Source organism: Arthrobacter sp. TJ-238, from assembly GCF_058269215.1.
This window is the reverse complement of the sequence record NZ_JBZCNH010000005.1, coordinates 57,216-113,465: the sequence shown is the minus strand read 5'-3', so window position 1 is coordinate 113,465 and position 56,250 is coordinate 57,216. Positions and strand designations below refer to the sequence as shown.

Below are 56,250 nucleotides of genomic sequence, written 5' to 3'. Positions count from 1 at the left end.
ACGGCGATGAGGCCGAGGTAGACCACGGTGATCGCGGCGGTCAGCGGCTGCGTGACGACGAGGATGCCGAGCACTGCCAGGAAGGAGAGGATCTGCGAGGGGATGGTGACGGCGGGGATCAGGACCCCGGAGATCGTGTTGGCGATGCCCACATCGATGAGACGTACAAGTTCCGCCGTGGATCGCTTCATGCGTTCGGTCCAGGGCGAGCGGATGTAACTGTTGAACAGGTGCGTGCCGATTTCGAGTTCGAAGCGGGCGAACTTCCGTGTGGAGATCCACTGCATCCAGATGCTCGCGAAGGATTTCACGATCATGAGTCCGGCGGAGGCAACCAGGACCCAGAGGCTGGCGTCCTGGGAGATGGTGCCGACAACGGGCAGCTGCAGGTCTCCGCCGCCGAGGATCTGCGTCATGACCACCGCGAAGACCCCCAGCGCCGCTGCCTCGAGCAACGACAGCAGCGACAGGGCGATGCCGAACACGATGACGAAGCGGCGCGCATCAGCGGGCAGAAGGGGCATGAGTTCGCGCAGGACGCGAATAAGATCTTTCATCGGTTCTCCGAAGCGGCGGGGGAGGGCACTGCCGTAATCAGTACCCGGACCATCTTACGTGCGCACCCTCTGCCCACCCTCCAATCGCTGCGCCGGCAGGGTTCGAACTGCGTGAGAGGATGGCGTGCATGCCAGAAAACACCCGGGTGACGCATCTTTTCGACTGCGCAGATGTCGGCTCGGCGCTCGTATCCGCAGGGCGACGGCAGAACCAGCCGTGGCATCAGATCCAGGGCCCCTGGGCGCGGGGAGGGACGAGGGGAGCGTACTATCGCTTCCTCGCGGAGCTCGCGGCGAGGTACTCACGCACGGAGTTGTGGCACGTCCATATGGGCGGGCGCGCGCGGTGGGCCCGCGGGCGCTTCGCGCGGCCGTATGTCCTGACCCTGCACGGTACGGATATCAGGGAGAACTACTGGCAGGCAGAGCACCACGAGCAGATCGCCGAGGACATCGACCTCGCGCAGCACGTCTTCTACACCACGCCGGATCTGAAGGAGAAGGCCGAGAAAGCGCGCCCGGACGCAGAATACCTGCCCGTCGCCCTCGATCTGGGAGTGATTCCCGACTGGGCCCCTGCTTCGCGTCCGCAGGTGGTCTTTCCGTCGCGCTGGGACAGATCGAAGGGCGGAGACGACCTGCTGGCGATGGCTGCCAGCGTCGCGCACGCAGTCGGCGATCGAGCCGAGCTGGTCGGTATCGACTGGGGTGACCGGGCCGCGGAAGCGGCGGGTCTCGGCATCCGGTTGCTGCCGAAGATGAGCCAAAAGGAGTTCCTCGCGACGCTGGCCCAGGGACACGTCGCCGTCGCGCAGACGGGAGGCGCATTGGGGGTGAGTGAACTGCAGGCGATGGCGATCGGCGTTCCGCTGGTCTTTCCGGATCCCGTGGACGGGTATCCGCGCGGCGGCGAAAGCGGCGGCGAGATGGGAGCGATCGTCGTGGAACGGCGGGACGCCGGCACGGCAGTCCTCGAAGCCCTCGCTGATCCACGGGCGACGTCGGAAAAGGTGGGCGGTCGGGTCTACATCCGCCGACACCACGATCCCGCCGGCATGACCGAACGACTGAGGGCTGTGTATGCCCTGGCTGCGGGGAACCCGGCGGGGAAGAGGACGGCATGACGTCTGACGATCGGGTCAAGCCGCACCTTCTGTATGTGGCCTTCGCCTACCCTCCCAGCACGGCATCGTCCGTGTATCGGTCCCTGGCTGTACCGAATGCGTTCGCGCAGGCCGGATGGGACGTCACCGTTCTCACGATCGACGGCGAGACCTGGTCGGAGATCTCCGGCCTCGACACCGAGCTCCTGGACTCGGTCGACCCGGCGGTCAGGGTTGTCCGGATCTCCGACGGAGGTTCCGAGGAGCGTGCGAAGGGGAATCTGCGTGCGTTCCCGAGGCTGCGGGTCGAAGCGCCTTACGTGTGGGAGCGACTCCTGTCCCTGCGCAGCACGCGCTCCTTCCCGGAAGCGTTCCACGGGCTGTGGCTCAAGCCGGCATCAGCAGCTGCTCGTGAGATCCACCGGGAACACACCGTCGATCTGGTCATCGGTACGGCGAGCCCCTACGTGTCCTTCGCGGTCGCGCGTTCCCTGCCAGGGGTTCCCTATGTCATGGACTACAGGGATGCATGGGCTTTCCATACCTTCACCGGACGCCAGAACTTTTCGCCCGAGTCCCGAAAGGGAAGGCTGGAATCGACCTTCCTGCGGGAAGCTGCGCAGGTCTGGTTCGTCAACGATCAGATCCGTGACGAGTACGCCCGCCGTTACCCCGTTGCTGCCTCGAAGATGCGTGTGGTGCCCAACGGATTCGACCCCCAGCCGGGGCATTCGAGGCCTATGGTCAAGCCGGTGGCGAAGCCCTCTTTCGGGTACCTCGGAACGCTCCAGCATGAGAACAATCCGTTCGAGGAGCTCCTCGATGGGTGGGTCGACGCGTTCGGTGTGACCCGCACCCGAGACGCGCCGGCGGCGACGGCACAGATCCGCGGAAAGCTCAGTTCTTCGGGCAGCGTGTCTCCGCAGCTGCTCCGCAGGCTGGACGGGGTCCGGCAGCACGGATTGGAGTACGGCGGGCCTGTGCCCAAACGTCAGGTCTCCCGGTTCTACGGAACCTTGGATGCCCTGATCCTGTTGCTTCCCTCGGGTCGCTATGTCACCGGGGGTAAGACGGCCGAGTACCTCGCGACAGGCCTTCCGATCGTCTCCGTGCACGAGTTGAGCAATGCGACCACCGACATGCTGCGCGCCTACCCTCTGTGGTTCCCTGCCCGCGAGATGACTGCGTCCGCAATCAGCGCAGCCCTGCGCGAATGCGCCCAGGAGCTCAGCAAGCCGGATGAGGCACGGTGGGCTGCTGCGTGGGACTACGGCCAGACTTTCCTCCGTTCGACGATGATGGCTCCGGTAATCGAGGAGCTGACGCGATCCATCGGGGGCTCCCGACACCATTCGTCGCCTGGCCGCATGGACGAGCAGTTGAGCCCAGAGCCCGTCACAGCATCCGCCCCCGCGACGTCGGTAGGGCGCGCCAGCGGCCTCGCCACCGTCAGTGCCGACAGCCTGGCCGACGGGAAACAGGCGAAAGTGCTCGTGGTGATGCAGGAGGGGGGCGCGGAAGTACTTCAGGATCTCCGCTCCCGGATCGGGTCGATCGAAGGGATCACCGTGTCCCTGGTCGCCTTCGTCGCGGATGATGGTCAAGTCGACGCTGCAATACGGACGCTCCCTGCCGCGCAGGCGGGAATCGCCGAGCGGTCGAGCCGGCGGCTTGCCGCGGCGCCCAGCATCCCGGGGGTGGTTGGGCGGCTACTCCACGACAACCTGCGTTCACGCAGGTTCGCCCGGTCCGTCCTCGGGGACGACCTGTTCATGTCGGAGGTGCTGGCGGCCGATGTCGTGATGGCAGGAGACTCCGGTGCGACGCGAGCTGTCTGGCAACTGAAATCCCGCACCCGGGCGGACCTCGTCAGGGGTTCTGTCGCCCTGGTCCACGTATTGAGGAACCGGTAGCTATCGACGACCGGCCTCCGACGAGGCGAGTTCGGAAGGATCGATCTGAATCGGAGCTTCTCCCTCTCGTACGCGGGAGCGGCGCCGTCGCAGGTGTCCGAACGGGGGTGGACGGCGCTCCGTGCGATACTGGACAGGTGAGTCGCACTTGGATTGTAATTCCCCTGTTCAACGAGGCTCCCGTTATCGGCTCGGTAATCAGTGACCTCCGCAAGGCCTTCCCGTATATCGTCTGTGTGGACGACGGCAGTACCGACAGCTCCGCTGCGGCGGCACGAGCCGCAGGGGCGGTGGTCGTCCAGCATCCAGTGAACCTCGGGCAAGGAGCGGCGCTCCAGACGGGCTTCGAATACGCCTTGGAAGACCCCGAGATGTCCTCAGTCGTGACATTCGACGCGGACGGTCAACATCGGGTGGCGGATGCGATAGCCATGGTTCGGAGGCTCGAGTCCGGGGAAGCCGACGTTGTGCTGGGTTCGCGGTTCCTCGATGGCCGCACGAAGATCGGCCCGGTCAAGCGTCTGGTACTCCGAACGGCGGCTCTACAGACCCGGCTGAGTACGGGTCTGGCTCTGACGGACGCCCACAACGGGCTGCGCGCCTTCAACCGGAACGTCGTAGGTCATCTGCATCTCACCCAGAATCGCATGGCTCACGCTTCTGAACTGATTCAGGTGATTGTCGCTCTCAAGCCACGATGGACCGAGCACCCGGTCGAGATAATTTACACGGACTACTCGAAAGCAAAAGGGCAGTCCCTCCTCAATTCTGTGAATATTCTCGCGGATCTGCTTTTTAGGTAACTTGATGATAATTCTTCTGCAAATAGTACTCGTCCTCGCCGTCATCTCCTTCTCTGTGGTGCTCATACGCGGAGGGTTGAATGCGAAGCATATGGCTGTTCGTCGGATCATGGTCCTACTGTTCGCGGTGGTCGCGGTCCTCTCCATATTCTTCCCTGCAATCCTGACGCGACTGGCCAATTTCGTTGGCGTCGGTCGCGGAACGGATCTCATGCTCTACGCCTTCATCGTCTCGTTCCTGGTCTACATCTCCACCACCCATCAGCGCTTCCGTCAGATGGAAGGCGTCCTGACGAAGCTCTCGAGGCGGATCGCGTTGGACGAGGCAGAGCGTCCTTGGGAAGGTAAAGCCCCAGGGCATCTCTCGCGGACCGCACTCGGCGATGATTCCCGAGACCGGTCCGTCGAAGGAGCTTAGGCGGAAGTCGCAGCTGCTCCGCGGAATCGGGCCCTCTCGTTGTGACCGGTGGAATCAGTGCGATCCCGAAAGCGGACTCGGACTGTCTCGTGACGCGTGTACAGGAATCGCAAGGTGGCCCGAATACGTCCTCTCAGGCCGGCAAGGTCTCACCGAGCACGATCCGGCCGTCCGTTTTGCTCCGCGCAGGTATCACGGCTTTGCCGGGACGTACTTCCGCGGCCCCTATGAGAAGCGGTTCGGAGTAGCCCGCCGGGACCGATCCGCTATCACTGCACAGCCAGACGAAGTGCGTGCGGAGCAGCTGACGCGCGCCCGTAAAGCCAGAGGGGAGACGCAGGAGGCCGAGGGGCTGCCCTCGCCCCCTCGGCCTCCTGCTCGAGTGTGTATTCTCAGTTCCCTGACGCCGCCTGACCCTGCATCCGTCGGGGTCATGCTCGGTTGTCAGATGTACCGGATTTTGGTGCCGGTGGCGGGGGTCCAGGTGATGGTTCCGCCTTTGTAGGTTTGGGTGCAGCGTGTTGTGGTGGTGCAGGTCTCGGGGCTGGTGGGGTAGCCGAGGCGTCCGGTTTCGTAGCCGGTGGTTCCCCAGGCGGTGCGGATGGCTCCGTTGGTGGGGTGTGCTCCGGTGGCGGGGGACCAGTGGATGTCTCCGTACTGGTATCTCTGGTAGCAGCCGCCGTTGGCGAGACCGCATTCTTCGGCGCGGGTGGGGTAGCCGAGGCGTCCGTTTTCGTAGCCGGTGGCGGCCCAGGCCTTGCGGATCGCTCCGTTGGTGGGGTGTGCTCCGGTGGCGGGGGTCCAGGTGATGGCCCCGTATTGGTAGTTCTGGTAGCAGCCGCCGTTGGCGAGACCGCAGACTTCGGCGCCGGTGGGGTAGCCGAGGCGGCCCTTTTCGTAGCCGGTGGTTCCCCAGGCGGTGCGGATGGCTCCGTGGGTGGGGTGTGCTCCGGTGGCGGGGGACCAGTGGATGTCCCCGCGTTGGAATTTCTGGTAGCAGCCGCCGTTGGCGAGACCGCATTCTTCGGCGCGGGTGGGGTAGCCGAGGCGTCCCTTTTCGTAGCCGGTGGTTCCCCAGGCGGTGCGGATGCCGCCCTTGGTGGGCTGTGCTCCGGTGGCGGGAGACCAGTGGATGTCTCCGCGCTGGTATTTCTGGTAGCAGCCATCCCCGACGAGACCACACACGACTCCGGAGGTTGCGGTGCCGAGCGCGGGAGTCCTGCCGGCCACGGCAGCAATCGCCGCACCGCCCGCAGAGGCAAGCGAGTTGTTATTGTTTCGTGCAAAATCCTGCAGCGCACTCATGCTGGCCGGCCATTGATTCCAGTCGCCGACCACAGGGCCGATGCTGGTGTATTGCCACAGGTCGTAGCCGGTCCAGCCGGCCGGCATCCTCCCGGCATTACTGTTGTTGTAGTTCGCTATGTGCAGGGGGTGATTGGCGAAGGCCCCGGAGGATCCCGTACAGGTATTCCACCAGTCCGTCGTGGTGTAGATCATCGGGAGACGGCCCGTCGCACTGTACATCGTGTTGGAGAAGTCCCTGATCCACTTGACCATCTGCGCAGCACTCATGTTGTAGCAGGCATTTCCGAGGCTCGCATAGGGGTTGTACTCGACGTCCAACAGCGGTGGGAGGGTCTTCCCATCCGGAGACCAACCGCCCCCGTTCCTCAGGAAGTAGTTTGCCTGCTGAGCGCCGCTGGAGACGCTCGGGATGGCGAAGTGGTAGGCACCGCGCAGCATGCCTGCCGCTTCCGATCCCCTGTACTGGGCGGAGAAGTAGGGGTTGGTGTAGTTGGTTGCTTCCGTCGCCTTCACATACGCGAAGCGAGACCCTTGGTTCCTCGCGCCGACCCAGTCAACGGTTTGCTGGTGGCTGCTCACGTCGACGCCGAGAACTCCCGACGGCCTCCAGTAGTTGGTTGCCGCTGTGCCCGCGGACCCGTCCCTTGCCATGTCTTCGGTCGGCGATTCGACCTGCGGGTCTCCTGACGTGGAGATACGAACGATGCCCTGGCCCAGCGACGCCCCGTCGGGCCCGATCTCCGCGGCCAGCGCTCTCTGATTGGCGGCCATGATGTCGGCGGACAAGGGGGCGGTGTCCTGCCCTGCGGAAGCGCTCGGCGCCTTGCCCTCCTCCGGAGCGTTCGGTGTAACGGTCCCGCCGCTGATGCTCGGTGCAGCATCACTCGTAGTGCCGTCCGTTTCCAGGGGTTGAGCCGTCCCGATAGGCGTCGGCTCCAGTAGCTGCGTCGTTCCTGCCTCGTCGGATTGCGGCGAGTCAGTAGGCGGTATCGCCTCTGACGAACCGACCGGTGTGTCCTGCGTCACGGCGTGGGCTGCTGGCAGTGGACCGCCTATGAGCACGGCAAGAAGACCGACGGTGATCGCCAATCGACGCGCTTGAGGTATTTTCATGGTTTTCTCCAAATGTCAGGGTGTCCACATCGAGTACTCAACCGCTGATGCAGATCGCCCCAGGTCCCCAGGGCTGTTGTGGTGCTGGCTAGTTGTAGGTGATTTTGGTGCCGGTGGCGGGGGTCCAGGTGATGGTTCCGCCTTTGTAGGTTTGGGTGCAGCGTGTTGTGGTGGTGCAGGTCTCGGGGCTGGTGGGGTAGCCGAGGCGTCCGGTTTCGTAGCCGGTGGTTCCCCAGGCGGTGCGGATGGCTCCGTTGGTGGGGTGTGCTCCGGTGGCGGGGGACCAGTGGATGTCTCCGTACTGGTATCTCTGGTAGCAGCCGCCGTTGGCGAGACCGCATTCTTCGGCGCGGGTGGGGTAGCCGAGGCGTCCGTTTTCGTAGCCGGTGGCGGCCCAGGCCTTGCGGATCGCTCCGTTGGTGGGGTGTGCTCCGGTGGCGGGGGTCCAGGTGATGGCCCCGTATTGGTAGTTCTGGTAGCAGCCGCCGTTGGCGAGACCGCAGACTTCGGCGCCGGTGGGGTAGCCGAGGCGGCCCTTTTCGTAGCCGGTGGTTCCCCAGGCGGTGCGGATGGCTCCGTGGGTGGGGTGTGCTCCGGTGGCGGGGGACCAGTGGATGTCCCCGCGTTGGAATTTCTGGTAGCAGCCGCCGTTGGCGAGACCGCATTCTTCGGCGCGGGTGGGGTAGCCGAGGCGTCCCTTTTCGTAGCCGGTGGTTCCCCAGGCGGTGCGGATGCCGCCCTTGGTGGGCTGTGCTCCGGTGGCGGGAGACCAGTGGATGTCTCCGCGCTGGTATTTCTGGTAGCAGCCATCCCCGACGAGACCACACACGACTCCGGAGGTTGCGGTGCCGAGCGCGGGAGTCCTGCCGGCCACGGCAGCAATCGCCGCACCGCCCGCGGTCGACGCAGACTGCCGGGCTGAGATGGTGACGTGGGCGCCTGTGTTGTCCATCGAGTCGACACGCACCTTGATCCCGCTGGGTGTCGTGAAGGTCTGGCCTGCTTGCCAGGTGAGCGTTTTGTTGGCGTATCCGAAAAGTCTGCTGTTCGGTGTGAGGACGATCGAGGCGTTGCCGCTCCAGCCGAGGATGTCCTTCTTCGTGATCTTGACACCCCGGTTGCCCCCTACTGCAGTCGCCGCGTCGGTTCCGACGGGCGCCCGGAGTTCGAGGTAGTAGGTCTCGCCGCTGGCCGGGTCCGTGAACTTCACCGCACGATGTGAGGCCGTGCCTGCCCAGGGCCGCAGGGTGAGCGTTTGTGACGACGTCAGACTGCCGAGGTTCCGGATCTCATCGCCGCGTCCGAAGCCGCCGTATTCCCAGAGGAACGCGTTGATCGACGGCAAGCTGACCTGGGCGTAGCCCATGAGGTCGCTCGTGTCGCCGTATTCGGAGGACCAGCAGGAAGGGTCCGCCCACGATGCCCCGGAGCGCGCCACGTCAGTGCGCCCGTTGCTGCAGGCCAGGGAGTTGGCGTGGTGCAGCCCGAGGACGTGACCGAACTCGTGCGTCACGACGTTGTTCGTCAGTGCCGAGGGGTAGGGCATGATGACGCGCCCGCTGGCGGGGCCGTCGGTGAAGCCGCCACCCAGGATGCCCCAGGAGCCGTTGTAGTTGAGGTCAGCATGCGGCACGAAGACGACGAGGGACTCGTAGGCCCGGTACTGCCAGTTCAGCTCCTTCGTGACGGTCGCCATGATGGTGCCGTAGGAGTCAGTGATCTTCGCCTTGGAGACGTGGCGGATCTCGTTGACCTTCGTCATCGAGAGCCGGCCGGCGGTGGTGGAGTTCCAGTAGGAGTTCGCATTCGCGATCGAGTTGCGCGCGGCCGTCATGTTGATCGCGTTGGTATCTGCAACTGTCTTCCCCGACAGTTGCACGGTAACCAGGGTGACCTTGAAGGTGCCGGATCGTGGCGCCATGGCTGCCATGCCTGCACCGTCATCGACGCTGAGGGGCGATGCGGCCTTCAGCGGGGCGGCAGGCTCAGCATAGTGCTCGCCGTAGCGGGCATTGGAGTCGGGGTCCGCGAGTGGATTCCAGTTCAGGTCCGGGACGAAGGATGTGACCTCGTCCTGCGCGGGCGCCGTGGCGACCGGCGCGGGTTCGCTCGCCGGGGGATCCGCCGGCAGCGTTGCGGGGTCCGTCGGAACGGGGGCCACGGGGGAGGTGGGGGAAGCCGGCGAAGGCGGTGGGGTAGGCGGAGTGGACGGGACAGCCGGAGCGGCTGTCGCGGAGGGGGCCGGGGCGGTGGCCGACGGTGTCGGCAGGACGTCGTCGGCAATTGCGGGAACCGCGCTGCCCACGAGACCGAAGGACAGTAGGGCGGCGCAGGCGAGTCGCGCAGGGAAGGGCAGTGTCACGGGTTTCTCCAGCAGAATCCGGGCGTCAGCCAGCTAAGTGAAATCCCGAGAAGACTACTGAGATGTGACTTGAGTGACTAACGATTCGCATGTGACTGCGGAATCTTAGGTAAAACCTGCGCCTTAGCCGGGGATGCATTCGGCGTGGCGCTGCCGTACGGGGCGGGAGCGGGTGTAGTTCCGAGTAGCCGAAGTGTTGTCCACAGGTGGCCAGCACTCTGGTCGGGCCGGGTCTCCTTCAGTAGGGTGAGGCCGAGCAGGGGCTACCGAGGGACCGCCACCGCGCAGACGGCGGACCAACCTATGGGGGACGTCGATGGATGCTGTGGGCATGGTCGAGGGCGAGGTGCGCGAACTCATCCGTCGGCGCGGTCTGGACCCGGCCTTGCAGATCGCCGAGGTCCAGCACCTGGTCGATGACGCCGTGGCGGACTATGAGGAGCGTTCCGTCCTCGGAATCCTTCCTCCGCTCGGCAGGCTCGAGGTCGCACGCAGACAGATCTACGACGCCGTCGCCGGCTTCGGCGCCCTCCAGCCTCTCCTCGATGATCCGACCATCGAGGAGATCTGGATCAACGCCCCCTCGGAGGTGTACATCGCGCGGGACGGCGAATCCGAACTCACGGCGCTCTCGCTCACCGATCAGCAGGTCCGCGACCTCGTCGAAAAGATGCTCAAGTCCTCCGGGCGCCGCCTGGACCTCTCCTCGCCCTTCGTCGATGCGTCGCTCCCGGACGGCTCCCGCCTGCACGTGGTGATCCCGGACGTGACCCGCAGGCACTGGTCCGTGAACATCCGTAAGTTCATCGCGCGCGCGTCCCGCCTCGAGCACCTCGTGGAACTGGGGACGCTCAGCCCGCAGGCTGCCCGGTTTCTCGGCACGGCGGTGGCGAGCGGGCTGAACATCCTGGTGTCCGGGGCCACGCAGGCCGGGAAGACGACGCTGCTCAAATGCCTCGGTGCGTCGATCGGGACCCGCGAACGCGTCATCACGGTCGAGGAGATTTTCGAACTGCAGCTACCGCTCCGCGACGTCGTAGGTCTGCAGTGCCGGCAGCCCAACCTGGAGGGCACGGGGGAGATCCCGCTGCGACGCCTCGTCAAGGAGGCCCTGCGCATGCGCCCGGACCGCCTGATCGTCGGCGAGGTCCGCGAGGCCGAGAGCCTGGACATGCTCATCGCGCTGAACAGCGGACTGCCCGGCATGTGCAGCGTGCACGCGAACAGCGCGCACGACGCCGTCACGAAGATCTGCACCCTGCCGCTCCTGGCCGGAGAGAACATCTCGAGCAGTTTCGTGGTGCCGACGGTCGCCTCCTGCATCGACCTCGTGGTGCACTGCGCGCGGCTCCCGGGCGGCCAGCGAAGGGTCATGGAGATCATGGCTCTCGGGCGCCGGGTCGAGAACGGCGTCATCGAGTCGTCCTCTGTCTTCCGACGCGTCGACGGATTTCTGCAGGTCACCGCCAGCGGAATGCCTGCGGAGGAGAAGTTCGCCGCTGCGGGCGTCGACGTATCCGCCCTGCTCGGGGCCCGCGCATGAACACCGCCGTCGGCGTAGCCCTCGGCGCCGGACTGTTCCTCCTGTGGTGGTCCTGCTGGGAGCGTCCGGTGACGGAACGTAGGGGGCCACCGCGACGGCGGCTGCTCGACGACCTCCTCCTGCGCGCCGGCGTGGAGCGCGTCTCGGCGAACGGGCTCCTCGCCTCCTGCGTGGCGGTGGGCGTGGTCATCTTGCTGATCGGTTTCGTGCTGACCGGATCCGTCCCGATCGCGCTGTGCTTCGCGCTGTTCGGCGGTTTCCTCCCGTTCTCAATCGTCAGGTGGCGCGCGGCCAGGCGCACCGCCTCCCTGCGCGAACTCTGGCCAGACGTCGTCGATCACCTCCGATCCGCCATCCGTGCGGGCCTGTCCCTGCCGGAGGCACTCATCCAGCTCGGGGAGAAGGGGCCGGTCGAACTGCGGGCCGCCTTCCAGTCGTTCGGGGCGGACTACCGCGCCGGCGGGCGCTTCGACGACGCGCTCAATCGGCTCAAGGAGCGGCTGGCGGATCCCGTCGCCGACCGCATCGTCGAGGCGCTCCGGATGACGCGGGAGGTCGGCGGTTCCGACCTCGGCCGACTGCTCGGGACGCTGTCCGAGTTCCTGCGCGATGCCGCCCGGACGCGTAGTGAGCTCGAGGCACGGCAGTCCTGGACGGTCAACGCCGCCCGCCTCGCCGTCGCTGCTCCCTGGATCGTCCTGCTGCTCCTGTCGACCCGACCCGAAGCCGTCCGCGCGTACAACTCCGCGGCCGGGGCAGCGGTGCTGCTCGGCGGGCTGCTGGTCTCCGTGGTCTGCTACCGCATCATGCTGCGCATTGGCGCGCTGCCCGCGGACGAGAGGGTCCTCCGGTGAACCCCGTCGTCGCCCTGGCCGCCCTCGCCGGGCTCCTCCTCGGCGTAGGACTGTGGCTGGTCGCCGTGCGGTTGCCCGTCATGCGGCCGGTCACCCTGACACAGCGGATCGCTCCGCAGCTGCGCGCAGTCGACGTCCGGTCCAGGCTGCTCACCGAGACCCCGGTCAACGTCACGCCGTTCGGCCCGCTCGAACGCATCCTCCGACCACTCCTGGCGGACGCCGTGTCATGGTCGCACCGCTTCAACCCCGCGGCGGCGACCCTCGCCCGCAGACTCGCCCAGGCCGGCCGCGGGCAGACGACGACGGACTTCCGCGCCCAGCAGCTGCTCTGGGCCGCTGGAGGACTCGCCGGATCGACCCTCGTCATGGTGCTCCTGGCGGCCTCCGGCTCGGCCAACCTGCCGCTGGCCGTCGTCCTCGTCCTGGGCTGCGCCGTCCTCGGGTTCGTCGGGCGCGACTACCTCCTGTCCATGGACATCAGGCGCCGGGAGGCCCGCATGCTGGCGGAGTTCCCGAGCCTCGCCGAACTCATGGCGCTCGCCGTGTCGGCCGGCGAGAGCACCACAGGTGCGCTCGAACGCATCTGCAGGACGGCGCGGGGTGAGCTCGCGGGCGAGTTCGGTCTCGTCCTGGCTGCCACCCGCGCCGGCAAACCCCTGGTGGACGCACTGCAGGAGTTCTCGAACCGGACACGGCTGGCCCCGCTGGCCCGATTCGTCGACGGCATCACAGTCGCCGTCCAGCGAGGGACGCCGCTCGCGGATGTCCTGCGCGCCCAGGCGCAGGACGTCCGTGACCTGGCCAAGCGGGAGCTGATGGAGTCGGCGGGCAAGAAGGAGATCGCCATGATGGTCCCGCTGGTCTTCGGCGTCCTTCCGCTGACCGTCCTCTTCGCCGTCTATCCCGGAATCGCTCTCATCAACCACGGTTTCTGATCACGCGCGGCACGAAAGCATCATCACGACAGAGCACCACGACAAGGCATCACTCGACGAGGACACCCCATGAGAATCCTGACCGCAGTACAGCGCATCATCCTGCTCCTCCTCGCTTCGCTGGCGGCCTCGGCAGCCTCGGCGGCGCCGCCGACACGGGAGGCGCCGGCCGACGACCACGAACGCGGGGACGTGCCCGGCTGGGTGATGATCACGCTCATGTCCGCGGTCCTCGTCGCGGCGCTGCTCGCGATCGCAGGGCCCGCCCTCGAGGGCCTGTTCAACCAGGCGATCGATCAGGTCTCGCCCTAGGTGCCGGCCCACGCAGCAGGACCTCCGGGCGGTCGGCGGCGAGGGCGCCGTCGCGACGGCGAGCGCGGTGCCGCCGTCGTCGACTTCGCCCTGGTCGGCGGCCTCCTGACGGTGATCTTCATCGCCATCGTCCAGCTGACGCTCGTCCTTCACGTACGCAACACCCTCATCGACGCCGCCGCGTCGGGAGCCCGTTACGGGACGCTCGCCGACCGGAACCCCCAGGACGCGGTGGCGCGCACCGAGGAGCTGATCCGCGGCTCGCTGGCCGATTCCTACGGTTCCGACGTCGCCGTCGGCGAGAGCACGACAGGCGGGGTCAGGACGCTCGAGGTCGTGGTCCGCGCGCCCCTGCCGGTCATCGGCCTCATCGGCCCTGCCGGCGTGATGGAGGTGCGCGGCCATGCGGCCCTGCCCTCGTGAGACGGGCGCCGACCGCGGGACCGGGTGCGGCCGGACCGGCGCTACCCGGCGCGCACCCCGGCCGCGCCTCGACGCGCGTCGCCGCCGGGACGAGCGCGGCAGTGCGGTGGTGGAGTTCGTGTTCCTGGGCGTCCTGCTGCTGGTGCCGGTCGTCTATCTCGTCCTGACCGTGGGCCGGCTGCAGGGCGGATCGTTCGCCGTCGTCGGTGCAGCCGACCAGGCTGCGAAGGTGTACGTGGACGCGCCGACGCCGCAGGACGCCGACGCCCGGGCGCGGGAGGCCGTGCGCGTTGCGCTCGCCGATTTCGGGTTCTCCGAGGACCAGGCCGCCGTGGACATCGCCTGCAGCGCCGCGTGCCTCGCACCGGGGTCGACGGTGACCGTCATCGTCCGCCTCGACGTCCCGCTCCCGCTGATCCCCTCCGTCGCGGGGAGGCACGCCTCCGCCGCGACCGTGGACGCAGCAGCGACGCAGCTCGTCGAGCGGTTCGGGTGAGAGCCGTGGAAGCTCAGTCCGCGGCGCACCCCGATCGCGGGGAGGACGGGCAGGTCGGTGTCCTGGTCATCGGCTACCTCCTCGTCTCGCTGCTGGTCGTGACCGTCGTACTGGCCGTCTCGTCCGTATATATAGAGCACAAGAAACTGCTGTCGGCAGCCGACGGGGCGGCGTTGTCGGCTGCCGACGACTACACCATCGACGTCGGCGTCGGTGGCTCCGCCGATGGAGGCGCGACACCGCTGCCGGTGCTGCAGGACTCCGGTGTCGAGCAGTCGGCCGCGGGTTATCTCGCCGCGACCGGGGCCGGGACCCGTTTCGCGCAGCTCGTCATCGACCCGGCGACGGGCGCCCCCGACGGACGTACGGCACGGGTGGTCCTCACCGCCGTCGTGCGTCCGCCCATCGTCAACTTCCTCGTCCCGGGCGGGATCCCCATCGTCGCCCGTGCCGACGCCCGCGCCGAACTGACCCGCTGACGTGCCCGTCCGGCCGTGTCCGGCAGCTGCATCGCGGGCGCACCCCTGCCCTCGCGGCGTGCCGGAACGGATGACGTAGGCTGGAAGGACCATGGCAGCCACTGATTTTCCCGCAGAGATCCGCGCCCTCCGCGCCAAGTACACGTCCATCGAGCAGGTCTCCGATGTCGAGGGGATCCGCAAGGACATCGACGAACTCAGCGAGGAAGCAGGTGCCCCGGACCTCTGGGACGATCCCGCCGCAGCGCAGAAGGTCACCTCGAAGCTGTCCCACCGGCAGTCCGCCCTCGAACGTCTCGAGACGCTCGAGAGCCGCATCGACGACCTCGAGGTCCTCGTGGAGCTCGCGCAGGACGAAGGTGACGAGGACTCCCTCGCCGAGGCAGAGAAGGAACTCGTCTCCCTGAGCAGGTCCCTCGACGACCTGGAGATCGTCACGCTGCTGGCCGGCGAATGGGACGAGCGCGAGGCCGTGGTGACCATCCGTTCGGGCGCCGGGGGAGTGGACGCCGCCGACTTCGCGGAGATGCTCCTGCGCATGTACCTGCGCTGGGCCGAGCGCCACGGCTACCCGACGCAGGTCCTCGACACCTCCTACGCCGAGGAGGCGGGCCTGAAGTCGGCGACATTCGAGGTCAAGGCGCCCTACGCGTTCGGCACCCTCTCGGTCGAGGCCGGGACGCACCGTCTCGTGCGCATCAGCCCGTTCGACAACCAGGGCCGCCGGCAGACGTCCTTCGCCGCCGTCGAGGTCATCCCGCTCATCGAGCAGACGGACGTCATCGAGGTGCCGGACAACGAGATCCGCGTCGATGTGTTCCGCTCGTCCGGTCCCGGCGGTCAGTCGGTCAACACCACCGACTCCGCCGTGCGGCTGACCCACCTCCCCACGGGCACGGTCGTCTCCATGCAGAACGAGAAGTCGCAGATCCAGAACCGCGCCGCCGCGATGCGCGTCCTCCAGTCCAGGCTCCTGCTGCTGAAGAAGGAGCAGGAGGATGCGGAGAAGAAGGCGTTCGCCGGGGACGTTAAGGCGTCCTGGGGCGACCAGATGCGCTCCTACGTGCTGAACCCGTACCAGATGGTCAAGGACCTCCGGACCAATCACGAGGTCGGCAACACCTCGGCCGTGTTCGACGGCGAGATCGACGACTTCATCGACGCGGGTATCCGCTGGCGCACCAACAACCGGAACGACGCCGCGTAGTCACTACGCGAAAACAGGGCTGGACCACCTGTTTTCGCCGCGACCTCTTGCATGCGACACACCGGGGCGGTAGTGGGCGCTACGTGATGCCCTCGTTATAGTCGAGGAGCCGCGGCTTCCTTCCCCCAGCCAATGCCCGTGCCCGGCGCATCAGGGCGCTTAAGTGGTCATGATCCGATTCGACAACGTCACGAAGACCTACGACCAGCAGTCGCACCCTGCCCTGGACGCGGTCTCACTCGACATCGACCGCGGCGAGTTCGTCTTCCTGGTCGGCGCCTCGGGATCCGGGAAGTCGACGTTCATCCGGCTGGTCCTCAAGGAGGACCGGGTATCACGCGGAGCCGTGTACGTCGCGGGTCAGAACGTCGCCAACATCCCCAGCTGGCGCGTGCCCCGTCTCCGCCGCGGCATCGGCGTCGTGTTCCAGGACTTCCGCCTGCTTCCCAACAAGACGGTCTTCGCGAACGTGGCGTTCGCGATGCAGGTCATCGGCAGGAGCCGCGCCGTCATCCGCGAGACCGTCCCCGACGTCCTCGCGACCGTGGGCCTCGAGGGCAAGAACAACCGCATGCCGCACGAACTCTCCGGCGGCGAGCAGCAGCGCGTCGCGATCGCGCGCGCCATCGTCAACCGTCCCGGCATCCTGCTGGCCGACGAGCCCACGGGCAACCTGGATCCGACGACGTCCATGGGCATCATGAAGGTCCTCGACCGGATCAACCAGAACGGCACCACGGTGGTCATGGCCACGCACGACGACGACATCGTCAACACGATGCGCAAGCGCGTCGTCGAGCTCCGCAGCGGGTCTGTGGTGCGCGACGACGCCCAGGGCATCTACGTGGGCGACGCGGGGGCCGACGTCGTGGTGGGGGCCGAATGAGGCTCGCGTTCATCCTGTCCGAGATCGGCTCCGGCATCCGCCGGAACCTGTCCATGGTCACGTCCGTGATCCTCGTGACCTTCATCTCCCTGACCTTCGTCGGTGCCGCCGGGCTGTTCCAGCTTCAGATCGGCCAGATGAAGGGCTACTGGTACGACCGCGTCCAGGTCACGATCTACCTCTGCGTCGGCAACTCCTCGGAGGCGAGCTGTGCCACCGGCCCGGTGACGGAGGACCAGCGCGCCGCGATCCAGGCGAAGCTCGAATCCGAGCAGTTCGCCCCGTACGTCGACACCGTCACGTACGAATCGCAGGAGGAGGCGCTCGGCCACTTCCGCGACCAGTTCGCCAACTCGCCGATCGTCGATTCCGTCACCGCGGAGCAGCTCCCCGAGTCCTTCCGCGTGAGCCTCGTGGACGCGGAGAAGTACGAGGTCATCGACGAGGCCTTCTCCTCGGAGCCGGGCGTCGACGCCGTCAGCGACCAGCGCGACTTCCTCGAGGCGATCTTCCGCTACATGAACTGGGCGTCCGTCGTCGCGCTCGTGATCGCGGGCATCATGACGTTCTGCGCCATCCTGCTCATCGCGACCACCATCCGCCTGTCCGCGTTCAGCCGCCGCCGCGAGACCGGCATCATGCGCCTCGTCGGAGCCTCGAAGGCGGTCATCCAGCTGCCGTTCGTCCTGGAGGGCGTCATCGCGGCCGTGATCGGCGCGGTCCTCGCCTCGGCGACCCTCTGGGGCGCGTCCCGGTTCCTGATCGACGGCTGGCTCGTGAAGACCTTCCCGCAGACGGCGTTCATCTCGTCCCAGCAGGTCCTGATCCTCGTCCCCGCACTCATCCTGCTCGGGGCCGTCCTCGCGGGGCTCTCATCCCTGCTCACCCTCCGACGATACGTAAAGGTCTAGCATCATGCCGCTCAGCGCCAGGGGATACGTGCGCCCATCAGGATCCTCCTCGTGGGCCCGGCAGGACAGGAGGGCCTTCGTGGTCCGCGTGACGGCGGGCAGCTCCATCGCCCTGGTCGTCGCGCTCGCCCTCGGTTCGACGCCGGTCGTGGCCGACGAACTCGACGACCGCAAGAGTGCCCTCGAGAAAGAAATCACCGAGGTGCAGCAGTCGATGGAGTACCTCGACTCGGACATCGCCGAGACCATCGGGACCCTGAGGACCTACCAGAGCCGGCTCCCCGCCGCCCAGCAGGCACTCGCCGACGCCCAGGGCAAGGTCGAGACCGCCGCCGGCGAGGCCGAGGCACTGGCGGTCCGCGTCGAGCTGGCGCAGGAGACGAAGAACAAGATCTCCGACGAACTCCGTGCCGACCAGCAGGAGATGGACAAGACCCGCGAGGTCATCGGTCAGATCGCGACCGAGGCGTACAAGAACGGCGGGATCCCCACCAACGTGTCCCTGCTGATGGGCGCCGACGACGTCGAGAACTTCACGGAGTCCATGGACCTCGTGGACCAGGCCCTGCGCAGCCAGAACGCCGCCATGGAACGCCTCTCGGAGCAGAACGCCACGAATGCCAACAGCCAGGCGCGCCTCGTCGCGGTGGAGGCGGAGATCTCGAAGCTGAAGGACAAGGCCGACGCCGCCCTCGCGGCGGAGCAGTCGGCCCGGGACGCGGCCGCCGCCGAGAAGGGGAAGGTGGACCGGCTCGTCGCGGACACCTCGGCACTGTCCGGCAAGCTCCAGGCGCAGAAGCCCGTCATCGAGGCGAAGCTGGCAAGCGTGGAGAAGGCCCAGCAGCAGGTCAACGCCGATCTCGCCGAACGCCAGCGCCGCCAGATCGAGGAGGCCCGCAAGGCGGAGGAGGCACGGCAGAAGGCCGAGCAGGAGCGCCTGCGCGCCGAGGCCGAAGCCGCCGCCGCTGCGGAGCAGGCACGGCTCCAGGCCGAGGCGAAGGCTGCCGCGGCAGCCGAGACGGCGCGCCGGGCCGCCGAGGCGGAGGCCGCCAACCGGCCGGCCCCGGCCCCGGTCCAGCCGCAGGTGGTCGCGCCGGTCGCACCCGTCATCCCGGTGGCGCCCGTGCCGGCTCCGTCAGGTCCCGACTCCTTCGGCCTCAGGGCGCCCGTCAACGCCCCGATCAGCTCGGGCTTCGGGTTCCGCCCCACGCCGGTCGGCACCATCGACTTCAACGGTACGGGCGGATACATGCACACCGGGATCGACTACGGCGTGGGCTGCGGCACCCCCCTCTACGCCCCCGCGGCCGGGGAGGTCTGGTACGCGGACTCCGACACCCTGCCGGGCGCCGGGAACAGGATCGTCCTCAACCACGGTGTGGTCGGCGGCAACGCCCTCGCGACCAATTTCTACCACCTGACGAGCTACCTGGTGTCGCCCGGCCAGCGCGTGAGCGCCGGCCAGCTGATCGGCTACACCGGGACCACGGGCAACTCGACCGGCTGCCACCTGCACTTCGAGACGATGCTCAACGGCACCCTCGTGGACCCGATCGGTTTGTTCTAGGTCGTAGGATGGAAGGCACTGTCCACCCGCGGACCGCCGTCCGCAGCAGTGTCGTACGAAGGAGAGTCGCCGTGCCGAAGGAAAGTGGCCGGAAAGTCGTGGCCACCAATCGGAAGGCCTTTCACGACTACGCCGTGCTCGACACGTACGAGGCGGGCATCGCGCTCATGGGCACCGAGGTGAAATCCCTGCGCGCCGGACGCGCCTCGCTGATCGACGGCTACGCCGTCTTCTACGGTGACGAACTGTGGCTCGAGGGCATCCACATCTCCGAGTACTCGCAGGGCAGCTGGACCAACCACGCCGCCCGTCGCCGCAGGAAGCTGCTCCTGCACCGCGAGGAACTCACCAAGATCTCGCAGAAGATCCGCGAGTCGGGCTTCACCCTCGTCCCCCTGCAGCTCTATTTCCTGAACGGACGGGCCAAGGTGGAGATCGCCGTGGCCCGCGGCAAGCGGGACTACGACAAGCGCCAGACCCTGCGGGAGAAGCAGGACAACCGGGAGGCGCTGCGCGCCATGCGCGAGAAGAACCTCGGCGCGTGAGCGACGTCTTCTGGGAAGCCCAGGAGGACGAGGAGCCCGAGATCTCCGAACTGGCGTACCGGCGGCCGTGGTGGGTCACCGTCGGGGCACTCGTCGACCTGATCATCCTGCTCGCAGTGGTGCCGGTCGGGATCCTCTCGCTCATCCCGTTCGTCTTCCTCGTGTACGTGTTCTTCGCGCAGCTCCTCGTCTGGATCTCGCCCGTGCTGCTGGTGCTCAACATCGCCATCTTCTGGTGGAGCTTCCGCCGCAAGCAGGCGGCGACCACGGCACTGGCCGCCCTCGGCATCGCCTTCGTCACGCTGGCCTTCGTCGTCGTGCGCCTCTGGCAGTCGCCCGTCGTCGTCCTGGGGCTCACGCTGGCCGACTAGGCCGCCTTCGTTCTCCCACGGCGAAGCCTTCCCGGACAGCCCGGTAGGTGCGGTAGACTTCTGGAGTCGGACGGGCCGGTGGGCCTCCCGACACAGGGATCACTTGATAACTGAACATGGGGATGACAGGTTTCGACGATGTTAGTCGCGACAGGGGAAGCGGGCCGAGGATACAGGGTTATCTCGTAAACGCTCCTTGTAAAACAATAAGTGCCGAACAAAAGCGCACTGACTTCGCTCTCGCTGCCTAAGCAGCCTGACTAGTCCGTCAGCCCGGGTTTGCTCTCGCCCCGGATCCTGGCGTCATTTAGAGGGCCACTGCTCCCGATCCTCGTTGTAGGGATCGGGGGGACTCTTATACAACTGGGCTTGGCAGCCACTCGTTCGCACGATGGCTGAAGCCGAGAAAAACCGACGCGAACTGCGCCCGGAGAAGCCCTGACAACACTGCATCGGACGCGGGTTCAATTCCCGCCATCTCCACCACCCCTGAAGCGTCTCGCCGGTATCCGGCGGGGCGCTTCGTCGTTCCCAGTTGTCGCCCGGCTAGCCTTGTTGCTCCTTGAAGAGGAGGCTTACCCTTGGACCGACCACGACTTCCAGGAGTTGCACGATGAAGCGTACCGTCGCGGAGCTGCTGACCGCACTGGTGTGTGCCCTGATCGTGGTCGGCGGTTTCATCACGTCCCCTGCAAGCCACGCGGCAACACCGATCGACGCCCGCTACGCGGCTCTTGGAGGGGCGAGCGGGCGTCTCGGCTCTGCGACGGGTCCGGAGACCTGTGGGCTCCGAGGAGGCGGCTGCTACCGCAACTACGAGGGCGGCGCGATCATCTGGTCGCCGGCGACCGGGGCTCACCCGACGTGGGGCGCGATCCGCGGGACCTGGCGCGCCTTCGGCTCGGAGAACGGCAAGCTCGGCTACCCCACCGGCGCTGAGATCTGCGGCCTCCGCAACGGCGGGTGCTACCAGAACTACCAGGGCGGTGCGATCATCTGGTCGTCGGGAACCGGGGCCCGGGCCACCTCGGGTGCGATCCGTGGGACCTGGCGCGCCTTCGGCTCGGAGAACGGCAAGCTCGGCTACCCGACGTCGAACGAGGTCTGCGGCCTGCGGGGGCGGGGCTGCTACCAGAACTACCAGGGCGGTGCGATCATCTGGTCGCCCGCGACCGGCGCGCGCAGCTCCGTCGGCGCGATCAGGAGGGCGTGGGCGACCACCGGTTTCGAGAACGGCGCCCTGGGCTATCCGGTGTCGAACGAGGCATGTTCGGGAGCTACATGCAGCCAGAAGTACCAGCGCGGGGTGATCTCATGGTCCTCGGGAGGCGGAGCGCGGATCGCCCGCGACATCGACGTCGCATCGTCCTCGGTGGTGGTCGTCAACAAGAAGCGTGCGCTGAATCCCGCACGCTACACCCCCGGTTCCCTCGTGGGGGTGGAGGGTTTCTTGCTGCGCAGCGATGCGGCGCAGCAGTTCAGCCGGCTGCTCGCCGATGCGAGGGCCGGAGGGGTCGCGATGGTACCGGTCAGTGGTTACCGGTCCTACGACACACAGGCCTCCCTCTATGCTTCCTACGTCAACCAGTACGGCCAGGCGACGGCGGACCTCATCTCGGCGCGTCCCGGACACAGCGAGCACCAGACCGGCCTCGCCATCGACATCGGGAATGCCAACGGAACGTGTGGCCTCCAGGAGTGCTTCGCGACAACCCCCGCGGGAGCATGGGCGGCGCAGAACGCCTGGCGCTACGGATTCATCATCCGCTACCCGCAGGGCCGGACCTCGATTACCGGCTACGCCTATGAACCATGGCATCTGCGGTACGTCGGCACGACGATCTCGGCGGAGATGCGCACCCATGCCATACCCACCCTGGAGCAGTACATGAGCCTCCCTGCCGCCCCGTCCTACTGAGGAGATACCCGGCAGGTACCGACGAGCGGAACTACACTGAGGCCATGAGCTGGACCGACCGGCCGCCGTCGTGGCTCCCGCCACTGCCGCCGCCCCACAGGGGACGTGCTCTGATCGTGCTCGGCTGGATCCTCGTGGGCGGGACGTTCATCTACATCTTCGTCATGAGCTACCTCGGCGGCACGCACACCCTGCTCACCCTGGTGCCGCTCCTGCTCGGCCTCCTGTGCCTCATCGTGGGCCTGCTGCGGCGGGACACCCGCCCGCGATAGCGTGTTGCCGCAACAGTTAGTTACACGATAAAAATAAGCAATGATCTTCGAACCCCTCCACCTCTCCCGCGGAGGCACCAGCGTGGTGCTCGAGCCCCATCAGCACGGGCTGCCGGCCCTCACGTACTGGGGCCCAGACCTCGGTGACGCAGGGGACCTCGCGGCCCTCGCCGCGGCCCAGCAGCCGCAGCGCGTCTCCGGTGGCATCGACGTGCCGGCGCGCCTCACCCTCGTGCCCCTCGAATCCGCAGGCTGGCAGGGCACGCCCGGGCTGACCGGGGACCGCTCGGGATCCCGCCTCCATCCGCTGTTCACCGTGGTCTCGGTCGACTGCCCGCCCGGGTCCGCGGCCGCCGTCGTCGAGGCGCGCGACGACGACGCCGGGCTCGCGCTGACCGCCCACTTGGGCCTCTCGGCGTCGGGCCTGCTCACGCAGCGCCTGGTGCTCGCCAACACGGGTGACGACGACTACGAGGTGCGCTCGCTCCACCTCTTCTTCCCGCTCCACCACACGGCCGCCGAGGTGCTGGACACCACCGGCCGCCACCTCCGCGAGCGGTCCCCCCAGCGGCACGCCCTCACCGCGGGCACCTATGCGCGGACGAGCCGGCGCGGTCGGCCCGGGGCGGATGCCACCGTGCTGCTCGCGGCGGGCGCCGCCGGCTTCGGTTTCGAGCACGGCCACGTGCAGGGCGTGCACCTGGCGTGGAGCGGCAACCAGCAGGTCCTCGTGGAGAAGACCCCCGCGGGTGCTGCGTTCCTCGCGGCGGGCGAGGTGCTCTCGCCCCGCGAGGTCGTGCTCGCACCGGGGGAGAGCTACGCCACGCCGGAAGCCGTCGGCTCCTGGGGTGAAGGGCTCAACGAACTCTCGGGACGCTTCCACCGGGACCTTCGCGCGAGGACGTCGCATCCGCAGCGGCCGCGCCCCGTGACCCTCAACACCTGGGAGGCCGTGTACTTCGACCTGGATCTCCCACGCCTGCTGGCGCTCGCCGACCGGGCGGCGTCCCTCGGCGTCGAACGGTTCGTCCTCGACGACGGCTGGTTCCGGGGACGGCGGGACGACACATCGAGCCTCGGCGACTGGTACGTGGACGAGACCGTCTGGCCGGACGGCCTGGCGCCGATCATCGACCACGTGCGCGGACTGGGCATGGAATTCGGGCTCTGGTTCGAACCCGAGATGGTCAACCCCGACTCCGACCTCGCGCGGGCCCACCCGGAGTGGATCCTGCAGCCCGAGGGGCGGCTGCCCCTGCCGGGCCGGCAGCAGCAGGTGCTCAACCTCGGGAATCCGGACGCCTACGCGTACATCCTCGAACGCCTCGACGACATCCTGACCGCCAACGACATCGCCTATGTGAAGTGGGACCACAACCGGGACCTGCTCGAGGCCGCCGATGCGCGCACCGGGCAGGCCGCTGTACACCGGCACGTCCTGGCGCTCTACCGGCTGCTCGACGAGCTGCGGCAGCGCCACCCCGGTCTCGAGATCGAGAGCTGCGCCTCCGGTGGGGCGCGCGTGGACCTCGGCATCCTCGCCCGGACGGACCGCATCTGGACGAGCGACTGCATCGACCCGATCGAGCGGCTCGTCAACCAGAAGTACACAGGCCTCGTGGTGCCCCCCGAGCTCATGGGGATGCACGTCGGCGGGCCGGTCTCGCACTCGACCGGCAGGGCGCACACCCTGCCCTTCCGCGCCGGCACGGCCGTCTTCGGGCACTACGGCATCGAGTGGGACATCTCCGCTCTCACCGACGAGGAGTACGCGGTCCTCGGCCGGTACGTGGAGCTGCACCGGTCGTGGCGCCGGGACCTGCACCGCGGCACGGTGCTGCACGCGGACCTCACCGATCCGGCGATGGACCTGCGGGGCGTGGTGTCGGACGACCGCCGCCGGGCGCTCTTCGGCTATTCGCTGACGGCCTCGAGCGCGAGCTACCCGCCCGGCCCCCTGACGTTTCCCGGCCTCGAGCCGGACACGCTGTACACGGTGCGGCCGGCCGTCCCTGAGGAGGGGCACCCCGGCAACGGGCAGTCACCGCTCGCCTGGCTGCAGGCGGCCCTCGACGGCGCGCCGCTCCGGCTGTCCGGCCGGGTCCTGGCCCAGGCAGGGCTCCAGGCGCCCGTGCTGCTGCCCGAGCAGACGCTGCTGATCGAGTTCCACGCCGCCGACTGAGGGCCCGTGGTCGGGCTCGGCGGGAGAGCCGGGCGCCCGCCGTGGCTGACCCGTCAGGCGGTGAGGGTGCTGCCGTACAGGGACAGGAGAGCGTCCAGGCCGCCGTCACGCATGGCCCGGCGCTGGCGCTCGGCGCCCGTGCCGCGGTCCGCCGCGGCCGCCAGCCCTTCCCGGACCTGCCCGGTGTCGCCCTCGGCCTCGAGGGCGGCTCCGACGTGGTCGAGGAAGGCCTCGAGGTGCTGCCGCGCGGGCACGGGTTCCGCCGTGGCGAGATCCACGAGATGGTGCTCCATGCCGTCCCGCGCGCCCTGCCAGAGCGCGGCGTCGAGCAGCTCCGGGTCCGGCACGAGGGGCGCGGAGTCCTGCTCGGCGTCGTGCAGGGCGGTGACGACGAGCGCCCGCGTCAGCGCCCCGAGGAGCACGGCGTCCCCGGCCTCGAGCTGCACGTCGCAGGCCCTGAGTTCCAGGGTCGGGTAGCGGTCGGAGAGCCGTGCCACCCAGGTCAGCACCCCGCGGTCGAGGATCGCACCCGTGGCACTGAGGGCCATGATGCGTCGCTCGTAGTCGGCGGCGTCGGCGAACCAGGGCGCCACACCCTGGACCGCCCACCGACGGTAGTGGATGACCCGCCAGCTGCCGAAGCCGCTGTCCCGACCGAGCCAGTACGGCGAGTTCACCCCGAGCGCGGCCAGCAGCGGGATCCAGGGCCGGATCCGGTTCAGGGCCTGGACCCCGTGCTCCTTGTCCGGCACGCCGACGTGCACGTGCAGGCCGTTGACGAACTGGTCGCCCACGATGCCCGGCGCGGTGGCGCGCAGATCCGCGTAGCGCTGCTTGTCAGTCAGCTCGGGATAGGACTGCGGGATCCAGGGCGCCGTCCCGGTGGCGGCGCCGATGGTCCCGGCGTGTGCCGCGGCGTCGGCGAACGTCCTGCGGAAGGTCAGCAGGGAGTGCTCGGCCTGCGCCAGGGTCTCGCACACGGGGGTCGCCGTCTCGATCTGGCACGACAGGAGTTCGCGCTGGATCTCGTCGTCGCTGATCTCCGGCACGGCCTCGAGCAGCGCCTGCACCTCCGTCGCGCGGTGGGCGGGCAGTCCGGACACCGGGTCGAGGAGCAGGTACTCCTCCTCAAGTCCGAGCGTGGTCATAGGGGACTCCATCAGGGCGTCGGGGACAGGGCGGGGACAGGGCGGGAACAGGGCGGTGCGCGGCGGGCGCGCATCCCGATCAGTCTAGGAGCGGGCGCAGCACATGGGCGAGCGCTCGGGTGCCGTGGCGCGTCCGAGCGACCGCGCGGCTGGGCGGGTCACTGCGGCGCGCGGAGGGTGCACCCCTCGTGGGGGACTGTCGTCTCGATCCACAGGGCGCGGGCGAGGGCGGCGTCCACCGCCAGCGTCCGCGCCGCGGGCGAGGATGGCGCGGGCGCGGATGGCGCGGCATCCTGGCCGGCGTCGTGGCGGGTGTCCCCGGCGTCCCCGGGAGCGCCGACGCGCAGCTCCAGCACGGAACCGGCACCAGGGCGTCCCAGGCGCAGGTCGGCGTCGAGCCCGATGCCGTGCCGGTCGAGGAGGCGCAGGACGTCGGGGTCCTCGTCGCTGACCCGCACGAGCCGACCCGCGTGGCCGTCGTCGACCCCGTCGAGGCGATGCGCCGGCGGATACTCGACGGAGCCGTCGGCGGCCGGGATGGGGTCCCCGTGGGGGTCGCGCCGCGGGCGGCCGAGCTTCGCATCGAGGCGTTCGATGAAGGCGTCGGAGACGGTGTGCTCGAGGAGTTCGGCTTCGTCGTGCACCTCGTCCCAGCCGTAGCCGAGCTCCGTGACGAGGAACGTCTCGATGAGCCGGTGCCGCCGGACCATGGCGAGGGCGAGCGTCCGGCCCGAAGGGGTGAGGGCGATGGGACCGTACTTCCGGTGATCCGCGAGGCCGAGGTCCACGAGCTTCGCGACCATCCCCGTCACCGAGGAGTTGGCGACCGACAGGCGCGCGGCCAGGTGCGTGGCGGTCATGGCCGTGTCCTGCCACTCGGTGAAGGCGTAGACGGCCTTCACGTAGTCCTGCACACTGGTCGATTCGATACTGAGGACGGCGCCCCTGCGACCCGCCATCAGGCCGCAGCCCGGGCGGCCGGGCCGCTGCGCGCCCCGACGCGCCGTCGGGCCCGCCAGAGCATCCCGTCGGGCCGGGCGAAGAGGTAGACGGCGGCGAACACGAGGGCCTGGCACAGGACCACCGCCGCGCCGGTGGAGATGTCCAGGTAGTAGCTGGCGTAGATCCCGGACACGGACGCCGCCACGGTGAGCACGACGGCGATGCCGAGCATACGGTCGAAGCTGCGGGACAGCAGGAAGGCCGTGGCACCGGGGGTGATGAGCATGGCCACCACGAGGATGATGCCGACGGCCTGCAGGCCGACGACGACGGTGAGGGCGAGCAGCCCCAGCAGCAGCGCGGACAGCAGCCGGATATTGAGCCCGATCACGTGGGCGTGGGTGCGGTCGAAGGCGAGGAGGGTGAGGTCGCGCCGCTTGAACAGCAGGACGGCGAGGGTCACGGCGCCGAGGACCAGCACCTGCCACACATCGGCGGCGGACACCCCGAGGACGTTGCCGAACAGGATGTGCATGAGGTCGATCTGGGACGGCGTCGCGGAGACGATCGCGAGGCCCGACGCGAAGAGGGCCGTGAACACCACGCCGATCACGGTGTCGGCCTTCAGCTTCGTGGTGGAACGGACCACGCCGATGAGCGCGACCGCTCCGGCGCCGAAGACGAACGCGCCGATGGAGAACGGGATCCCCAGGATGTAGGCGAGGGCCACGCCCGGGAGGACGGCGTGCGAGACGGCGTCGCCCATGAGCGACCAGCCCATGAGGATCAGCCAGCACGAGAGGACGGCGGCCACCACGGCCGCGGCCACCGTGACGGCGAGGGCCCGCGTGAGGAAGCCGTACTGCAGCGGCTCGAGGAAGAAGGCGAGGAGGTCCATGTCAGAGACCGCCGTCGGAGCGCGATGCCGCAGCCGGGGCCGCGGGGGCCTCCGGGTCCGCGGGCGCGGATCCGAAGGCCCGCGCGAGGTTGCCGTGCGTGAGCACCTGCGCCGGTTCACCCGATGCCAGGACGCGCCGGTGCAGGAGGACCGCCTCGTCGCACAGGGCGGGGACCCCGGCGAGATCGTGGGTGGAGACGAGCACCGACCGACCCTCGTCGCGGAGGGCCTTCAGGAGGTCCGTCATGGTGCGCTCGCTGGCCTGGTCCACGCCCGCGAACGGCTCGTCGAGCAGGAGCAGCCGGGCGTCCTGCGCGATGCTCCGGGCGATGAACACCCGCTTGCGCTGGCCGCCGGACAGCTGCCCGATCTGCCGCCTCCGCAGCGCGGTGAGGCCCACCCGTTCCAGGGCGTCGCCCACTGCTGCGCGGTCGGCGGCCCCGAGGCGGCGGGCGGCGCCCAGGCGTCCGTACAGCCCCATGGCGACGACGTCGGAGACCGAGACCGGGAAGGTCCAGTCGACCTCCTCGGCCTGCGGCATGTAGGCGACGAGGCCCCGCTTCCGCGCCTGCGTGGTGGTCGTCCCGAAGAGCTCGACGCTGCCCTCCCGCGGGACCAGGAGCCCCATGAGGGCCTTGAACAGCGTCGACTTCCCGGAGCCGTTCACGCCGATCAGCCCGCAGATCCTGCCGGTCGCCAGCGTGAGCGAGACGTCGTCGAGCGCGTGCACCTCGTCGTAGCGGACGGTGAGGTGCCGGACGTCGAGGACCGGGGCGCCGGGGTGCAGGTCGGTGGTCATCGTGCGATTCCCTCCGCGATGGTCTCGAGGTCGTAACGGATGAGGTCGAGGAACGTGGGCACGGGGCCGTCGGGCCCGGAGAGCGAGTCCACGTAGAGGGTGCCGCCGAGGTCCGCGCCGGTGGCCAGGGCCACCTGCTCCTGGGCGGAGGCGTTGACCGTGGATTCGCAGAAGAGCGTCCGTACCCCGTGGTCCTCGACGAAACCGATGACGTCGCGGATCTGCCGGGGCGTCCCCTCCGAGTCGGCGTTCACCGGCCAGATGAACGCCTCCGCGAGTCCGGCGTCACGGGCGAGGTAGGAGAACGCCCCCTCGCAGGTCACCAGGGCCGGCGCGCCGACGCCGGCGATGTCGGCGCGGAAGGCCGCCAGCAGTTCCGCCAGATCCTCCTTCAGCCGCTGCCCGTTCGCCTCGAAGTCGGCGGCGTGCTCGGGAGCGAGCCCGGACAGGGCCTCCACGGTGTTGTCCACGTAGACCTGTGCGGCGAGCGGGGACATCCACGCATGCGGGTTGGCGTGCCCGCTGTAGTCGCCCGAGCGGATGTCCACGGGCTCCACGCCGTCGGAGAGGACCACGTGCGGGGCGTCGACGGCGGTGAGGAAGCGCTCGAACCACCGCTCGAGCCCGAGCCCGTTGTCGAGGATGAGGTCGGCGTCCTGCGCCCGGACGAGGTCGGACGGCGTCGGCTCGTAGCCATGGATCTCCGCGCCGACCTTCGTGATGGACTCGACACGCACATGCTCGCCGGCGACCGTGCCGGCGAGATCCGCGAGCACCGAGAAGGTGGTCAGGACGAGCGGGCGGTCGTCCTCCGGCGCCTGGTGCCCGGGGGAGGCGGCGCATCCGCCGAGCACGGCGAGGACGACCAGGCACCGCGCGATGCGTGCAGGGGCGGAACCGCCGAGCAGATACCGAGGCATACCCCAAGGTAGCTTTTAGGCATGCCGAAATCTAGTCGGGAAGCAGTGACGCCCGCCAGGCATGGGTGTAGTAGGGGATCCGCACCACGGCATCGGGCGGGAACGCGAGGTACTCGGTGAGGTACCAGCGCAGGTTCGTCTCGACGCGGGCGCGCCCGGCGGGCGAGGCGCGTCGGTAGTGGCTGCGGGAGCGTGCCAGGTCCACGAGGTCGGGAACGGTGAGCTCCTGGGACCAATGCACGAGGATGTCCTCCGGCGGCCCGAAGGCCGGCCCGAAGACGGGGCGGTACGCGGGGGAGAAGACATCACCGGCGTGCATGATGCGGGACAGGCGGTGCACCCAGGGCAGGGAGACGTCGAGCTGGTTCCACAGCAGCGCGAGCCGGCCGCTGCGCGTCAGCACGCGGGCGGCCTCCCGGACCGTCGCGGGATGGTCGCACCAGTGCCAGGTCTGGGCGAGCGTGAGGAGGTCGACGGAGGCGTCCGCCAGGGGGGAGTGCTCGGCGGTGCCCGGGAGGGCGGGCACACCGGGCAGTCTGGTCGAGAGGACGGCCAGCATGTCCTCGGACGGATCGACGGCGGTCACCTCGAGGCCGCGGTCCACCAGGAGGGCGGTGAGGATGCCGGTCCCGGCGCCGATATCGGCAGCCCGGCGGGCCTGCGGGGGGACGATCCAGTCGGCGACGGCGGCAGGATAGCCGGGCCGCACGCGGTCGTACCGCCCCGCGCCCGAGAGGTAGGCGTCCGCCAGTTCCCGGCGGCGCTGCCCGGCGAGGCGTGGTCCGCCCTGCGAGCCGCGCGGGCTGCTAGAGGAGGTCATCCACGTCCGGGTTGAGGGTCCGCAGGACCTCGCTGTGCAGGGATCCGTTGGTCGCGAGGGCATTGCCGCCGAAGGGCCCGTCCTCGCCGTCGAGCGACGTGAACCGGCCGCCGGCCTCGGTCACGATGGGAACGAGCGCTGCCATGTCGTGCAGGTTCAGCTCCGGCTCGCACGCGATGTCCACGGAGCCCTCGGCCACGAGGCAGTAGGACCAGAAGTCGCCGTAGGCGCGGGTGCGCCACACGCGGTCGGTCAGGTTGACGAACTCCGCCAGGGCGCCGCGCTCCCGCCAGCCGGACAGGCTGGAGTAGGACAGCGAGGCGTCCGCGAGCCGTGAGACGTTGGAGACGCGGAGGCGCTGGGCGGCGGCGAGCGACTTCCCGGTGTAGGCGCCGGTCCCCTGCGCCGCCCACCACCGCTTGCCGAGTGCCGGCGCGCTGACCAGGCCGACGACCGGCCGGCCGTCGTCGATCAGGGAGATGAGGGTCGCCCACACGGGCACGCCGCGCACGAAGTTCTTGGTGCCGTCGATGGGATCGATGACCCAGCGGCGTGAGCCCGAACCGGTGCTGCCGAACTCCTCGCCGAGCACCGCGTCCCGTGGCCTGGCCCGGGAGAGCTGGCCGCGGATGGCCTCCTCGGCGCTCTTGTCGGCGTCCGTCACGGGGGTGAGGTCGGGCTTCGTCTCGACGCGCAGGTCGAGCGCCTTGAAACGGGCCATGGTCTGGTCGTCGACCGAATCGGCCATGATGTGGGCGAGACGGAGGTCGTCGTTGTAGCCCTGCGTGAAACTCATACCGATCAACCTATCCTCTGGGCGGGCGCATCAGGCGCTGCCGGCGCGGGCGGGGCGGGTGGGCCCGGACAGCGGAAAGCCACCGCGGGCTCGCGCCGCGCGGTGGCTTTCGGTCCGTCGCCGCACTGCGGCACGGAAGGGAATCAGAGAACGGTGATGTTCTCGGCCTGGGGACCCTTGGGGCCCTGGGTGGTCTCGAAGTTGACCTTCTGGTTCTCTTCGAGGGAACGGTAGCCGTTCGAGTTGATCGCGGAGAAGTGGGCGAACACGTCAGCGCCGCCGTCCTCGGGAGCGATGAAGCCGAAGCCCTTTTCGGCGTTGAACCATTTCACTGTGCCAGTAGCCATGTCGTACATCCTTACCTGGGAGAGCGCCCCGACGTTCGGGGGCTCATCGTGGTGTTCGTTACCCGCTTATCAAAAAAGCTGTCGAACTCCAGGTGGAGGGTCAAGGCTTAGAGATGTAATGCGCAAACAACAACTTCGTTCACTGTAACAGCCCGCGGCCCGGCACCTGACATCGTGTGCCGGGCGTCACTGCTGGCCGAGCTCCTTGGCGTCATGGGCGCTGCCCCGCGCCTCCGCCGTCCCGGCCGTCAGCAGGCGCCGCAGGCTGGCGAGGCGGACGGGGCCGGAGTCCCCGGCGAGCCCCTCCTCCACATAGCTGTCGAGTCCGCAGTCGACGGCGTGGTCGTCGTGCCGGCACCCGCGCTCGCAGCGCTCGGTACCCGGCTCGAGGTCGGGGAAGGCCTTCAGGATGCGGTCGGCGTCCACGTGCGCGAGACCGAACGACCGGATGCCGGGGGTGTCGATGATCCAGGTGCCCGGGGCGGCATCGGCGGCCTTGAGGGCGAGGGCCGACGACGACGTGTGGCGTCCCCTGCCCGTGACGGCGTTGACGCCGCCCGTGGCGCGCGTGGACCCGGTGAGGGCGTTCACCATGGTCGACTTCCCGACGCCGGAGTGTCCGAGCAGCACGCTGACCTGCCCGTCGAGTTCGTCGCGGAGGGCGTCGACGGCGCCGTGCGAGAGACGCGCCGATTCGCCGTCGTCGGAGGTGGCCTCGATCCCGACACCCTCGTCCGTCCTGCTGATGATCACGCGCAGGTCGAGGTGCTCGTAGTTGGCGAGGAGTGCGGCCGGGTCACGGAGGTCGGCCTTGGTGATGCACAGGAGCGGCTCGATCCCGGCGTCGTAGGCGGCCACGAGGGCGCGGTCGATGAACCCCGTGCGCGGTTCCGGATTGGCGGCGGCGACGACGATGACGAGCTGGTCCGCGTTGGCGACGACGACCCGCTCCACCGGGTCCGTGTCGTCCGCGCTGCGGCGCAGGACGGTGTGCCGATCCTCGATCCGGACGAGGCGCGCGAGGGAGTCGGGGCCGCCGGAGAGGTCGCCGACGAGGGCCACGAGATCGCCGGCGACGACGGCGCTGCGGCGCAGCTCGCGAGCGCGTGCGGCGATGACGGTCCGCTCGTCGGGGGTGTCCTCGTCCACGACCGTGGTGTAGCGCCCTCGGTCGACGGTCACCACCCGCCCGGTCACGGCGTCGTCGTAGGCGGGGCGCGTCTTGGTGCGCGGGCGGGACCCCTTCTTGTTGGGGCGGATCCGGACGTCGGACTCGTCCCAGGCCCGCGATCCGCGACGGTTGCCGGCCTCGCTCATGCCCGATCCGCCGTTCCGCCCGTGCCTGTTCCCGTCCCCGTGCCTGTCCCCGTGACCGCGGCCCAGAGGGCGGGGAATTCGGGCAGGGTCTTGGCGGTGGTCGCGATGTTCTCGACCTCGACGCCGTCCACGGCCAGGCCGATGATCGCCCCGGCGGTCGCCATCCGGTGGTCGTCGTAGGTGTGGAACACGCCGCCGTGCAGGGGGGCCGGGCGGATGACGAGGCCGTCGGCCGTCTCCTCGGCATCGCCGCCGAGCGCGTTGATCTCGGCGACGAGTGCGGCGAGCCGGTCCGTCTCGTGCCCGCGGAGATGCGCGATGCCGGTGAGCGTCGACGGCGTGTCCGCCAGGGCGCACAGGGCCGCGACCGTGGGGGCGAGCTCGGAGGTGTCGGCGAACGTGCCGCCGGAGATCGAGGGTCCGCCCGTGACGGTCAGGACGCCGTCGTCGAGGCTCGTCCGCGCGCCCATGAGCGGCAGGATGCGTCGCCATGCGTCGCCCACCTGGGTGGTGCCGTCCGGCCAGTTGCGCACGCGGACGGTGCCGCCGGTGACGAGGGCGGCGGCGAGGAACGGTCCGGCGTTGGAGAGGTCCGGTTCCACTGCTACGTCGAAGGCCGCGATGGGCCCGGGGGAGACCCGCCAGTGGTCCGGGACGGAATCGTCGACGGCCACCCCGAGGGACCGCAGCACCGATACGGTCATCCGCACGTGGTCGAGGCTGGGGACGGGCTTGCCGACGTGCTCGAGGTGCAGTCCCTCGGTGAAGCGGGCGCCCACGAGGAGCAGCGCCGAGACGAACTGGGAGGACGCGGACGCGTCGATGACGAGTCGTCCGCCACGGACGCGCCCGTCGCCCTCGATACCGAACGGCAGTGCGCCGGTCCCGCCGTCGTCGACCGCCACCCCGAGGCCGCGCAGGGCCGCGATGATGCTGCCCATCGGGCGGCGGCGTGCATGGGGGTCGCCGTCGAACCGGGTGGTGCCGGTGACGAGTCCGGCGAGGGGTGGGACGAAACGCATGACCGTGCCGGCGAGCCCGCAGTCGACGGCGCGGTCGGCCGGTGAGCCGGGACCGGCCTGCAGGGGGGTGACGCGGAGGTCCGGGCCGAAGCCGCTGTCGCCCGGCACCTCCTCGATGACGGCGCCGAGCGCCCGCAGGGCGCCCACCATCAGTGCGGAGTCACGGGAGTGGAGGGGCCGCCGGATGAGGCACGGGCCGTCGGCCAGAGCCGCGAGGACGAGGTAGCGGTTGGTGAGCGATTTGGAGCCGGGGACGGAGATCCCGGCGTCCACGGGACGCGTCAGGCGGGGTGCCCGCCACAGAGCCTGGTCGGACACCCCGCCTGAGGTAACGGTCATGTCGCTTAGGAACCGACGACGTCGGCAGCGGTCTTGCGCACGGCCAGGTCGGCCTTCTTCAGCTGCTTGCGGGCATCCCTGCTCAGGCCGGCGGCGTTCTTCTTCGCGTCCCGGGCGAGGTGCTCGGCGCGCCAGGCGATGCCCGGGCGGCCGTTGGTGTCCACGGCGGCGAGCAGGACGGCACCGATGAGCGAGAGGTGCTTGAGCAGCTGCGCGCGGCGGGCCTTCTTGGCCGCCGGCGTCGAGGCATCCGCTGAGCGGTAGTCGACGAGGGCATTGACCGTCGCGGTCACGGTCAGCAGCAGGGCCGCGACGCGGGAGAACCGCCCGATGCCGAGCAGGAGTGCCGCCCCGACCTGCGTGGCGCCGAGGACCTGGCCCACCAGCTTCTCGTTGCTCGTGAGCGCGGCGGCGGACGGGACCACCTTGGTCACCCCGGCCAGGACGGGCTTGAGCTGCGGGGCCGTGGCGCCGGCCGTGCGGTACCGGTCGACGCCGGAGAACACGAAGCTGCTGGCGAGCAGGGGTCGGGCGATTACGCGGACAAGGGTCACAACTGCCTCCTGGTTGCCGGCGGGGTGCGCCGGGCATCGGTTCGGTACTGCGTCATCAAAGTACTAAGCACGCTGGGTCCAGTTTTGCATGCCGTGCCGCACGGGGCGATCCGGAACCCGCCGGCCTGCAGGAATGGAACAGGAATAGAAGGGGCTGCGGGCAGGTTGGAGAAGGGGTAACGGGAACGGCAGGCGAAAGGGGACGCACGGATGACAGGTGCACGGACCGCGACGGTCGACAGACCAGGGTTCCAGCTCACGACGACGGTCAAGCACGACGCCCCCACGGGGCCCGCGCGGGTTCGGCGCGTAGACTTTGGCACGATGAATACCACAGCCCCCGCAGGCAGCAGCCAGGCCGAAGATGCAGAGTTGGACGTGTCGACGGAGTCCGAGGCGGACCGTAAGGCGCGCTTCGAGCGTGACGCCATGCAGTACGTGGACCAGCTCTACTCCGCGGCGATGCGCATGGCCCGGAACCCGAGCGACGCCGAGGACCTGGTGCAGGAGGCGTACACGAAGGCGTTCTCCGCCTTCCACCAGTACAAGCCGGGAACCAACCTGAAGGCGTGGCTGTACCGGATCCTCACCAACACGTACATCAACCTCTACCGCAAGAGGCAGCGAGAGCCCCTGCAGTCCCACTCGGACACGATCGAGGACTGGCAGCTCGCGAAGGCCGCCGAGCACACCTCGGCCGGCCTGCGGTCTGCAGAGGCCGAGGCGCTGGACCACCTGCCCGACTCCGACGTGAAGAGCGCGCTGCAGGCGATCCCGGAGGAGTTCAGGCTCGCCGTGTACTTCTCCGACGTGGAGGGCTTCGCGTACAAGGAAATATCGGAAATCATGAACACGCCCATCGGGACCGTCATGTCCCGGCTGCATCGCGGCCGCAAGCTCCTGCGGGAACTGCTCGCCGAGTACGCGCACGAGCGGGGACTGGGTACCACCAGCGGTGCTGGTACCAAGACCCCGGTCGCCGCAGGTGCAGCGGGCAAGGAACAGGAGATGAAGAAATGAGCGATTGCGGTAGTTTGGGCGACTGCGCCGACTCGAGGATCGAGCGGCTGTACGAGTACCTCGACGGGGCGCTGTCCCACCAGGACCTCGTGGAGATCAAGGACCACCTGGACGGGTGCCCCCAGTGCGCCGAGGAGCACGACCTCGAGTGCGTCATCCGCTCGGTCGTGAAGCGGTCCTGCACGGAAGTCGCGCCGTCGACCCTGAAGGCCAGCATCCTCGACCGCATCAGCCACCTCCAGTCCGTGGACCACTGACGGGCCGAAGCGCGGTCACGACGACAAAGAAGAACCTCCGGCCCAGCGGGCCGGAGGTTCTTCTTTCGTACTGACGCCTGGACTCAGGTGTTGGGGCGCTTACCGTGGTTCGCGCCTCCACGCTTCCGGTCGCGGCGCTTGCGTGCTCGCTTGCTCATGGCTGCCTCCTTCTTCTTCAGGCACTGCAGTCGTGCAGAACTGCTCCCAAGTCTCCCATACGCCGGCCTGCCCCGCCTAAACAGGACCCGTCGGGGGAGCCCGTGCTTAGGATGAGGGCGACCATCCATGACCGAAGGAGCTTATGCATGCGCGCCGCCTACGCAGCCACCCAGTCCACGGACGATCCGCTCGCCGGCCTCACCGTGGGCGACGTGGAGCTACCCGATGCACCCGACGGCTTCCGCCGGGTGCGGGTCGTCGCGTCCTGCCTGAACCACCACGACCTCTGGTCGCTCAGGGGAGTGGGGCTCGCGCAGGAGCGCCTGCCCATGGTGCTCGGCTGCGACGCCGCCGGGATCGACGACGACGGCGCCGAGGTGATCGTCCACGGCGTCGTGTCCTCGCCCGAGTGGCGCGGCGACGAGACCCTGGACCCACGGCGGTCCCTCCTGTCCGAGCGGTACCCGGGCACCATGGCGGACTACGTGTGGGTGCCCGAGCGGAACCTCGTGCCCAAGCCCCCGGAGCTCTCCTTCGAGGAGGCGGCGTGCCTGCCCACGGCCTGGCTCACCGCGTACCGCATGCTCTTCACGGTCTCCCCGGCCGCCCCGGGCTCCACCGTGCTGGTCCAGGGGGCGGGCGGCGGCGTGGCCACCGCGCTCATCGCGCTCGCCGCGGCGGCGGGTTACCGCGTGTGGGCCACGAGCCGCAGCGAGGACAAGCGGCAGCGTGCTCTCGACCTCGGCGCCGAGCAGGTGTTCGACGCCGGCGCGCGGCTGCCCGAGCGCGTGGACGTCGTCTTCGACTCGGTCGGCGAGGCGACGTGGGCGCACTCCCTCAAGTCGCTCGTGCCGGGCGGGACCGTGGTGACGTGCGGGGCGACGAGCGGGCCCGCTCCGTCCGCGGACCTGAACCGGGTGTTCTTCCTCCAGCTGCGGGTGCTCGGCTCGACCATGGGCACCCGCGAGGAACTCGAGCGGCTCACGCGCTTCCTCGTGGCCACCGGCGTCCGGCCCGTCATCGACGCGGTCCTGCCCCTCGACGACGCCGCCGAGGGTTTCCGGCGCATGCTCGACGGGGACGTGTTCGGGAAGATCGTCTTCCGCCACTGAGGGTCACCGGGGACCATTGAAAATCCACCGGGGACCACCGGGGCTCCACCGCACGAAAGGAGACCCTCCGCTGACGGAGGGTCTCCTTTCGTGTACCGGTCGGGCGCTGTCCGTCGGACAGCTGGTCGACGGCTAGTCGACGGCGCCTGCCGCCATGAGGGCGGAGCGCTGCTCCCGGCGCAGCGCCTGGTGCGCCGGGTCCGGCACGGGTGCCGCGGCGAGCAGCCGGCGCGTGTACGGATCGCGCGGGTACTTCAGGATCTGCTCGGTGGTGCCCTGTTCCACGAGCGTTCCCTTGTTGAGCACCGCGATGTGGCTGGCGAGGAGCTCCACGACGGCGAGGTCGTGGCTCACGAACAGGCAGGCGAACCCGCGTTCGCGCTGGAGCTCCTGCAGCAGCTCCAGGACCTTCGCCTGCACCGAGACATCGAGCGCCGAGGTGGGCTCGTCCGCGACGAGGAGGTCCGGGCGCAGCGACAGCGCACGGGCGATCCCGACGCGCTGGCGCTGCCCACCGGAGAGCTCGTGCGGGTACCGGTTGCGGAAGGCGACGGGCAGCTGCACGTCCTCCAGCAGGGACGCCACGCGCTTGTCCAGCTCGGCGCGGCCCGGCTTCTCGTGCAGCAGCAGCGGCTCGCCGATGCTCTCGCCGATGGACATCCTCGGGTTCAGGGATGCCGCCGGGTCCTGGAACACGATGGCGAACTTCTTGCGCAGCGGCAGCAGCTGCCGGGCGCTGAGCTCGGTGATGTCGGTGCCCCCGATGCTGACCCGGCCGCCGGAGGTCCTGATCAGGCCCGTGACGGCACGCGCGATGGTGGACTTGCCCGACCCGGACTCACCGACGAGGCCGAGGACCTCACCGGGGTTGATGGTCAACGAGACGCCGGAGACGGCCTTGAAGGCCGGCTGGCGGAAACGCCCCGGGTACTCGATGTCCACGTCCTGGAGCTCGAGGGCGGGGACGACGCCGGACGCGGTGTGCGTCTCCTGGGCACGGAGCGCCGCCTCCGCGTACTCCCGGTGGATGGTCGCCTGCCCGTCCACCACCTCGACGTCGGTGAGGACCCCGCCGACCTTCGACCCGAGGTGCGGGACGGCCCCGAGGAGCTGCTTCGTGTAGGCCTCGGCGGGGGCGGCGAACAGCTGCGCCGTGGGCGCCGCCTCAACGATGCGCCCGCGCTCCATGACCACCACGTGGTCGGCGAGGTCGGCGACCACGCCCATGTCGTGGGTGATGAGGAGTACCGCACTGTTGAGCCGCTTGTTGAGCTTGCGCAGCAGGTCCAGGACCTCGGCCTGCACGGTGACGTCGAGCGCCGTCGTGGGCTCGTCCGCGATGAGCAGCATGGGGTCGTTGGCGAGGGCGATGGCGATCATGGCGCGCTGGCGCTGGCCACCCGAGAACTGGTGCGGGAAGTTGTCGTAGCGCCGCTCCGGTTCGGGGATCTCGACCATGCGCAGCAGCTCGATGGCCCGCGTCTTCGCCTGCGCGGGGGAGAGTTCCGTGTGCTGCTCGACCGCCTCGCGGATCTGCTCGCCGACCGTCAGCACGGGATTGAGTGCGGTCATGGGCTCCTGGAAGATCATGGCGATCTCGTTGCCCCGCACGCGGCGGAGCGTGCCCTGCGTTGCGCCGATCAGCTCCTTGCCGAGCATCTTCGCGCTGCCGGTGGAGCGGCCGTTGCGGGGCAGGAGGCCGAGCAGCGCCATGGAGGACATGCTCTTGCCGGACCCCGATTCACCGACGATCGCGAGGATCTCGCCGGGGTGGATCTCGTAGGAGACCTCCTCGGCGGCCATGACCCATTCGTTGTCGACGTTGAACTCCACGCCGAGGTTCCTGACCGCGAGGATGGGTCCGTTGCCGGGGACTGCCTGCTCATCCGAGATGATGACGGAACTGGTACTCATTACTGCTTCACCCTTGTCTGCTTGGGGTCGAACGCGTCGCGCAGGCCGTCTCCGATGAAATTGACCGCGAGGGCGATGCCGATGATGAACACGCCCGGCCACAGGAACAGCCAGGGCCGCACGGTGAGGGCCGAGCGGTTGTCGTTGATGGCCTTGCCGAGCGAGGTGTCGGGTGCCGTGACCCCGAGGCCCAGGAAGCTGAGGCCGGTCTCCAGGAGGATGGCACCCGAGATGGCGAGCGTCGTCGAGACGATGATGACGCCGACCGTGTTCGGCAGGATGTGGCGGAAGATGATGCGCCCCGAGCTCGCACCGACCGACTTCGCCGACTCGACGAACTCCTTCTCTCGCAGGGAGAGGAACTCGCCGCGGACGAGCCTCGCGAGTCCCGTCCAGGTCACGGCACCGAGGAACAGGGCGAAGGGGATGATCCCGTACTTCGCGACGATACCGGCGACGGCTGCCGCGATGACGACCGTCGGGATGGTGATGACGACGTCGGTGATCCGCATGAGGAACGCCTCGGTCCAGCCGCGGAAGTAACCCGCGAAGGCGCCGACGGTGGTGCCGATGACCATGGCCACGAGCCCGACGACGAAAGCGATGATGAGCGAGGTCTGGATGCCGCGCATGGTCAGGGCGAAGTAGTCGCGCCCGAGGACGTCCTGGCCGAAGGGGTGCTCACCGAGGCTGAAGGGCCACAGGGTGAGCGTGGGCCTGCCCTCGTTGAAGCGTGCGGCCAGCACGTCGTAGTCCTTGTTCCACCAGCCCGGGATGCCGGCGAAGCCGATCGAGGTGAAGGCCAGGAGCACGATCAGCACCAGCAGGGCGATGCCGGCCAGCGCCCCCTTGTGGCGGAAGAACCGCTCCCGGATCAGGCGTCCCTGGCTCTTCGCCTCCGTGGTGCGGATGCGGTCGGTCTGGTCCCTCGTGGGGATCGCCGTCGCGATGTCGGTGTCCTGGCTCTGCAGCGTCATCTCGGACAGTTCCAGGGAGGCGCGGGAGTCGTCCCGCGGGTTCTCGTGATTACTCATGGGGGATGTCCTAGCTCAGGGTGATACGCGGGTCGAGGAACGCGTAGGCGATGTCCGCCAGCATGTTGAACAGCACGGCGGCCGTGCCGACGACGAGGAAGAAGGCCATGACCGGCCCCGGATCCACGTGGCCGATGCCGTCGACGAACATCTTGCCCATGCCGTTCCAGCCGAAGACCTGTTCGGTGATGACGGCGCCGCCGAGGACGCCGGCGAAGTCGAACGCCATGAGGGTGGTGATCGGGATCATCGCGTTGCGGAAGGCGTGCTTGACCAGGACGGTACGTTCGCTCAGCCCTTTGGCGCGGGCGGTGCGGATGTAGTCCTGGTTCATGACGTCGAGCTGGCTCGCCCTGGTGTACCGCGTGTACGTGGCGAAGGAGATCAGCGTCAGTGCGATGGTCGGCAGGATCAGGTGCAGCGCGAAGTCCAGGTTGGTCTCCCAGAACGTGCCGTTGAGGTTCGCCGACTGCGACCCGGTGGTGGGGATGGGGCGGCCACCGGCCTTCGCGGAGAGGGCCGGGTACGCCTGCAGGAGGCGGTCGAGCATGATCAGCAGGCCCACCGAGACGGCGATGACCACACCGATCTTCGCGGCCTGTGCCCGGAACGGTCCACCGACGATCCCGGCGACGACGTAGGCGAGGACCGCCATGACGACCACGAGGCCGACGACGACGAACCAGTTCGGGTCCTCGAGCAGCGGGATGGAGACGAGGTAGCCGACGAAGGCGACGCCGGCGGCGGCGAGGGCCGCGTGCAGCACGCGGCGGCGGCGGAACCCGGCGAGCAGGGCGGTCCAGAGCACGGCGATCCCGACGGCCGAGACGAGCATCCCGACCAGGCCGAGGCCCGGGTTGACGAACCAGCCCGTGACGAGCAGCAGGTACAGGGCGAGGGCTGTCACGACGGTCGCGGCGACGAAGACCATGAGCCTGCGCCGGCGGTCACCGCCGACGGCGACGGCCCAGACCACGCCGGCGATCACCCCTATCAGGGCGATCGTGAGATACGAGAACTGTGGATTCGCCAGCCACGTGTTGAGGTCGATCGCCAGGTACTGCTTGAGGAGCGTGGAGAGCCAGAACAGGGGCAGCGAGAAGAGCAGGAACGAGATGAACGTGACCGAGTAGTCGAACGTGCTGTACTGGCGGATCGCGGTGACGATCCCGACGATCACGCCGAGGACCAGGGCGAGGACCGTCGCGACGACCACGAGGCGCAGGGTGGAGCCCATGGCGTTCTCGAGCTGCGGGAGGACGGCCGCGCCGGTGCGGTCCTGTCCGAGGGTGCAGCTGATGCCGCCGGGGACGAGGCAGTGGCCTACTTCCTGCAGCCACATGAAGTAGCGGGGGATCGGCGGTACGTCGAGGTTCATGGCGGCGGTGCGGACCGCGATGGTCGCGGCCTTCTCCGGGCCGCTGGTCTCGCCGAGGTCCTCGAAGGGATCGCCCGACGAGATGGTGAGGAAGTACATCAGCGTGGTGGCTGCGAGCATGATGAAGAACGAGATGATCGTCCGCTTGGCGATGAAGTAGAACACGTGGGGGCTCCTAGGAAACGGTGCAGGCTGTCGCGGTGCCGGGCACAGGGACGGGCAGGCCCGAGGGCCTGCCCGTCCTCATGCGTGATCCGGAAGGAGCAATCAGTTCTGCTTCGTCCAGCTGTAGGCATTCCAGGTGATGCCGGTCTGCGTCGGGTTCATCTCCACGCCCTGGAGCTTCGAGGAGTGGCCGATGATGTCGGCGTTCGCGTAGAGCACCACGTTGTACTGGGTCTCGGCGAGGCGCTGCTCGAGTTCGGTCTTCAGCGCGGGCACCTCGTCGGCCTCCGTGGTGGTCGCGATCTCGGTCCAGAGGCGGTCGACCTCTTCGTCAGCGTAGCCGCCGAAGTTCTGCTCGCCACCGGAGACGTAGATCGACTGGCCGGAGGCGACGAGTCCGGAACCGGACCAGCCGAACAGGACAGCGTCCCAGGCGCCGGGCTGCGAGAGCTTGGCGCTCCACTCGGCCTCGGGCTGCGGGACGATCTCGAAGCCGGCCTTGTCGCAGGAGTCCTTGACAAGGGCCACCATGTCGGCACGGAGCTGGCTGGTGGAAGCGTACATGAGGCTGACCTTGACGGGCTCGGTCTTGCCGGCCTCGGTCAGGAGCTTCTGGGCACCCTCGATGTCGGCGGTGCCGTCACCCTGGGCTGCGGGAGCGCCGTCGAGGACGGTGTCGTAGTCCGGCTGACCGGGCTGGTACTCGCGCAGGTTCATGACCGATCCCTCGGGATCGATCGGGGTCACGAACTTGTCGACCATGTCGGCGCGGGGGACGCAGGCGTTGAAGGCCTGGCGGACCTTGACGTCCTCGAAGACGGCGCCGGGGCGCTGGTCGAGGTCGATGTGCGAGAAGGTCATCGAGGTCCCGGCGTCCACCGTGACGGTGTCGCCGATCTGCTCGAGGGCAGCCTTGGTGTCGACCGAGGGGCTGGAGGGGTCGATCACGTCGACGTCGCCGTTCTGGAGCGCCTGGACGGCCTCCTCGTCGACGATCGTCTTGAAGACGATGGTGTCGGTCTTGCCGGCGCGCTCCTCGCCCCAGTACTTGTCGTTCTTGACGAGCGTGAGGGTGCCGTTCGTCGCGTTGTCCAGCTTGTACGGGCCGGAGGAGGGCAGCAGGGCCGTGTCGGGGAGCGTGGGCAGGTCCGCCTCGTAGTCCCAGCCCGTGTTCCAGAACTCGGCGACCGGCGTGAGTGCGGCGACGTCCTTGTTCTTGAGGGCGTCGACCAGTGCGGCGCCGTCGCCCTCGGCGGACAGCCCGCCCTGCTCCGCGGCGATGTGAGCGGGAACGAAGAGGTCACCGGTGAGCAGTGCTTCCCAGTCGGCGTACGGCTCGTCGAACACGAGCTCGAACTCCTTGTCGCCCGGCTCGCCCTCGATCATCTTCGTCTGGGCGAAGCCGTTGGTCGAGGCGGCCTGGAAGAGATCCGACTCGGCGCCCGTCTCGGGGTCGGTGACACCGCTGGGGTTCGTGCCGGACATTGCGGCCCAGGTGAGCAGCACGTCGTCGTAGTCGATCGCCACGCCGTCGGACCAGACAGCATCTTCGTCGATGGTGTACTTGATCGTCAGCGGGTCGTCGCTGGTCTTCTCGTAGGTGCCGAAGTCAGGGTTGGCCTCGAGCTCTCCGGCCGCCGTGAAGGCGGCGAAGCCGCTCGTGGTCAGGTTGCTCACGTAGCCGTTGTACACGGAGTTCGTGGCCGCGGTGTTGCCGTTGTAGCCCGTGGGCGCCTGGCTGATCGCGATGTTGATCGTCGACGCGAGGTTCTCCGCGGCACCTTCCGATGCGGGGGTCTCGGCCGTTCCGCCCGCCGATCCACAGGCGCTCAGCATGAGCGCTCCGATGGACAGTGCGGCGAGCGTCATAGTGCGCTTATTACGCATTGAATAGTCCTTACTGTGCTTGGCGCGAGGGGCCAAGGGGTGCCCCACGAGGCGGATTGCTGCAGTGACGGCAATCACACTCGGACAGCATAGCGAAGGATTGTTGCCCCCGGACACTCAGTGAACCTTTGATAACCCATTTGTTACCTCGCTGAAATATAAGGTCTCTGAGCAATCGGAAAGCCCCGGGGAACAGCGTGTCTCCGGGGCTCTGCAGACCTCTGGTGCCTTATTCTGGCGCCGGCACTTCCAACCACTGGAACCAGCCGCGGTGCAGTACGAGCCACGCCACGAGTCCGTAGCCCGCCTGGCCCGGAGTGCCCCCGTTGGAGGCGAGATCGTGCCGCCACTGCTCGTGCGCGAGCAGTGGCGTGAAGGTGTCGACGAAGACGTGCTTGCGGCGCGTCGTGACGTCGCCGAACGCGGCGGACAGATCGGCGAGGCGGCGGTTGCGCTCCGCGTCGAGGCCGGGCGGAGGGCCGACGACGAGCACCTTGACGCTCATCTGCGACGCACCGTCGAGGATGTTCGCGAGGTTGAGGCGGCTCCGTGCCGTCGACAGGTCGAGGTCGAGATCCCGGTCGGAGAGGCCGATCACGAGGCGGTTCTCGAAACCGGCCTCGAAGCGGCGTCCGACCTCCTGCAGCCAGCGGTTCGCGAGGGCCTCGGTGCCCTCACCGGGCGCGGGGAGGCTGTAGGCCTCCACGCTCGCGCTGTCCGGGCGGGTCCGCGCCATCACACGCCCGAACCATCCCAGAGCGCGTGGATCACCGAGCCCCGCGAGGAGTTCGTCGCCCACTGCTGCTAGCCGGATTCTGCGTTGTTCCACTGGTCCCTCGGTGTGCTGGTCGTCGAAAAGGAGCAGGGCACGCGGAACGGCACGGGACCGTTCGTGCCCTTAAAGGCATCAGGTGGGGCCTCGGGCCCCACCTGACATCATACTGATGGCTTACTACTGGCCTGCCACCGGCCCGCTACCGGCCTACTGCTGCCGGCCGAACGCCTTCTTGATGAGGAGTTCCTGCTCCACGGCGTGGTTCTTCGCGGAGCCGGTGGCCGTCGAGGCCGACGCCGGACGCGAGGCCAGGCGGATGGGCCGATCCAGCTCCTGCGGGAGGTTCAGGCCGATGAACGGCCACGGACCCTGGTTCGCCGGCTCGTCCTGCGCCCAGACGATCTCCGCGTCGGGGTACGTGGCGAGCACAGCCCTGATCTCGTCCACGGGGAGCGGGTACAGCTGCTCCACGCGCACGATGGCGGTCCGGGCGTCGTCGAGCTTCTGCCGTGACGCCAGGAGGTCGTAGTACAGCCTGCCGGATACGAGGATCACGCGCTCCACATCGCTGCCCGACGTCCCGAGCGTGTCGGGGATCACCGGACGGAAGGTGCCCTGCGTGAAGTCCTCGACGGGGCTCGCCGCGCCCTTGAGGCGGAGCAGCTGCTTGGGCGTGAAGATCACGAGCGGCTTCCGCGGACGGGTGTAGGCGTGCCGGCGCAGCAGGTGGAAGTGCGACGCGGCCGAACTCGGGTTGGCCACGACCATGTTCTGCTCGGCGCACATCTGGAGGAAGCGCTCGATCCGGGCGGAGGAGTGGTCGGGGCCCTGGCCCTCGTAGCCGTGGGGCAGCATCAGGACGAGGGAGGAGCGCTGGCCCCACTTCTGCTCCGCCGAGCTGATGAACTCGTCGATGATGGTCTGGGCGCCGTTGACGAAGTCGCCGAACTGCGCCTCCCAGATCACCAGGGCGTCCGGGCGTTCCACGGAGTAGCCGTACTCGAATCCCATGGCCGCGTATTCGCTGAGTAGGGAGTCGTAGATCCAGAACTTCGCCTGGTCCGTGCTGAGGCCGTCTAGCGGCAGCCACTCGTGGCCGGTGGCCCGGTCGTGGAACACCGCGTGGCGCTGCACGAAGGTCCCGCGGCGCGAGTCCTGGCCGGCGAGCCGCACGGGCACGCCCTCCATGAGGAGGGACCCGAACGCCGCGATCTCGCCGAAGCCCCAGTCGATGCCGCCCTCGCGGGACATCTGCTCGCGCTTGTCCAGCAGGGCCTTGAGCTTCGGGTGCACCGTGAAGCCCTCGGGGATCGAGGTGTGGGCCGCACCGATGTGCGCGAGCGTCTCGGCGCTGATCGCCGTCTGCGGGGCGTCGCCGCGGCCGCCGTCCGCCTGCTGCGCGTAGGGGCGTTCGAGGTCGGACACCGCCTGCGGGTCCTGCGTGATGACGGGGATCGGCGAGGTCTGCGCCGCGTGCGTCTCGGCGAAGACACGCTCCAGGCGCTCCTGGTAGTCGCGCAGGGCCTGCTCGGCCTCCTCCTGCGTGATGTCGCCGCGGCCGATCAGGGCCTCGGTGTAGAGCTTCCGGACGGAGCGCTTGGCCTCGATGAGGTTGTACATCATGGGCTGGGTCATCGAGGGGTCGTCGCCCTCGTTGTGGCCGCGCCGGCGGTAGCAGACCATGTCGATGACGACGTCCTTGTTGAACCGCTGGCGGAACTGGTACGCCATCTGGGCCACGCGGACCACGGCCTCGGGATCGTCGCCGTTCACATGGAACACCGGTGCCTGGACCATTTTCGCGACGTCCGTGGAGTACACGGAGGAGCGCGAGGACGTGGGACTCGTGGTGAAGCCGACCTGGTTGTTCACGATGACGTGGATGGTGCCACCGGTGCGGTAGCCGCGCAGCTGCGAGAGGTTGAGCGTCTCCGCCACCACGCCCTGCCCGGCGAACGCCGCATCGCCGTGGATGAGGATCGGCAGCACCGGGAAGGTGTCGCCCTGGTCGAGGAGGTCCTGCTTGGCGCGGACGATCCCCTCGAGCACGGGATCGACGGCCTCGAGGTGGGACGGGTTCGCGGCGAGGTAGACCTTGGTCTCGTTGCCGGCGTCGGACGTGAAGGTGCCTTCGGTGCCGAGGTGGTACTTCACGTCGCCCGACCCCTGCACGGAGCGGGGATCCTGCGTGCCCTCGAACTCGCGGAACACCTGGGCGTAGGTCTTGCCGGCGATGTTGGTCAGCACGTTCAGGCGGCCGCGGTGCGCCATGCCGATGGCGACCTCGTCGAGGCCGTCGTCGGCCGCACCCGAGATCACGGCGTCGAGCAGCGGGATCAGGGACTCGCCGCCCTCGAGGGAGAAGCGCTTCTGGCCGACGAACTTGGTCTGCAGGAACGTCTCGAACGCCTCGGCGGAGTTCAGCTTGTGCAGGATGCGCAGCTGCTCCTCGCGGCTCGGCTTGGAGTAGGGGTGCTCCAGCTCGTCCTGGAACCACTGCCGCTCGGCAGGGTCCTGGAGGTGCATGTACTCGATGCCCGTCGTGCGGCAGTACGCGTCACGCAGCACGCCGAGCATGTCACGGAACTTGAGCATCGGCTGGCCGCCGAAGCCGCCCGTGGGCCACTCGCGGTCGAGGTCCCACAGCGTGAGTCCGTGCGTCCTGATGTCCAGGTCGGCGTGCTTGCGCTGGACGTACTCGAGCGGGTTGGTGTCCGCCATGAGGTGTCCGCGGACGCGGTACGCGTGGATGAGCTGCTGGATCCGGGCGACCTTGTTGATCTGGTCCACCGGGTCGACCTGGATGTCGGCGCTCCAGCGCACGGGCTCGTAGGGGATCCGCAGCGACTCGAAGATCTCGTCGTAGAAGCCCTGCTCACCCAGCAGGAGCTGGTGGATGATGCGCAGGAACTCACCGCTGCCGGCACCCTGGATGACGCGGTGGTCGTAGGTGGAGGTCAGCGTGATGGTCTTGCTGATCGCGTGCTTGGCGAGCGTCTTCTCGCTCGAGCCCTGGAACTCCGCGGGGTACTCGAGGGCGCCTGCGCCGATGATGCAGGCCTGGCCCTTGGAGAGGCGCGGGACGGAGTGGACCGTGCCGATGCCGCCCGGGTTGGTGAGGGACACCGTGGTGCCGGCGTAGTCGTCCGCGCCGAGCTTGCCCGCACGGGCCTTCTTGACGAGGTCCTCGTAGGCGTGCCAGAACTCCGAGAAGTTCATGGTCTCGGCCTTCTTGATGTTCGGCACCACGAGCGAGCGCGTGCCGTCCGGCTTCGGCATGTCGATCGCCAGACCGAAGTTCACGTGCGCCGGCTGGATCGCGGAGGGCTTGCCGTCGACGACGTCGTAGTAGACGTTCTGCGACGGGAACTGGGCGAGGGCGCGGATGATCGCGTAGCCGATCAGGTGCGTGAAGGACACCTTGCCGCCTCGGGCGCGGGCCAGGTTGCTGTTGATGACCACGCGGTTGTCGATGAGCAGCTTCGCCGGGATGGCGCGGACACTCGTGGCCGTGGGGACGCTGAGGCTGGCCTCCATGTTGGTGGAGATCGCCTTCGCCGGGCCGCGCAGCACGCTGACCCGGTTCTCCTCCATCTCGCCGTTGCGGTCGGAGACCGGCAGCTGGGCCGGGATGGGCTTCGCGGCTGGCTTCTCCTCGCGCGAGCTCTCGGGTTTCTTCGCCGGTGCGGGCTCCTTCGCCACGGGCGGCGTGCCGTCCTGCTGGGTGCTGGCCGGGCTCTCGCCCGATGCCTTGGGCGCCGGGGCCTCGGTCTTCACGACCGGCAGTTCCTTCGTGGGGGGCGTCGGGGTGGCGGCGGAGGTGCCCTTGCTCCCGGGCGCGGCCGGAGGGGCGGCGGGTGCCGCAGGGGCGGCACCGGCGGGCCGATCCGCTGCCGAGGGGTGTCCGTTCGGGGCGCTCTCCGCGTCGAACGAATCGAACAGATCCCACCACTTCTTGTCGACCGAGTGGCGGTCCTTCTGGAACTGTTCGTAGAGTTCATCAACGAGCCACTCGTTCCCGCCGAACTCTTCAGGCAGACGATGGCTGGTTTGTTCTGGCACTTGGTATACGCCTCTTCCGTAAGTTGCCCTGAGCGCGATGCGGGCGGCACGATCGGCCGAGAAGCCGCACCTGAACCCTGTCCAAGTGTAGTGACAGGAGTAGGCAACGGCCAATCAGGCGTGTCGTGCGCAGGCGCGCCGTGCGATACTGCGCGCGGACGGCGGATGTGCCCGGAGGCGGACGACGCACTAGACTCTATGCGGCTGTCCATCAGGCTGCCCGTCCAGCCGTCGACGCAGGGAGAACCGTGCGCTTCATCACCCCGCCCACCACCGACCTCACCTACTCGGACGTGTTCCTCGTCCCGAGTGCCTCCGAGGTCATCTCCCGCTTCGATGTGGACCTCTCCTCCGACGACGGCACGGGGACCACGATCCCGCTGGTCGTGGCGAACATGACGGCGGTCACCGGTCGGCGCATGGTCGAGACCGTCGCCCGGCGTGGCGGGATCGGCGTGCTCCCGCAGGACGTGCCGGTCGAGGTGATCGCCGAGGTCACCTCGTGGGTCAAGGACCGCCACCCCGTCTTCGAGACGCCGCTGAGGCTCCAGCCGGGCAACACCGTGATCGACGCCCTGCATCTCATGCACAAGCGCGCCCACGGGGCCGTCCTCGTCGTCGACGGGTCCGGTGCCTGCGTGGGTGTGGTGAACGCGGCCGACTGCGAGGAGGTGGACCGCTTCGCCTCGCTCGAGTCCGTGATGCGGGCGGCGCCCGCGCCGTTCGAGGCCGCCCTGTTCGACGAGGAGCCGGCCGTGGCCCTGCAGAAGGCCTTCGAGGACCTCGACGGTGCACGCATCGCCCTCGCACCCGTGGTGCGCGATGGCGTGCTGCAGGGTGTCATCACCCGCACCGGTGCGCTCCGCTCCACGATCTACGAGCCTGCGCTCGACACCGCGGGCAGGCTCCGCGTCGCCGCGGCGGTCGGCATCAACGGCGACGTCGAGGCGAAGGCCTCGGCCCTGCTCGAGGCAGGCGTCGACGTCCTCGTCGTGGACACCGCCCACGGCCACCAGCGGAAGATGCTCGACGCCCTCGCCGTCGTGCGCGGTCTGGACCCGAAGGTCCCGATCGTGGCCGGCAACGTGGTCAGCGCCGACGGGGTGCGCGACCTGGTGGCCGCGGGCGCGTCCATCGTCAAGGTCGGTGTGGGCCCCGGCGCCATGTGCACCACACGCATGATGACCGCCGTCGGACGCCCGCAGTTCTCCGCCGTCCACGAGTGCGCGCAGGCCGCGGCCGAGCTCGGCGCCCATGTGTGGGCCGACGGCGGTGTCCGCTACCCGCGCGACGTCGCCCTCGCCCTCGCCGCGGGCGCGAGCCAGGTCATGATCGGCTCCTGGTTCGCCGGGACCTACGAGAGCCCGGGCGACCTGCAGACCGACAGCAACGGCCGCCGGTACAAGGAGAGCTTCGGCATGGCGTCGGCCCGTGCGGTGCAGAACCGCACCCGGCGCGACGACGTCTTCGCGCGTGCCCGGAAGGGCCTGTTCGAGGAGGGCATCTCCACCTCGAAGATGTACCTGGATCCTGCCCGCCCCGGCGTGGAGGACCTGCTCGACCTGATCACCGCCGGCGTGCGCAGCTCCATGACCTATGCGGGCGCCGATTCGCTGGCCGAGTTCCGTGAGCGTGCGGTGGTCGGCGTGCAGTCGGCCGCCGGGTACGAGGAGGGGCGTCCGCTCCAGCAGAGCTGGTAGGCCCGCCCGAGGGCGCGGTTCCGCCCGCGGAGAAAGTCCTCGGTCGCGCACGTGTCCGAGCCGGTAAACTGGGCCTCCTTATGGACAGTCCTTCCAGGGGCCGGCTCGATGCCGGCATCCCCTCACCCCTCGCCCATGTGCTGCCCGGAGCCGATGCGGAACGCGCTGTCGACGCCGGTTCGGACACGGCCCTCCCCGACGCGGCGGACCCCCTCAGACGCGGGCCGCTGCGCCCCCTGCCCGTGCTGATCGGGGAGGGGAGGTAGCGGTGGAGTGGATATACCTGGCCGTAGGCCTGCTCCTCGTCCTCGGGACGGGGTTCTTCGTGGCCGTCGAGTTCGCGCTCGTGGCCCTAGACCAGACCTACGTGCAGCGCGCGGTGGAGGACGGCGACACGAAGGCCGAGCCGCTGCTGCGGTGCCTGAAGTCGCTCTCCACGCAGCTGTCGAGCTGCCAGCTCGGCATCACCCTCACCACGCTGCTCACCGGATACGTCATGGAGCCGTCCGTGGGGAAGCTCCTCGAGGCGCCCCTCGCCGGACTCGGCCTGTCGGAGGCCCTCATCGCCTCCACCTCGATCGTCATCGCGATGATCCTGGCGACCCTGCTCTCCATGCTCATCGGGGAGCTCGTCCCCAAGAACCTGTCCATCGCGCTGCCCTTCCGTGTGGGCAAGGCGCTCGCGCGCCCTCAGCTCGTCTTCACCGCCGTCTTCAAGCCTGCCATCATCGTGCTCAACGGCTTCTCCAACCGGGTCCTCGGCATCTTCGGCCTGGAGGCCAAGGAGGAGATCTCGGGCGCCAGGACACCGTCGGAGCTCTCCTCGCTGGTGCGCCGCTCGGCGGAGATGGGCACGCTGGACCAGGGCACGGCCAACTTCCTGGCGCGGACCTTCAGCTTCTCGGAGCGGACGGCCGCCGACGTCATGACCCCGCGTATCCGCATGGAGGTCATCGACTCCGAGCAGACCGTGGCCGACGTCGTCGAGGCGGCGCGGCGCACCGGCTTCTCCCGGTTCCCGCTCATCGGCGACTCCGCCGACGACATCCGCGGCGTGGTGCACGTCAAGAAGGCCGTCGCCGTGCCGCGCCACAAGCGCGCCGATCTCCCCGCCGGCACCATCATGACCGATGTGCTCCGCGTGCCCGAGACGGTGCACCTGGACTCCCTCCTCAGCGAGCTCCGCGAGGCCAACCTCCAGCTCGCCGTCGTGCTGGACGAGTACGGCGGGACGGCCGGCGTCGCGACCCTCGAGGACCTCGTGGAGGAGATCGTCGGCGAGGTCAAGGACGAGCACGACAAGCTGAAGCCCGGTGTGCTGCAGAGCGCGGCGGGGGACTGGTTCTTCCCGGGTCTCCTCCGACCGGACGAGGTCACCCTGCAGATCCCGGGCCTCGTGGTGCCCGACGAGGCCGGGTACGAGACCGTGGCCGGCTTCATCATGGCCGAGCTCGGGCGCGTGCCCGCCCCGGGCGACCGCGTCGAGGTGCCCGAGGGCACCCTCACCGTGGAGCGCATGGACGGACGGCGCATCGACCGCGTCCACTTCCGTCCCGCGCCCGTCCCCGCCGGGGACGCGCCCGACGACGCCGTGGTCCCCGAGCACCAGTCCGTGCCGCTGGGTACGGGCTCGCACGACACCGCCCCGCGCCCCGGCGCCCGTCCTGCCTTCGCGGGCAGCACCGCCGTCAGGAAGGCCGACCGATGAGTGACTGGGCAGGAATCGTCTGGCTCGTCGTCCTCCTGATGGGCAACGCGTTCTTCGTCGGCTCGGAGTTCGCCATCATGTCCGCGCGCCGGAGCCAGATCGAGCCGCTGGCCGAGGCCGGGTCGAAGCGCGCCCGGACCACCATCTGGGCGATGGAGCACGTCTCCCTCATGCTCGCCTGCTCGCAGCTGGGCATCACCGTCTGCTCCCTGCTGATCCTGCAGGTCGCCGAACCGGCCATCCATCACCTGTTCGTGGTGCCGTTCGAGGCTGTCGGCATCCCCGAGGGCCTCGCGGACGGGGTCGCGTTCGCGCTGGCACTGGTCCTCGTGACCTTCCTGCACGTGACGTTCGGCGAGATGGTGCCGAAGAACATCTCGGTCTCCGTGGCGGACAAGGCGGCGCTCCTCCTGGCCCCGCCGCTCGTGATGATCGCGCGGGTGGTCAACCCGGTGATCTCCACGCTGAACTGGACCGCGAACCACATCCTCCGGGCCCTCAAGGTGGAGCCGAAGGATGAGGTGTCCTCGACGTACACGCTCGAGGAGGTCCAGTCGATCGTGGAGGAGTCCACGAGGAGCGGGCTCGTGGACGACGAGTCCGGCCTGATCACCGGTGCCCTCGAGTTCTCCGGCCAGACGGCCGAGACGACGATGGTCCCCCTCGGTGAGCTGGTCACCGTCCGCACCGACGCGACCCCCGAGGACTTCGAGCGCGCCGTGGGCCGCACCGGATTCTCCCGGTTCGTCATGATGGACGACTCCGGGAACCTCACGGGCTACATGCACCTGAAGGACGTCATGTCCATGCCGCAGGCCATGTACCGGCGCCCCATCACGGAGAACAAGGTGCGCACGCTCGTGAACCTGTCGCTCAGCGACGAGATCGAGGACGCGCTCGCCGTGATGCAGCGGACGGGCTCGCACCTGGCGCGCGTCCTCGGACCCGACGGTTCCACGCGGGGCGTGCTCTTCCTCGAGGACGTGATCGAGCAGCTCATCGGTGAGATCAGGGACGCTACGCAGAACCAGGGTGTCCGCCGGACAGGGGAGGGCGCAGGCGGCGCGGAGGTGCCCGTCCGCTGACGCAGATCCCGCGAGGGAAATGCGAACGGTTCGCGTCTAGGCTATGCTCGATGTCCTAACGTAAACAGTTCTCATTAGTCAGATCGAGGTCCCATGCGCCTGTCCCGCCGTCTCGCCGTTCCCGCACTCCTGGCCGCCTCCGCCGTCGGGCTCGCCGCCTGCGGCGACGGCGGATCGGGCGCGCAGGCGGCGGACGCCGCCGACGACGGGGCGCTCACCATCGTCACCGCCACCAACGTGTACGGGGACATCGCCTCGGCCGTGGGCGGCGACGACGTGGAGGTGACCGCGATCGTCGACAGCCTCAGCCAGGACCCTCACTCGTACGAGGCGACCGTGCAGGACAAGCTGTCCGTCTCCGAGGCGGATCTCGTCATCGAGAACGGGGGAGGCTACGACGTCTTCCTCGGCCGCCTCGCCGAGGAGACGGGCGTGGGGACGGTGCTCAGCGCCGTCGAGCTCTCCGGCCTCGAGGAGGGACACTCCGCGGAAGAGGAGGCGTCCGGCGAGGCGCACGCCGACGCGCCCGGCGAGGAAGGCCATGACCACGGCGCCTTCAACGAGCACGTCTGGTACGACCTGCCCGCCATGATGGCCCTCGCCGACGCCATCGCCGGGGAACTCGGCCGGCTGGACGAGGCGAACGCCGAGGCGTACCAGGAGCGGGCCGACGCCTTCACCGCCGAACTGCAGACGATCCAGGACCGCCTGACGGCGCTCGCCGCGGACGGACCCGGTGGCGAGGTAGCCGTCACCGAGCCCGTCCCCGCGTACCTGCTCGAGGCTGCGGGCCTCACCGACGTCACCCCCGAGCAGTTCACCGAGGCCATCGAGGAGGAATCGGAGGTCCCCGTCGCGGTCCTCGAGGACATGAAGTCGCTCGTGACGGGCGGGACGCTCACCTTCCTCGCCTACAACGACCAGACCGAGGGGTCGCAGACCGAGGCGGTGCGGTCGGCCGCAGAGGGTGCGGGCCTGCCCGTGCTCGTCTTCACCGAGACGCTCCCCGACGGCGAGGACTACGTTTCCTGGATGAGCGCCAACACCGATAGCATCGAGGCGGCGCTCGGATCGTGACCCCACGCTCCGCGCTCTCGGCGACCGGTCCCGGTGCGCCCCCGACGGACTGGGAGCCGCTCCGCATGACCTCGACGACCTCGCGCTCCGCGCAGTCCCCGGACGGCGCAGTGGGCCCGGCGATCAGCCTGCGCGGCGCGGCGCTCTCCTTCGGACGACGCACGCTGTGGGAGGGCCTCGACCTCGACATCATGCCGGGCGAGTTCTTCGCCGTACTCGGACCGAACGGATCGGGCAAGACGAGCTTCCTGAAGGTGCTGCTCGGGCTGCAGCCGCTCGACACGGGGACCGCGACGATCGACGGCCGTCCGATCACGCGCGGCAGTCGCGACCTCGGCTACATCCCGCAGCAGAAGGCCTTCCCGCCCGAGACACCGCTGCGCGCGCGCGACCTGGTGGGACTCGGCGTGGACGGCCACCGGTGGGGGCTGCGGCTGCACGGACGCGCGTACCGCGAGCGGGTGGACAGCCTCCTCCGGGACGTCGGCGCCGCGTCCTACGCCGACGCCCCCGTGGGGCTCCTCTCGGGCGGTGAGCAGCAGCGGCTGCGGGTCGCGCAGGCCCTGGCCACCGACCCGACCGTCCTCCTGTGCGACGAGCCCCTGCTGTCGCTCGACCTGAACCACCAGCAGGCCGTGAGCTCGCTCATCAACCGGCAGTGCCATGAGAAGAACAGCGCGGTGGTCTTCGTGACGCACGAGATCAATCCCGTCATCGACTACGTGGACCGCGTCCTCTACCTCGCCGACGGACGGTTCCGCGTCGGGGCGCCCGCGGAGGTCATGACCAGCGAGGTCCTCTCAGACCTCTACGACAGCCCCGTCGAGGTGCTGCACAGCAACGGCCGGATCGTCGTCGTGGGCCTGCCCGACGCGACCACCCACCACCACGAGAGCGCCTGAGCATGGACTTCTCCGGGATCGTGGAGGCGATCTTCACCTTCGACAACTACGCCCAGCTGCTCCCGCTGGTGCGGAACTCACTGATCGCCGGAGCCGTCCTCGGCCTGCTGGGCGGGCTCATCGGGACCTTCGTCATGATGCGCGATCTCGCCTTCGCGGTGCACGGCATCGCGGAACTCTCGTTCGCCGGAGCGGCCTTCGCGCTGCTCGTCGGGGCCAACGTCGTGGGCGGCTCGCTCGTGGGATCGGTGCTCGCGGCGCTCGTGCTCGGGTTCATGGGGATCCGGGCGCGCGACCGCAACTCGATCATCGGAGTGGTCATGCCGTTCGGCCTGGGGCTCGGCATCCTGTTCCTCGCCCTCTACGAGGGGCGCGCCGCCAACAAGTTCGGCCTCCTCACGGGGCAGATCGTCTCCGTCGACGACGTGCAGCTGAACCTGCTCGTGGGGTGCGCCGCCGTCGTCATCGTCGCCCTCGCCGCCATCTGGCGTCCGCTGACATTCGCCAGTGCCGACGCCGACCTCGCCGAGGCGCGCGGTGTGCCCGTGCGAGGGCTCTCGATCCTCTTCATGGTCCTGCTGGGGATCTCGGTGGCCCTGTCCATCCAGGTGGTCGGTGCCCTGCTGGTGCTGGCCCTGCTCATCACCCCGGCGGCGGCGGCCCTCAAGGTCACCTCCGCGCCGGGGCTCGTGGTCCTGCTGAGCGTGCTGTTCGCGTGCACGTCGGTGGTGGGCGGCATCCTCCTGGCGCTGGGGGGCCGCATCCCGATCAGCCCCTACGTCACCACGATCTCCTTCGTGATCTACCTGCTGTGCCGGGTGGTCGGTTCACGTCGGGCGGCGGCACGATCGCGTACGGACGGTCTCATGGGGGGCGGCGTCGCGACGCGGGGCTAGGGCTCCCGGGTCCGGTCCGCCTGCTCGACGGCGTCGGTCAGGGCCTGTTCCATACTGCGCAGGAAGCGCGTGACCGTCTCGGTCTCCGCGTCCGTCAGGCCGTCGGCCGCGACGAGGACGCCGCGCTTCTCGATGTCGAAGGCGGCGCGGAACTCCTCCGTGGCCTTCTCGCCGGGCTCGATGATCACGGAGCGGCGGTCCACCGGGTGGCGCCGGCGGCGGATGAACCCGGCCCTCTCGAGCCTGTCGATCACGAGGGTGGTGGACGCGCTCGAGATCCCGAGGGCCAGCGCCAGCTCCTTCGGGCTCGCCCCCTCGTCGCGCTGCCAGACCGAGAGCAGATAGCGCAGCGCGCTCAGGTCCGTCTCGTTGACGTTGAGCCGGCGGCCGAGGCGCCGGCGCAGGTCGTTCTCCAGGGTGCGGTATGCGCGCAGGGCGTTGAGGACGTCGACGCCGGTGGGCGCGCGGTCGGTCGGCGGTGCGGACGCGTCGGAGCTGCCCGGCGGGTACCAGTAGCCCGCTCCCTGCTGCGCGTCCGATGAATCCATGTCCTTAGCTTAGGTCATCTAGTAGTCAATCCTTCTAGCTACCGGCCCGGATCACTCCGGGGCCGGCGGCGCGGCGTCCTGCGGTGCAGCCGTGCCCGGGACTGCCGGGAACTCGAGTCCCGACACCGCTCGCCCCAGCTCGCCGAGGAACCGGTGGATCACGGCGCTCTCTCCGGGAGAGAGCGCGT

General features: G+C 69.0%; 53 protein-coding genes and 1 other RNA gene (2 of these 54 running past the window's edge). 31 read left to right on the top strand and 23 right to left on the bottom strand.

What is annotated here, in order from left to right; translation table 11 throughout:
• A protein-coding gene (locus AC4D2O_RS12105; protein WP_490907609.1) for an ABC transporter ATP-binding protein crosses the window boundary here: on the bottom strand, window positions 1–557 show its 5' portion. The gene continues 1,249 nt to the left of window position 1, outside the view; 557 of the gene's 1,806 nt are visible here — the first part of the coding sequence; it begins with the start codon at window positions 555–557; its stop codon lies off the left edge, out of view.
• Window positions 558–685: 128 nt separating this feature from the next.
• Between AC4D2O_RS12105 and AC4D2O_RS12100 the strand changes: the two genes are divergently transcribed.
• From AC4D2O_RS12100 to AC4D2O_RS12085, 4 genes are all read left to right on the top strand, one after another.
• Complete coding sequence (locus AC4D2O_RS12100; RefSeq protein ID WP_490907608.1) at window positions 686–1,681, top strand: glycosyltransferase family protein; 996 nt, start codon at window positions 686–688, stop codon at window positions 1,679–1,681.
• Window positions 1,678–3,573: a glycosyltransferase gene (locus AC4D2O_RS12095; RefSeq protein WP_490907607.1), complete on the top strand. Its 1,896-nt coding sequence runs from the start codon at window positions 1,678–1,680 to the stop codon at window positions 3,571–3,573. The genes AC4D2O_RS12100 and AC4D2O_RS12095 overlap by 4 nt, the downstream gene beginning before the upstream one ends.
• Window positions 3,574–3,710: 137 nt before the next feature.
• The gene (locus AC4D2O_RS12090) at window positions 3,711–4,376 is read left to right on the top strand and encodes a glycosyltransferase family 2 protein (RefSeq protein WP_490907606.1); all 666 of its coding nucleotides are present in this window, start codon (window positions 3,711–3,713) and stop codon (window positions 4,374–4,376) included.
• Window positions 4,377–4,380: 4 nt separating this feature from the next.
• Window positions 4,381–4,794 carry a DUF2304 domain-containing protein gene (locus tag AC4D2O_RS12085; protein WP_490907605.1) on the top strand — a complete coding sequence of 138 codons (414 nt, stop codon included), beginning with the start codon at window positions 4,381–4,383 and terminating at the stop codon, window positions 4,792–4,794.
• A gap of 444 nt (window positions 4,795–5,238) precedes the next feature.
• Here the strand turns inward: AC4D2O_RS12085 and AC4D2O_RS12080 are convergent, their stop codons facing one another.
• Entirely contained in the window at window positions 5,239–6,888 is a 1,650-nt protein-coding gene (locus tag AC4D2O_RS12080) for a GH25 family lysozyme (RefSeq protein ID WP_490907604.1), read from the bottom strand.
• A 415-nt stretch (window positions 6,889–7,303) separates the two neighbouring features.
• Window positions 7,304–9,577 carry a hypothetical protein gene (locus AC4D2O_RS12075; protein WP_490907603.1) on the bottom strand — a complete coding sequence of 758 codons (2,274 nt, stop codon included), beginning with the start codon at window positions 9,575–9,577 and terminating at the stop codon, window positions 7,304–7,306.
• Between the two features lie 316 nt (window positions 9,578–9,893).
• Here AC4D2O_RS12075 and AC4D2O_RS12070 point away from each other — a divergent pair, with 316 nt between their 5' ends.
• The 17 genes from AC4D2O_RS12070 to AC4D2O_RS11990 all read left to right on the top strand — a co-directional run bounded on the left by AC4D2O_RS12070 (window position 9,894) and on the right by AC4D2O_RS11990 (window position 24,481).
• Window positions 9,894–11,120, top strand: a complete 1,227-nt coding sequence (locus AC4D2O_RS12070) for a TadA family conjugal transfer-associated ATPase (RefSeq protein ID WP_490907602.1) — start codon at window positions 9,894–9,896, stop codon at window positions 11,118–11,120.
• Window positions 11,117–11,974, top strand: a complete 858-nt coding sequence (locus AC4D2O_RS12065; RefSeq protein ID WP_490907601.1) for a type II secretion system F family protein — start codon at window positions 11,117–11,119, stop codon at window positions 11,972–11,974. Before AC4D2O_RS12070 ends, AC4D2O_RS12065 begins: the two co-directional genes overlap by 4 nt.
• Window positions 11,971–12,912, top strand: coding sequence for a type II secretion system F family protein (locus AC4D2O_RS12060; protein WP_490907600.1), 942 nt, complete (start codon window positions 11,971–11,973; stop codon window positions 12,910–12,912). Before AC4D2O_RS12065 ends, AC4D2O_RS12060 begins: the two co-directional genes overlap by 4 nt.
• 69 nt (window positions 12,913–12,981) lie before the next feature.
• Window positions 12,982–13,224: a hypothetical protein gene (locus AC4D2O_RS12055; protein WP_490907599.1), complete on the top strand. Its 243-nt coding sequence runs from the start codon at window positions 12,982–12,984 to the stop codon at window positions 13,222–13,224.
• Window positions 13,225–13,647, top strand: a complete 423-nt coding sequence (locus AC4D2O_RS12050) for a TadE family protein (RefSeq protein ID WP_490907598.1) — start codon at window positions 13,225–13,227, stop codon at window positions 13,645–13,647. It abuts the gene before it with no gap.
• Window positions 13,628–14,143: a hypothetical protein gene (locus tag AC4D2O_RS12045; RefSeq protein ID WP_490907597.1), complete on the top strand. Its 516-nt coding sequence runs from the start codon at window positions 13,628–13,630 to the stop codon at window positions 14,141–14,143. The genes AC4D2O_RS12050 and AC4D2O_RS12045 overlap by 20 nt, the downstream gene beginning before the upstream one ends.
• A 5-nt stretch (window positions 14,144–14,148) precedes the next feature.
• Window positions 14,149–14,622 (top strand): pilus assembly protein TadG-related protein, encoded by a 474-nt coding sequence (locus AC4D2O_RS12040; RefSeq protein ID WP_490907596.1) that lies wholly within the window; start codon window positions 14,149–14,151, stop codon window positions 14,620–14,622.
• A 91-nt stretch (window positions 14,623–14,713) separates the two neighbouring features.
• Window positions 14,714–15,829, top strand: a complete 1,116-nt coding sequence (gene prfB / locus AC4D2O_RS12035) for a peptide chain release factor 2 (RefSeq protein ID WP_490907595.1) — start codon at window positions 14,714–14,716, stop codon at window positions 15,827–15,829.
• 169 nt (window positions 15,830–15,998) lie between these two features.
• Complete coding sequence (gene ftsE / locus AC4D2O_RS12030; RefSeq protein WP_490907594.1) at window positions 15,999–16,715, top strand: cell division ATP-binding protein FtsE; 717 nt, start codon at window positions 15,999–16,001, stop codon at window positions 16,713–16,715.
• The gene (gene ftsX / locus AC4D2O_RS12025; RefSeq protein WP_490907593.1) at window positions 16,712–17,626 is read left to right on the top strand and encodes a permease-like cell division protein FtsX; all 915 of its coding nucleotides are present in this window, start codon (window positions 16,712–16,714) and stop codon (window positions 17,624–17,626) included. The genes ftsE and ftsX overlap by 4 nt, the downstream gene beginning before the upstream one ends.
• A gap of 4 nt (window positions 17,627–17,630) precedes the next feature.
• A complete protein-coding gene (locus tag AC4D2O_RS12020) occupies window positions 17,631–19,193 on the top strand; it encodes a peptidoglycan DD-metalloendopeptidase family protein (protein ID WP_490907592.1) in 1,563 nt (520 codons plus the stop codon).
• 71 nt (window positions 19,194–19,264) lie between these two features.
• On the top strand, window positions 19,265–19,738 hold the full coding sequence (gene smpB, locus AC4D2O_RS12015) for an SsrA-binding protein SmpB (RefSeq protein WP_104179060.1): 474 nt from the start codon (window positions 19,265–19,267) through the stop codon (window positions 19,736–19,738).
• Window positions 19,735–20,109: a hypothetical protein gene (locus AC4D2O_RS12010; RefSeq protein ID WP_490907591.1), complete on the top strand. Its 375-nt coding sequence runs from the start codon at window positions 19,735–19,737 to the stop codon at window positions 20,107–20,109. Before smpB ends, AC4D2O_RS12010 begins: the two co-directional genes overlap by 4 nt.
• Window positions 20,110–20,227: 118 nt before the next feature.
• Window positions 20,228–20,595: a transfer-messenger RNA gene (ssrA, locus tag AC4D2O_RS12005) on the top strand.
• Window positions 20,596–20,722: 127 nt separating this feature from the next.
• Window positions 20,723–22,027: a D-alanyl-D-alanine carboxypeptidase family protein gene (locus AC4D2O_RS12000; protein WP_490907590.1), complete on the top strand. Its 1,305-nt coding sequence runs from the start codon at window positions 20,723–20,725 to the stop codon at window positions 22,025–22,027.
• A 44-nt stretch (window positions 22,028–22,071) separates the two neighbouring features.
• Entirely contained in the window at window positions 22,072–22,299 is a 228-nt protein-coding gene (locus tag AC4D2O_RS11995; protein WP_490907589.1) for a hypothetical protein, read from the top strand.
• Between the two features lie 40 nt (window positions 22,300–22,339).
• Window positions 22,340–24,481: an alpha-galactosidase gene (locus AC4D2O_RS11990; RefSeq protein WP_490907588.1), complete on the top strand. Its 2,142-nt coding sequence runs from the start codon at window positions 22,340–22,342 to the stop codon at window positions 24,479–24,481.
• 53 nt (window positions 24,482–24,534) lie between these two features.
• Here AC4D2O_RS11990 and AC4D2O_RS11985 read toward each other — a convergent pair whose 3' ends face one another.
• From AC4D2O_RS11985 to AC4D2O_RS11935, 11 genes are all read right to left on the bottom strand, one after another.
• Window positions 24,535–25,629 carry a carboxylate-amine ligase gene (locus AC4D2O_RS11985; protein WP_490907587.1) on the bottom strand — a complete coding sequence of 365 codons (1,095 nt, stop codon included), beginning with the start codon at window positions 25,627–25,629 and terminating at the stop codon, window positions 24,535–24,537.
• A 158-nt stretch (window positions 25,630–25,787) separates the two neighbouring features.
• Window positions 25,788–26,588: a metal-dependent transcriptional regulator gene (locus AC4D2O_RS11980; protein WP_490907586.1), complete on the bottom strand. Its 801-nt coding sequence runs from the start codon at window positions 26,586–26,588 to the stop codon at window positions 25,788–25,790.
• Window positions 26,588–27,469, bottom strand: coding sequence for a metal ABC transporter permease (locus tag AC4D2O_RS11975; RefSeq protein WP_490907585.1), 882 nt, complete (start codon window positions 27,467–27,469; stop codon window positions 26,588–26,590). The genes AC4D2O_RS11980 and AC4D2O_RS11975 overlap by 1 nt, the downstream gene beginning before the upstream one ends.
• Window position 27,470: 1 nt before the next feature.
• A complete protein-coding gene (locus AC4D2O_RS11970) occupies window positions 27,471–28,268 on the bottom strand; it encodes a metal ABC transporter ATP-binding protein (RefSeq protein ID WP_490907584.1) in 798 nt (265 codons plus the stop codon).
• Window positions 28,265–29,188, bottom strand: coding sequence for a metal ABC transporter substrate-binding protein (locus AC4D2O_RS11965; protein WP_490907583.1), 924 nt, complete (start codon window positions 29,186–29,188; stop codon window positions 28,265–28,267). Before AC4D2O_RS11965 ends, AC4D2O_RS11970 begins: the two co-directional genes overlap by 4 nt.
• A 31-nt stretch (window positions 29,189–29,219) precedes the next feature.
• Window positions 29,220–30,008 (bottom strand): class I SAM-dependent methyltransferase, encoded by a 789-nt coding sequence (locus AC4D2O_RS11960; protein WP_490907582.1) that lies wholly within the window; start codon window positions 30,006–30,008, stop codon window positions 29,220–29,222.
• Window positions 29,995–30,804 carry a histidinol-phosphatase gene (gene hisN / locus AC4D2O_RS11955; RefSeq protein ID WP_104049636.1) on the bottom strand — a complete coding sequence of 270 codons (810 nt, stop codon included), beginning with the start codon at window positions 30,802–30,804 and terminating at the stop codon, window positions 29,995–29,997. Before hisN ends, AC4D2O_RS11960 begins: the two co-directional genes overlap by 14 nt.
• A gap of 143 nt (window positions 30,805–30,947) precedes the next feature.
• Complete coding sequence (locus AC4D2O_RS11950; protein WP_043446208.1) at window positions 30,948–31,151, bottom strand: cold-shock protein; 204 nt, start codon at window positions 31,149–31,151, stop codon at window positions 30,948–30,950.
• A 186-nt stretch (window positions 31,152–31,337) separates the two neighbouring features.
• On the bottom strand, window positions 31,338–32,468 hold the full coding sequence (gene rsgA, locus AC4D2O_RS11945) for a ribosome small subunit-dependent GTPase A (RefSeq protein ID WP_490907581.1): 1,131 nt from the start codon (window positions 32,466–32,468) through the stop codon (window positions 31,338–31,340).
• A complete protein-coding gene (gene aroA / locus AC4D2O_RS11940) occupies window positions 32,465–33,829 on the bottom strand; it encodes a 3-phosphoshikimate 1-carboxyvinyltransferase (RefSeq protein WP_490907580.1) in 1,365 nt (454 codons plus the stop codon). Before aroA ends, rsgA begins: the two co-directional genes overlap by 4 nt.
• 5 nt (window positions 33,830–33,834) lie before the next feature.
• A complete protein-coding gene (locus AC4D2O_RS11935) occupies window positions 33,835–34,383 on the bottom strand; it encodes a DoxX family protein (protein WP_490907579.1) in 549 nt (182 codons plus the stop codon).
• A 324-nt stretch (window positions 34,384–34,707) separates the two neighbouring features.
• On the opposite strand from AC4D2O_RS11935, the gene AC4D2O_RS11930 reads away from it, so the two are divergent.
• Together AC4D2O_RS11930 and rsrA are read left to right on the top strand one after the other, a co-directional pair.
• Window positions 34,708–35,403 carry a sigma-70 family RNA polymerase sigma factor gene (locus tag AC4D2O_RS11930; protein ID WP_490907578.1) on the top strand — a complete coding sequence of 232 codons (696 nt, stop codon included), beginning with the start codon at window positions 34,708–34,710 and terminating at the stop codon, window positions 35,401–35,403.
• Complete coding sequence (gene rsrA, locus AC4D2O_RS11925) at window positions 35,400–35,660, top strand: mycothiol system anti-sigma-R factor (protein ID WP_104049641.1); 261 nt, start codon at window positions 35,400–35,402, stop codon at window positions 35,658–35,660. Before AC4D2O_RS11930 ends, rsrA begins: the two co-directional genes overlap by 4 nt.
• A gap of 83 nt (window positions 35,661–35,743) precedes the next feature.
• Here rsrA and AC4D2O_RS11920 read toward each other — a convergent pair whose 3' ends face one another.
• Window positions 35,744–35,818 carry a 50S ribosomal protein bL37 gene (locus tag AC4D2O_RS11920; RefSeq protein ID WP_369299106.1) on the bottom strand — a complete coding sequence of 25 codons (75 nt, stop codon included), beginning with the start codon at window positions 35,816–35,818 and terminating at the stop codon, window positions 35,744–35,746.
• A 147-nt stretch (window positions 35,819–35,965) separates the two neighbouring features.
• Between AC4D2O_RS11920 and AC4D2O_RS11915 the strand changes: the two genes are divergently transcribed.
• The gene (locus AC4D2O_RS11915; RefSeq protein ID WP_490907577.1) at window positions 35,966–36,931 is read left to right on the top strand and encodes a zinc-binding dehydrogenase; all 966 of its coding nucleotides are present in this window, start codon (window positions 35,966–35,968) and stop codon (window positions 36,929–36,931) included.
• Between the two features lie 132 nt (window positions 36,932–37,063).
• Here the strand turns inward: AC4D2O_RS11915 and AC4D2O_RS11910 are convergent, their stop codons facing one another.
• The 6 genes from AC4D2O_RS11910 to AC4D2O_RS11885 form a co-directional block, all read right to left on the bottom strand.
• Window positions 37,064–38,845, bottom strand: coding sequence for an ABC transporter ATP-binding protein (locus AC4D2O_RS11910; RefSeq protein ID WP_490907576.1), 1,782 nt, complete (start codon window positions 38,843–38,845; stop codon window positions 37,064–37,066).
• Window positions 38,845–39,879 (bottom strand): ABC transporter permease, encoded by a 1,035-nt coding sequence (locus AC4D2O_RS11905; protein ID WP_490907575.1) that lies wholly within the window; start codon window positions 39,877–39,879, stop codon window positions 38,845–38,847. Before AC4D2O_RS11905 ends, AC4D2O_RS11910 begins: the two co-directional genes overlap by 1 nt.
• Before the next feature lie 10 nt (window positions 39,880–39,889).
• A complete protein-coding gene (locus AC4D2O_RS11900; RefSeq protein ID WP_490907574.1) occupies window positions 39,890–41,422 on the bottom strand; it encodes an ABC transporter permease in 1,533 nt (510 codons plus the stop codon).
• A gap of 102 nt (window positions 41,423–41,524) precedes the next feature.
• Window positions 41,525–43,309, bottom strand: coding sequence for an ABC transporter family substrate-binding protein (locus AC4D2O_RS11895; RefSeq protein WP_490907573.1), 1,785 nt, complete (start codon window positions 43,307–43,309; stop codon window positions 41,525–41,527).
• A gap of 229 nt (window positions 43,310–43,538) precedes the next feature.
• On the bottom strand, window positions 43,539–44,138 hold the full coding sequence (locus AC4D2O_RS11890; protein WP_104049646.1) for a GDSL-type esterase/lipase family protein: 600 nt from the start codon (window positions 44,136–44,138) through the stop codon (window positions 43,539–43,541).
• 153 nt (window positions 44,139–44,291) lie between these two features.
• Window positions 44,292–48,146 carry a multifunctional oxoglutarate decarboxylase/oxoglutarate dehydrogenase thiamine pyrophosphate-binding subunit/dihydrolipoyllysine-residue succinyltransferase subunit gene (locus AC4D2O_RS11885; RefSeq protein WP_490907572.1) on the bottom strand — a complete coding sequence of 1,285 codons (3,855 nt, stop codon included), beginning with the start codon at window positions 48,144–48,146 and terminating at the stop codon, window positions 44,292–44,294.
• A gap of 248 nt (window positions 48,147–48,394) precedes the next feature.
• On the opposite strand from AC4D2O_RS11885, the gene guaB1 reads away from it, so the two are divergent.
• The 7 genes from guaB1 (at window position 48,395) to AC4D2O_RS11850 (ending at window position 55,514) form a co-directional block, all read left to right on the top strand.
• Window positions 48,395–49,846, top strand: a complete 1,452-nt coding sequence (guaB1, locus tag AC4D2O_RS11880) for a GMP reductase (protein WP_490907571.1) — start codon at window positions 48,395–48,397, stop codon at window positions 49,844–49,846.
• 80 nt (window positions 49,847–49,926) lie between these two features.
• Window positions 49,927–50,112 carry a hypothetical protein gene (locus tag AC4D2O_RS11875; RefSeq protein ID WP_490907570.1) on the top strand — a complete coding sequence of 62 codons (186 nt, stop codon included), beginning with the start codon at window positions 49,927–49,929 and terminating at the stop codon, window positions 50,110–50,112.
• 2 nt (window positions 50,113–50,114) lie between these two features.
• A complete protein-coding gene (locus tag AC4D2O_RS11870; RefSeq protein WP_490907569.1) occupies window positions 50,115–51,554 on the top strand; it encodes a hemolysin family protein in 1,440 nt (479 codons plus the stop codon).
• Complete coding sequence (locus AC4D2O_RS11865; protein ID WP_490907568.1) at window positions 51,551–52,639, top strand: hemolysin family protein; 1,089 nt, start codon at window positions 51,551–51,553, stop codon at window positions 52,637–52,639. Before AC4D2O_RS11870 ends, AC4D2O_RS11865 begins: the two co-directional genes overlap by 4 nt.
• 93 nt (window positions 52,640–52,732) lie before the next feature.
• Window positions 52,733–53,716: a metal ABC transporter solute-binding protein, Zn/Mn family gene (locus AC4D2O_RS11860; RefSeq protein WP_490907567.1), complete on the top strand. Its 984-nt coding sequence runs from the start codon at window positions 52,733–52,735 to the stop codon at window positions 53,714–53,716.
• Between the two features lie 65 nt (window positions 53,717–53,781).
• Window positions 53,782–54,618: a metal ABC transporter ATP-binding protein gene (locus tag AC4D2O_RS11855; RefSeq protein ID WP_490907837.1), complete on the top strand. Its 837-nt coding sequence runs from the start codon at window positions 53,782–53,784 to the stop codon at window positions 54,616–54,618.
• A gap of 2 nt (window positions 54,619–54,620) precedes the next feature.
• The gene (locus AC4D2O_RS11850) at window positions 54,621–55,514 is read left to right on the top strand and encodes a metal ABC transporter permease (RefSeq protein WP_490907566.1); all 894 of its coding nucleotides are present in this window, start codon (window positions 54,621–54,623) and stop codon (window positions 55,512–55,514) included.
• Here the strand turns inward: AC4D2O_RS11850 and AC4D2O_RS11845 are convergent.
• Complete coding sequence (locus AC4D2O_RS11845) at window positions 55,511–56,062, bottom strand: MarR family winged helix-turn-helix transcriptional regulator (protein ID WP_490907565.1); 552 nt, start codon at window positions 56,060–56,062, stop codon at window positions 55,511–55,513. The genes AC4D2O_RS11850 and AC4D2O_RS11845 overlap by 4 nt on opposite strands.
• Before the next feature lie 51 nt (window positions 56,063–56,113).
• On the bottom strand, window positions 56,114–56,250 hold the 3' end of the coding sequence (locus AC4D2O_RS11840; RefSeq protein ID WP_490907564.1) for a MarR family winged helix-turn-helix transcriptional regulator. Its footprint extends 430 nt past the window's final position; 137 of the gene's 567 nt are visible here — the last part of the coding sequence; the start codon falls outside the window, past its right edge — the gene reads right to left on this strand; it ends in the stop codon at window positions 56,114–56,116.

What these genes read in the sequence shown, in the direction of transcription:
- AC4D2O_RS12100 (WP_490907608.1), top strand. Translation starts at nt 686, where the DNA reads ATGCCAGAAAACACCCGGGTGACGCATCTTTTCGACTGCGCAGATGTC.
- AC4D2O_RS11845 (WP_490907565.1), bottom strand. Translation starts at nt 56,062, where the DNA reads ATGGATTCATCGGACGCGCAGCAGGGAGCGGGCTACTGGTACCCGCCG.
- AC4D2O_RS11910 (WP_490907576.1), bottom strand. Translation starts at nt 38,845, where the DNA reads ATGAGTACCAGTTCCGTCATCATCTCGGATGAGCAGGCAGTCCCCGGC.
- AC4D2O_RS11985 (WP_490907587.1), bottom strand. Translation starts at nt 25,629, where the DNA reads ATGACCACGCTCGGACTTGAGGAGGAGTACCTGCTCCTCGACCCGGTG.
- AC4D2O_RS11990 (WP_490907588.1), top strand. Translation starts at nt 22,340, where the DNA reads ATGATCTTCGAACCCCTCCACCTCTCCCGCGGAGGCACCAGCGTGGTG.
- AC4D2O_RS12070 (WP_490907602.1), top strand. Translation starts at nt 9,894, where the DNA reads ATGGATGCTGTGGGCATGGTCGAGGGCGAGGTGCGCGAACTCATCCGT.
- aroA (WP_490907580.1), bottom strand. Translation starts at nt 33,829, where the DNA reads ATGACCGTTACCTCAGGCGGGGTGTCCGACCAGGCTCTGTGGCGGGCA.
- AC4D2O_RS11865 (WP_490907568.1), top strand. Translation starts at nt 51,551, where the DNA reads ATGAGTGACTGGGCAGGAATCGTCTGGCTCGTCGTCCTCCTGATGGGC.
- AC4D2O_RS11960 (WP_490907582.1), bottom strand. Translation starts at nt 30,008, where the DNA reads ATGACCTCCTCTAGCAGCCCGCGCGGCTCGCAGGGCGGACCACGCCTC.
- AC4D2O_RS11970 (WP_490907584.1), bottom strand. Translation starts at nt 28,268, where the DNA reads ATGACCACCGACCTGCACCCCGGCGCCCCGGTCCTCGACGTCCGGCAC.
- AC4D2O_RS11930 (WP_490907578.1), top strand. Translation starts at nt 34,708, where the DNA reads ATGAATACCACAGCCCCCGCAGGCAGCAGCCAGGCCGAAGATGCAGAG.
- AC4D2O_RS11965 (WP_490907583.1), bottom strand. Translation starts at nt 29,188, where the DNA reads ATGCCTCGGTATCTGCTCGGCGGTTCCGCCCCTGCACGCATCGCGCGG.
- AC4D2O_RS11980 (WP_490907586.1), bottom strand. Translation starts at nt 26,588, where the DNA reads ATGGCGGGTCGCAGGGGCGCCGTCCTCAGTATCGAATCGACCAGTGTG.
- AC4D2O_RS12055 (WP_490907599.1), top strand. Translation starts at nt 12,982, where the DNA reads ATGAGAATCCTGACCGCAGTACAGCGCATCATCCTGCTCCTCCTCGCT.
- AC4D2O_RS11850 (WP_490907566.1), top strand. Translation starts at nt 54,621, where the DNA reads ATGGACTTCTCCGGGATCGTGGAGGCGATCTTCACCTTCGACAACTAC.
- hisN (WP_104049636.1), bottom strand. Translation starts at nt 30,804, where the DNA reads ATGAGTTTCACGCAGGGCTACAACGACGACCTCCGTCTCGCCCACATC.
- ftsX (WP_490907593.1), top strand. Translation starts at nt 16,712, where the DNA reads ATGAGGCTCGCGTTCATCCTGTCCGAGATCGGCTCCGGCATCCGCCGG.
- rsrA (WP_104049641.1), top strand. Translation starts at nt 35,400, where the DNA reads ATGAGCGATTGCGGTAGTTTGGGCGACTGCGCCGACTCGAGGATCGAG.
- ftsE (WP_490907594.1), top strand. Translation starts at nt 15,999, where the DNA reads ATGATCCGATTCGACAACGTCACGAAGACCTACGACCAGCAGTCGCAC.
- AC4D2O_RS12000 (WP_490907590.1), top strand. Translation starts at nt 20,723, where the DNA reads ATGAAGCGTACCGTCGCGGAGCTGCTGACCGCACTGGTGTGTGCCCTG.
- AC4D2O_RS11905 (WP_490907575.1), bottom strand. Translation starts at nt 39,879, where the DNA reads ATGAGTAATCACGAGAACCCGCGGGACGACTCCCGCGCCTCCCTGGAA.
- AC4D2O_RS11860 (WP_490907567.1), top strand. Translation starts at nt 52,733, where the DNA reads ATGCGCCTGTCCCGCCGTCTCGCCGTTCCCGCACTCCTGGCCGCCTCC.
- AC4D2O_RS12065 (WP_490907601.1), top strand. Translation starts at nt 11,117, where the DNA reads ATGAACACCGCCGTCGGCGTAGCCCTCGGCGCCGGACTGTTCCTCCTG.
- AC4D2O_RS11995 (WP_490907589.1), top strand. Translation starts at nt 22,072, where the DNA reads ATGAGCTGGACCGACCGGCCGCCGTCGTGGCTCCCGCCACTGCCGCCG.
- AC4D2O_RS11915 (WP_490907577.1), top strand. Translation starts at nt 35,966, where the DNA reads ATGCGCGCCGCCTACGCAGCCACCCAGTCCACGGACGATCCGCTCGCC.
- AC4D2O_RS12085 (WP_490907605.1), top strand. Translation starts at nt 4,381, where the DNA reads ATGATAATTCTTCTGCAAATAGTACTCGTCCTCGCCGTCATCTCCTTC.
- AC4D2O_RS11875 (WP_490907570.1), top strand. Translation starts at nt 49,927, where the DNA reads ATGGACAGTCCTTCCAGGGGCCGGCTCGATGCCGGCATCCCCTCACCC.
- AC4D2O_RS11855 (WP_490907837.1), top strand. Translation starts at nt 53,782, where the DNA reads ATGACCTCGACGACCTCGCGCTCCGCGCAGTCCCCGGACGGCGCAGTG.
- rsgA (WP_490907581.1), bottom strand. Translation starts at nt 32,468, where the DNA reads ATGAGCGAGGCCGGCAACCGTCGCGGATCGCGGGCCTGGGACGAGTCC.
- prfB (WP_490907595.1), top strand. Translation starts at nt 14,714, where the DNA reads ATGGCAGCCACTGATTTTCCCGCAGAGATCCGCGCCCTCCGCGCCAAG.
- AC4D2O_RS11895 (WP_490907573.1), bottom strand. Translation starts at nt 43,309, where the DNA reads ATGCGTAATAAGCGCACTATGACGCTCGCCGCACTGTCCATCGGAGCG.
- AC4D2O_RS11950 (WP_043446208.1), bottom strand. Translation starts at nt 31,151, where the DNA reads ATGGCTACTGGCACAGTGAAATGGTTCAACGCCGAAAAGGGCTTCGGC.
- AC4D2O_RS11975 (WP_490907585.1), bottom strand. Translation starts at nt 27,469, where the DNA reads ATGGACCTCCTCGCCTTCTTCCTCGAGCCGCTGCAGTACGGCTTCCTC.
- AC4D2O_RS12045 (WP_490907597.1), top strand. Translation starts at nt 13,628, where the DNA reads ATGCGGCCCTGCCCTCGTGAGACGGGCGCCGACCGCGGGACCGGGTGC.
- AC4D2O_RS12095 (WP_490907607.1), top strand. Translation starts at nt 1,678, where the DNA reads ATGACGTCTGACGATCGGGTCAAGCCGCACCTTCTGTATGTGGCCTTC.
- AC4D2O_RS12020 (WP_490907592.1), top strand. Translation starts at nt 17,631, where the DNA reads ATGCCGCTCAGCGCCAGGGGATACGTGCGCCCATCAGGATCCTCCTCG.